The organism is Phenylobacterium sp. (genome assembly GCF_041913825.1).
Lineage (GTDB): Bacteria > Pseudomonadota > Alphaproteobacteria > Caulobacterales > Caulobacteraceae > Phenylobacterium.
This window is the reverse complement of the sequence record NZ_JAYSEO010000017.1, coordinates 1-54361: the sequence shown is the minus strand read 5'-3', so window position 1 is coordinate 54361 and position 54361 is coordinate 1. Positions and strand designations below refer to the sequence as shown.

General features: G+C 71.5%; 56 protein-coding genes and 1 pseudogene (1 of these 57 cut by a window edge). 27 read left to right on the top strand and 30 right to left on the bottom strand.

The annotated features are described in order from the left end of the window. The 3 genes in view from ACE3Q8_RS15190 to crtY are tightly spaced (each overlapping or abutting the next) and all read right to left on the bottom strand, a layout consistent with a single transcriptional unit that may run on beyond the window. Window positions 1-413: the beginning of a phytoene/squalene synthase family protein gene (locus tag ACE3Q8_RS15190; RefSeq protein ID WP_374471129.1), read on the bottom strand. The gene continues 520 nt to the left of window position 1, outside the view; the window shows 413 of its 933 coding nt (coding positions 1-413); it begins with the start codon at window positions 411-413; the stop codon falls past the left edge of the window. Then, complete coding sequence (locus ACE3Q8_RS15185) at window positions 413-1903, bottom strand: phytoene desaturase (protein ID WP_374471128.1); 1491 nt, start codon at window positions 1901-1903, stop codon at window positions 413-415. Before ACE3Q8_RS15185 ends, ACE3Q8_RS15190 begins: the two co-directional genes overlap by 1 nt. Beyond that, a complete protein-coding gene (gene crtY, locus ACE3Q8_RS15180) occupies window positions 1893-3077 on the bottom strand; it encodes a lycopene beta-cyclase CrtY (RefSeq protein WP_374471127.1) in 1185 nt (394 codons plus the stop codon). Before crtY ends, ACE3Q8_RS15185 begins: the two co-directional genes overlap by 11 nt. A 93-nt stretch (window positions 3078-3170) precedes the next feature. On the opposite strand from crtY, the gene ACE3Q8_RS15175 reads away from it, so the two are divergent. Then, entirely contained in the window at window positions 3171-3809 is a 639-nt protein-coding gene (locus ACE3Q8_RS15175) for a TetR/AcrR family transcriptional regulator (RefSeq protein ID WP_374471126.1), read from the top strand. Here ACE3Q8_RS15175 and ACE3Q8_RS15170 read toward each other — a convergent pair. Next, window positions 3806-5149, bottom strand: coding sequence for a dicarboxylate/amino acid:cation symporter (locus ACE3Q8_RS15170; protein WP_374471125.1), 1344 nt, complete (start codon window positions 5147-5149; stop codon window positions 3806-3808). The genes ACE3Q8_RS15175 and ACE3Q8_RS15170 overlap by 4 nt on opposite strands. Before the next feature lie 162 nt (window positions 5150-5311). Between ACE3Q8_RS15170 and ACE3Q8_RS15165 the strand changes: the two genes are divergently transcribed. Then, window positions 5312-6064 carry a sulfite exporter TauE/SafE family protein gene (locus ACE3Q8_RS15165; protein WP_374471124.1) on the top strand — a complete coding sequence of 251 codons (753 nt, stop codon included), beginning with the start codon at window positions 5312-5314 and terminating at the stop codon, window positions 6062-6064. 3 nt (window positions 6065-6067) lie between these two features. Here the strand turns inward: ACE3Q8_RS15165 and ACE3Q8_RS15160 are convergent, their stop codons facing one another. The 4 genes from ACE3Q8_RS15160 to ACE3Q8_RS15145 all read right to left on the bottom strand — a co-directional run bounded on the left by ACE3Q8_RS15160 (window position 6068) and on the right by ACE3Q8_RS15145 (window position 10673). After that, window positions 6068-7591 carry a flavin-containing monooxygenase gene (locus ACE3Q8_RS15160; protein ID WP_374471123.1) on the bottom strand — a complete coding sequence of 508 codons (1524 nt, stop codon included), beginning with the start codon at window positions 7589-7591 and terminating at the stop codon, window positions 6068-6070. A gap of 115 nt (window positions 7592-7706) precedes the next feature. After that, window positions 7707-8849: an N-acetylglucosamine-6-phosphate deacetylase gene (gene nagA, locus ACE3Q8_RS15155; RefSeq protein WP_374471122.1), complete on the bottom strand. Its 1143-nt coding sequence runs from the start codon at window positions 8847-8849 to the stop codon at window positions 7707-7709. Further along, complete coding sequence (locus ACE3Q8_RS15150) at window positions 8849-9910, bottom strand: SIS domain-containing protein (protein ID WP_374471121.1); 1062 nt, start codon at window positions 9908-9910, stop codon at window positions 8849-8851. Before ACE3Q8_RS15150 ends, nagA begins: the two co-directional genes overlap by 1 nt. A gap of 16 nt (window positions 9911-9926) precedes the next feature. Further along, window positions 9927-10673, bottom strand: coding sequence for a GntR family transcriptional regulator (locus tag ACE3Q8_RS15145; RefSeq protein ID WP_374471120.1), 747 nt, complete (start codon window positions 10671-10673; stop codon window positions 9927-9929). A gap of 262 nt (window positions 10674-10935) precedes the next feature. Between ACE3Q8_RS15145 and ACE3Q8_RS15140 the strand changes: the two genes are divergently transcribed. The 4 genes from ACE3Q8_RS15140 to nagE all read left to right on the top strand — a co-directional run bounded on the left by ACE3Q8_RS15140 (window position 10936) and on the right by nagE (window position 20019). Next, the gene (locus ACE3Q8_RS15140) at window positions 10936-13602 is read left to right on the top strand and encodes a TonB-dependent receptor (RefSeq protein WP_374471119.1); all 2667 of its coding nucleotides are present in this window, start codon (window positions 10936-10938) and stop codon (window positions 13600-13602) included. 92 nt (window positions 13603-13694) lie between these two features. Next, on the top strand, window positions 13695-15779 hold the full coding sequence (locus tag ACE3Q8_RS15135) for a beta-N-acetylhexosaminidase (protein ID WP_374471118.1): 2085 nt from the start codon (window positions 13695-13697) through the stop codon (window positions 15777-15779). After that, window positions 15776-18295, top strand: coding sequence for a phosphoenolpyruvate--protein phosphotransferase (gene ptsP, locus ACE3Q8_RS15130; protein WP_374471117.1), 2520 nt, complete (start codon window positions 15776-15778; stop codon window positions 18293-18295). The genes ACE3Q8_RS15135 and ptsP overlap by 4 nt, the downstream gene beginning before the upstream one ends. Next, a complete protein-coding gene (gene nagE / locus ACE3Q8_RS15125; RefSeq protein ID WP_374471116.1) occupies window positions 18292-20019 on the top strand; it encodes an N-acetylglucosamine-specific PTS transporter subunit IIBC in 1728 nt (575 codons plus the stop codon). Before ptsP ends, nagE begins: the two co-directional genes overlap by 4 nt. Here nagE and ACE3Q8_RS15120 read toward each other — a convergent pair. The 5 genes from ACE3Q8_RS15120 to ACE3Q8_RS15100 form a co-directional block, all read right to left on the bottom strand. Further along, window positions 20016-20231 (bottom strand): hypothetical protein, encoded by a 216-nt coding sequence (locus ACE3Q8_RS15120; RefSeq protein ID WP_374471115.1) that lies wholly within the window; start codon window positions 20229-20231, stop codon window positions 20016-20018. The genes nagE and ACE3Q8_RS15120 overlap by 4 nt on opposite strands. A 125-nt stretch (window positions 20232-20356) precedes the next feature. Then, a complete protein-coding gene (locus ACE3Q8_RS15115) occupies window positions 20357-21169 on the bottom strand; it encodes a glycosyltransferase family 2 protein (protein ID WP_374471114.1) in 813 nt (270 codons plus the stop codon). A 94-nt stretch (window positions 21170-21263) separates the two neighbouring features. Beyond that, complete coding sequence (locus ACE3Q8_RS15110; RefSeq protein ID WP_374471113.1) at window positions 21264-23630, bottom strand: TonB-dependent receptor; 2367 nt, start codon at window positions 23628-23630, stop codon at window positions 21264-21266. Window positions 23631-23687: 57 nt separating this feature from the next. Then, a complete protein-coding gene (locus ACE3Q8_RS15105) occupies window positions 23688-24668 on the bottom strand; it encodes a FecR family protein (RefSeq protein WP_374471112.1) in 981 nt (326 codons plus the stop codon). Window positions 24669-24764: 96 nt separating this feature from the next. After that, window positions 24765-25310 (bottom strand): RNA polymerase sigma factor, encoded by a 546-nt coding sequence (locus ACE3Q8_RS15100; protein WP_374471111.1) that lies wholly within the window; start codon window positions 25308-25310, stop codon window positions 24765-24767. A gap of 338 nt (window positions 25311-25648) precedes the next feature. Here ACE3Q8_RS15100 and ACE3Q8_RS15095 point away from each other — a divergent pair, with 338 nt between their 5' ends. Then, the gene (locus ACE3Q8_RS15095) at window positions 25649-27505 is read left to right on the top strand and encodes a phosphoenolpyruvate carboxykinase (GTP) (RefSeq protein ID WP_374471110.1); all 1857 of its coding nucleotides are present in this window, start codon (window positions 25649-25651) and stop codon (window positions 27503-27505) included. Window positions 27506-27550: 45 nt separating this feature from the next. Here ACE3Q8_RS15095 and ACE3Q8_RS15090 read toward each other — a convergent pair whose 3' ends face one another. From ACE3Q8_RS15090 to ACE3Q8_RS15075, 4 genes are all read right to left on the bottom strand, one after another. Continuing rightward, entirely contained in the window at window positions 27551-28648 is a 1098-nt protein-coding gene (locus tag ACE3Q8_RS15090; protein ID WP_374471109.1) for a hypothetical protein, read from the bottom strand. Window positions 28649-28676: 28 nt separating this feature from the next. Then, the gene (locus tag ACE3Q8_RS15085; protein ID WP_374471108.1) at window positions 28677-30620 is read right to left on the bottom strand and encodes a polysaccharide biosynthesis protein; all 1944 of its coding nucleotides are present in this window, start codon (window positions 30618-30620) and stop codon (window positions 28677-28679) included. 175 nt (window positions 30621-30795) lie between these two features. Continuing rightward, a complete protein-coding gene (locus ACE3Q8_RS15080; protein ID WP_374471107.1) occupies window positions 30796-31500 on the bottom strand; it encodes a TorF family putative porin in 705 nt (234 codons plus the stop codon). A 167-nt stretch (window positions 31501-31667) separates the two neighbouring features. Beyond that, on the bottom strand, window positions 31668-32468 hold the full coding sequence (locus tag ACE3Q8_RS15075) for an SDR family NAD(P)-dependent oxidoreductase (protein WP_374471106.1): 801 nt from the start codon (window positions 32466-32468) through the stop codon (window positions 31668-31670). Between the two features lie 239 nt (window positions 32469-32707). Here ACE3Q8_RS15075 and ACE3Q8_RS15070 point away from each other — a divergent pair, with 239 nt between their 5' ends. Then, entirely contained in the window at window positions 32708-33691 is a 984-nt protein-coding gene (locus tag ACE3Q8_RS15070; protein ID WP_374471105.1) for a hypothetical protein, read from the top strand. A 125-nt stretch (window positions 33692-33816) separates the two neighbouring features. After that, the gene (gene queF, locus ACE3Q8_RS15065) at window positions 33817-34272 is read left to right on the top strand and encodes a preQ(1) synthase (protein WP_374471104.1); all 456 of its coding nucleotides are present in this window, start codon (window positions 33817-33819) and stop codon (window positions 34270-34272) included. A gap of 147 nt (window positions 34273-34419) precedes the next feature. Here queF and ACE3Q8_RS15060 read toward each other — a convergent pair whose 3' ends face one another. Beyond that, on the bottom strand, window positions 34420-35031 hold the full coding sequence (locus ACE3Q8_RS15060) for a nitroreductase (RefSeq protein WP_374471103.1): 612 nt from the start codon (window positions 35029-35031) through the stop codon (window positions 34420-34422). Window positions 35032-35108: 77 nt separating this feature from the next. On the opposite strand from ACE3Q8_RS15060, the gene ACE3Q8_RS15055 reads away from it, so the two are divergent. From ACE3Q8_RS15055 to ACE3Q8_RS15045, 3 genes are all read left to right on the top strand, one after another. Next, window positions 35109-35723, top strand: coding sequence for an NUDIX domain-containing protein (locus ACE3Q8_RS15055; RefSeq protein WP_374471102.1), 615 nt, complete (start codon window positions 35109-35111; stop codon window positions 35721-35723). Window positions 35724-35753: 30 nt separating this feature from the next. After that, a complete protein-coding gene (gene cysE / locus ACE3Q8_RS15050; protein WP_374471101.1) occupies window positions 35754-36584 on the top strand; it encodes a serine O-acetyltransferase in 831 nt (276 codons plus the stop codon). Between the two features lie 72 nt (window positions 36585-36656). Beyond that, a complete protein-coding gene (locus ACE3Q8_RS15045; RefSeq protein ID WP_374471100.1) occupies window positions 36657-36863 on the top strand; it encodes a DUF3126 family protein in 207 nt (68 codons plus the stop codon). Here ACE3Q8_RS15045 and ACE3Q8_RS15040 read toward each other — a convergent pair. After that, window positions 36860-38035, bottom strand: coding sequence for an acyltransferase family protein (locus tag ACE3Q8_RS15040; RefSeq protein ID WP_374471099.1), 1176 nt, complete (start codon window positions 38033-38035; stop codon window positions 36860-36862). The two genes, ACE3Q8_RS15045 and ACE3Q8_RS15040, sit on opposite strands and share 4 nt — an antisense overlap. 107 nt (window positions 38036-38142) lie before the next feature. Between ACE3Q8_RS15040 and ACE3Q8_RS15035 the strand changes: the two genes are divergently transcribed. From ACE3Q8_RS15035 to ACE3Q8_RS15025, 3 genes are read left to right on the top strand one after another with little or no spacing between them, the layout of a single operon-like run. Then, window positions 38143-38967 carry a LytTR family DNA-binding domain-containing protein gene (locus tag ACE3Q8_RS15035; protein WP_374471098.1) on the top strand — a complete coding sequence of 275 codons (825 nt, stop codon included), beginning with the start codon at window positions 38143-38145 and terminating at the stop codon, window positions 38965-38967. 49 nt (window positions 38968-39016) lie between these two features. Then, window positions 39017-39382 (top strand): hypothetical protein, encoded by a 366-nt coding sequence (locus tag ACE3Q8_RS15030; RefSeq protein WP_374471097.1) that lies wholly within the window; start codon window positions 39017-39019, stop codon window positions 39380-39382. Between the two features lie 3 nt (window positions 39383-39385). After that, complete coding sequence (locus ACE3Q8_RS15025; RefSeq protein WP_374471096.1) at window positions 39386-39997, top strand: AAA family ATPase; 612 nt, start codon at window positions 39386-39388, stop codon at window positions 39995-39997. 16 nt (window positions 39998-40013) lie between these two features. Here the strand turns inward: ACE3Q8_RS15025 and ACE3Q8_RS15020 are convergent, their stop codons facing one another. Then, window positions 40014-40238, bottom strand: a complete 225-nt coding sequence (locus tag ACE3Q8_RS15020) for a hypothetical protein (protein ID WP_374471095.1) — start codon at window positions 40236-40238, stop codon at window positions 40014-40016. Between the two features lie 129 nt (window positions 40239-40367). On the opposite strand from ACE3Q8_RS15020, the gene ACE3Q8_RS15015 reads away from it, so the two are divergent. Next, the gene (locus tag ACE3Q8_RS15015; protein WP_374471094.1) at window positions 40368-40775 is read left to right on the top strand and encodes a hypothetical protein; all 408 of its coding nucleotides are present in this window, start codon (window positions 40368-40370) and stop codon (window positions 40773-40775) included. Here ACE3Q8_RS15015 and ACE3Q8_RS15010 read toward each other — a convergent pair. Both ACE3Q8_RS15010 and ACE3Q8_RS15005 read right to left on the bottom strand, forming a co-directional pair. Then, the gene (locus ACE3Q8_RS15010; RefSeq protein ID WP_374471093.1) at window positions 40753-41307 is read right to left on the bottom strand and encodes an SOS response-associated peptidase; all 555 of its coding nucleotides are present in this window, start codon (window positions 41305-41307) and stop codon (window positions 40753-40755) included. The genes ACE3Q8_RS15015 and ACE3Q8_RS15010 overlap by 23 nt on opposite strands. A gap of 78 nt (window positions 41308-41385) precedes the next feature. Beyond that, window positions 41386-42030, bottom strand: coding sequence for a S24 family peptidase (locus tag ACE3Q8_RS15005; protein ID WP_374471092.1), 645 nt, complete (start codon window positions 42028-42030; stop codon window positions 41386-41388). Between the two features lie 83 nt (window positions 42031-42113). On the opposite strand from ACE3Q8_RS15005, the gene ACE3Q8_RS15000 reads away from it, so the two are divergent. From ACE3Q8_RS15000 to ACE3Q8_RS14990, 3 genes are read left to right on the top strand one after another with little or no spacing between them, the layout of a single operon-like run. After that, the gene (locus tag ACE3Q8_RS15000) at window positions 42114-42374 is read left to right on the top strand and encodes a hypothetical protein (RefSeq protein WP_374471091.1); all 261 of its coding nucleotides are present in this window, start codon (window positions 42114-42116) and stop codon (window positions 42372-42374) included. Continuing rightward, window positions 42371-42565, top strand: coding sequence for a hypothetical protein (locus ACE3Q8_RS14995; protein ID WP_374471090.1), 195 nt, complete (start codon window positions 42371-42373; stop codon window positions 42563-42565). The genes ACE3Q8_RS15000 and ACE3Q8_RS14995 overlap by 4 nt, the downstream gene beginning before the upstream one ends. 30 nt (window positions 42566-42595) lie before the next feature. Continuing rightward, window positions 42596-43168 (top strand): hypothetical protein, encoded by a 573-nt coding sequence (locus ACE3Q8_RS14990; protein WP_374471089.1) that lies wholly within the window; start codon window positions 42596-42598, stop codon window positions 43166-43168. On the opposite strand, the gene ACE3Q8_RS14985 is transcribed toward ACE3Q8_RS14990, so the two are convergent. Then, window positions 43169-44149 (bottom strand): aldo/keto reductase, encoded by a 981-nt coding sequence (locus ACE3Q8_RS14985; protein ID WP_374471088.1) that lies wholly within the window; start codon window positions 44147-44149, stop codon window positions 43169-43171. It abuts the gene before it with no gap. 212 nt (window positions 44150-44361) lie between these two features. On the opposite strand from ACE3Q8_RS14985, the gene ACE3Q8_RS14980 reads away from it, so the two are divergent. Together ACE3Q8_RS14980 and ACE3Q8_RS14975 are read left to right on the top strand one after the other, a co-directional pair. Beyond that, window positions 44362-45336, top strand: a complete 975-nt coding sequence (locus ACE3Q8_RS14980; protein WP_374471087.1) for a zinc-binding dehydrogenase — start codon at window positions 44362-44364, stop codon at window positions 45334-45336. Next, a complete protein-coding gene (locus ACE3Q8_RS14975; RefSeq protein WP_374471086.1) occupies window positions 45333-46361 on the top strand; it encodes a Gfo/Idh/MocA family protein in 1029 nt (342 codons plus the stop codon). Before ACE3Q8_RS14980 ends, ACE3Q8_RS14975 begins: the two co-directional genes overlap by 4 nt. 87 nt (window positions 46362-46448) lie before the next feature. Here the strand turns inward: ACE3Q8_RS14975 and ACE3Q8_RS14970 are convergent, their stop codons facing one another. Together ACE3Q8_RS14970 and ACE3Q8_RS14965 are read right to left on the bottom strand one after the other, a co-directional pair. Then, window positions 46449-47039, bottom strand: a complete 591-nt coding sequence (locus tag ACE3Q8_RS14970) for a sigma-70 family RNA polymerase sigma factor (protein WP_374471085.1) — start codon at window positions 47037-47039, stop codon at window positions 46449-46451. Between the two features lie 146 nt (window positions 47040-47185). Then, window positions 47186-47386, bottom strand: a complete 201-nt coding sequence (locus tag ACE3Q8_RS14965) for a hypothetical protein (RefSeq protein ID WP_374471084.1) — start codon at window positions 47384-47386, stop codon at window positions 47186-47188. A gap of 143 nt (window positions 47387-47529) precedes the next feature. Here ACE3Q8_RS14965 and ACE3Q8_RS14960 point away from each other — a divergent pair, with 143 nt between their 5' ends. Continuing rightward, window positions 47530-47946 (top strand): response regulator, encoded by a 417-nt coding sequence (locus ACE3Q8_RS14960; protein WP_374471083.1) that lies wholly within the window; start codon window positions 47530-47532, stop codon window positions 47944-47946. 333 nt (window positions 47947-48279) lie between these two features. Here the strand turns inward: ACE3Q8_RS14960 and ACE3Q8_RS14955 are convergent, their stop codons facing one another. The 4 genes from ACE3Q8_RS14955 to ACE3Q8_RS14940 form a co-directional block, all read right to left on the bottom strand. Continuing rightward, window positions 48280-48447 carry a hypothetical protein gene (locus ACE3Q8_RS14955; RefSeq protein ID WP_374471082.1) on the bottom strand — a complete coding sequence of 56 codons (168 nt, stop codon included), beginning with the start codon at window positions 48445-48447 and terminating at the stop codon, window positions 48280-48282. Window positions 48448-48511: 64 nt separating this feature from the next. Continuing rightward, window positions 48512-48658, bottom strand: a complete 147-nt coding sequence (locus ACE3Q8_RS14950; RefSeq protein WP_374471081.1) for a hypothetical protein — start codon at window positions 48656-48658, stop codon at window positions 48512-48514. Window positions 48659-48794: 136 nt separating this feature from the next. Beyond that, window positions 48795-48926, bottom strand: coding sequence for a hypothetical protein (locus ACE3Q8_RS14945; RefSeq protein WP_374471080.1), 132 nt, complete (start codon window positions 48924-48926; stop codon window positions 48795-48797). Between the two features lie 68 nt (window positions 48927-48994). Beyond that, window positions 48995-49228 (bottom strand): hypothetical protein, encoded by a 234-nt coding sequence (locus ACE3Q8_RS14940; protein WP_374471079.1) that lies wholly within the window; start codon window positions 49226-49228, stop codon window positions 48995-48997. Window positions 49229-49301: 73 nt separating this feature from the next. On the opposite strand from ACE3Q8_RS14940, the gene ACE3Q8_RS14935 reads away from it, so the two are divergent. The 3 genes from ACE3Q8_RS14935 to ACE3Q8_RS14925 all read left to right on the top strand — a co-directional run bounded on the left by ACE3Q8_RS14935 (window position 49302) and on the right by ACE3Q8_RS14925 (window position 52912). Continuing rightward, window positions 49302-50099, top strand: a complete 798-nt coding sequence (locus ACE3Q8_RS14935) for a hypothetical protein (RefSeq protein ID WP_374471078.1) — start codon at window positions 49302-49304, stop codon at window positions 50097-50099. Window positions 50100-50252: 153 nt separating this feature from the next. Continuing rightward, on the top strand, window positions 50253-51464 hold the full coding sequence (locus tag ACE3Q8_RS14930; protein ID WP_374471077.1) for a hypothetical protein: 1212 nt from the start codon (window positions 50253-50255) through the stop codon (window positions 51462-51464). Between the two features lie 83 nt (window positions 51465-51547). Beyond that, window positions 51548-52912, top strand: coding sequence for a sensor histidine kinase (locus ACE3Q8_RS14925; RefSeq protein ID WP_374471076.1), 1365 nt, complete (start codon window positions 51548-51550; stop codon window positions 52910-52912). Window positions 52913-52918: 6 nt separating this feature from the next. Here ACE3Q8_RS14925 and ACE3Q8_RS14920 read toward each other — a convergent pair whose 3' ends face one another. Continuing rightward, complete coding sequence (locus ACE3Q8_RS14920; RefSeq protein ID WP_374471075.1) at window positions 52919-53092, bottom strand: hypothetical protein; 174 nt, start codon at window positions 53090-53092, stop codon at window positions 52919-52921. Window positions 53093-53192: 100 nt separating this feature from the next. On the opposite strand from ACE3Q8_RS14920, the gene ACE3Q8_RS14915 reads away from it, so the two are divergent. Continuing rightward, window positions 53193-53456, top strand: coding sequence for a GlsB/YeaQ/YmgE family stress response membrane protein (locus ACE3Q8_RS14915; protein WP_374471074.1), 264 nt, complete (start codon window positions 53193-53195; stop codon window positions 53454-53456). A gap of 178 nt (window positions 53457-53634) precedes the next feature. Further along, window positions 53635-54361: pseudogene (locus tag ACE3Q8_RS14910) on the top strand (hypothetical protein); the annotation flags it as partial.

Below are 54361 nucleotides of genomic sequence, written 5' to 3'. Positions count from 1 at the left end.
CCTGCCACGCCCCAGCAGTAGCGCAGCGTCTCCTCGGTGGTCTCGTAGGTCGCCCCGTCCACGTCCATGGCGAAGCCGTCCAGCAACTCGAGCGGCCACTGCTCGGGCATCCGGTGCTTCAGCGCTACGCGCTGGAAGGCGACGAACGCCGGATCCGTCACGGGCTCGCCGGCGAGCGCGGCCCGGGTTTCCCGGCGCAGCATTTCCAGCCGCTCGCGGCGCGCGGCGTCGGTGAGCGGGATCGAGGCGCCGCCGTGGTCCTGGCCGTCGATCTCGTCGTCGCAGCGGCGGCACCAGGCGTAGAGCTGCCAGACGTCCTCGCGCAGCTCGTGTCCGAAGAGCCGGGCGGCCGCGCGGAAGCTCGTGGAGCCCTTCTCCATGGCGGCTTCGGAGTGGGCGACGACGGCGTCCATCAGGCCGGCTCGCGGGCCAGGTCCTCGGCGATCACCCGCGCCGTCGCCTTGGCCGAGCCCACCACGCCCGGCACGCCCGCGCCGGGATGGGTGCCGGCCCCCACGAAGTAGAGGTTGCGCACCTCGGCGTCGCGGTTGTGCACCCGGAACCAGGCGCTCTGGGTCAGGATCGGCTCGAGTGAGAAGGCGCTGCCCAGGTGGGCGTTCAGCTCGCTCTGGAAGTCCTCCGGCGTGAAGATCCGCATGGTCACGAGGTCCTCGCGCAGCCCTGGGATGGCCCGGCGCTCGATGGCTTCCAACAGCCGCTCGGCGTACTTCGGCCCCTCCGTCTGCCAGTCGATGGGCTGGGTCAGGTTGGGCACCGGCGACAGCGCATAGTAGGCGCTGCACCCGTGCGGCGCGAGGCTGTCGTCCGTGACGCTCGGCGCGTGCAGGTAGATCGAGAAGTCCTCGCGGAGGGGCTTGGCCCCGCAGATCGAGTCCACCAGCCCCTTGTACTCAGGGCCGAACAGGATCGTGTGGTGGCGCAGGTCGTCATGCCGGCGCTTCAGCCCGAAATAGACCACGAACAGCGACATGCTGAACCGCCGCCGCCCCAGGCCCTTCTCCATCCGCCGTCCGCGCGGGTGACGCTTCAGGAGCTTGCCGTAGGTGTGCATGACGTCGGCGTTGCTGACCACCAGGTCGGCCATCAGCACCTCGCCGTCCTCGGTCCGGACGCCCACCGCCCGGTCGCCCTGGGTCAGGATCTCGGCCGCGGGGGTGGCGAGGCGGAGCGTGCCGCCGAGGTCCTGGAACAGGCGGGCGAGACCGGCCACCAGCGCCCCCGTGCCGCCCCGCGGAAACCAGACCCCCCATTTGCGCTCCAGGGCGTGGATCAGGGCGTAGATCGACGAGCTCTGGAACGGATTGCCGCCCACCAGCAGGGTGTGGAACGAGAGCGCCTGCCGAAGGTGCTCCTCCTGCACGAAGCTCGAGACCATGGAGTAGACGCTGCGCCAGGCCTGCAGCCGCGCGAGCTGCGGCGCCGCCTTGACCATGCTCCAGGGGTCGAGGAAGGCCACGTGGCCGAGTTTCAGGTAGCCCTCCTCGAAGACCTGGGTCGAATAGTCGAGAAAGCGGCGGTAGCCCGCCACGTCCGGCGGCGAGAGGGCGGCGATCTGCCGGTCCAGCTCGGCCTGGTCGTTGACGTAGTCGAACGCCGTGCCGTCCTCCCACAGCAGCCGATAGAAGGGTGTGATCGGCAGCAGCTCCACATAGTCGGACAGCCGGCGGCCCGAGAGTTCGAAGAGCTCCTCCAGGCTCGACGGGTCGGTGATGACCGTCGGGCCCGCGTCGAAGGTGAAGCCGTCCTGCTCGTAGACGTAGGCTCGGCCGCCCGGCCGCGCCCGGCCCTCCAGCAGGGTGACCGAGAGCCCCATGGACTGCAGCCGGATCGCGGCCGCGAGTCCGCCGAAGCCCGCGCCGATGACGATGGCCTTACGCGACAACTGGAGTCCTCCTCGGCGGCGCGACCGCCTTTAACGCCCGCAGGACCGGCACCGGCGGCTTGCCCGCGAGCACGCGGGCCTTGTCGGCGACGGTGCTTCGGCCGGCGTAGAAGCGTTCGATCAGCGGCTGCGGCAGCCGGTAGAAGCGCTCGAGCACGCGGTAGCGCTGGTCGGGCTCGGCGGCGGTGAACAGCATGCGGTTGAGCAGCCGGTGGAAACCACGCTGGCGCCAGAGCGCAATCGAGCGGTCGCGGAGCACCCGCGCCAGCGGCCGGCTGCCCAGATGCGCGTTGCGGGCCACGAGCTCGGCCACCTGCAGCGCGTCGGGGAAGGAGTAGCCGGTCACCGGATGGAAGAAGAGGCCGCGCATGCCCACCTGCGGCACGTGCCGGCCGGGTTCGTCCCAGTAGGCCTCGACGTCGCCGGCCAGCACCACCGGCAGGGCGCCGCGCTCGCGGCCGACCACGTCGGCGATCGCCCACCCCGCCCCGCGCGCGTAGCGGAGCAGCTCCGACTCGAGCTGCAGCCGGTCGATCTCGCCCCCGTCGCTGTAGCGGGTGTCCTCCACCAGCACGCGGTCCGGCCCAAGCGGCAGGACGTAGATGAACCGGAAGCCGTCGGCCTGGCGCACGGTCGCGTCCATCACCGTCGGCCGCGTGAGGCCGTGGATCCGCTTGAGCTGCAGCTCCAGACCCAAGAACTTCTGGTAGGCGATGTCCACGTGCGGGGAGGGGGTGGCTCCGCGGCCGTCGATGATCAGCGGGGCGGCGAAGGTGTCGCCCTCCTCGCAGACGACCCCCTCCGGCGAGACGAGCCGCGCGCGCCGGCGCAGCAGGTCGGGGCCGAGCGCATCACGCACTGCGGCGCGCAGGGTCCGGCTGGTCAGGCAGCCATAGGGGGTGGTGAGCGCCCGCGCATGGCCGGGGAAGGCGACGTCGTAGCCGGCCCACACGTGGTCCAGCATCGGCCTGAGCGTTTCCCAGACAGGCGGCGCCGCGTCGGTGGCGAACAGGCACCAGGTGTGCGGCTCGGGCTCCGCGTCGGGATCCAGCAGGCCTATCCGGAGTTCCGGACGGCGTCGCCGCAGTTCGAGCGCGATCAGTCCGTTGGCCAGCCCGCCGCCCACCAGCAGGACGTCATGTTTCGATGGGCTTTGGACGGGACGCTCAGACATTCTTTGTTATAGTAGACATAAAGAATGGGCGGTCCAGCCGGGTTTGGCGTCCGGTGGACTCCGAGGTACTAGCATCACCGAAAGGGGGTAGGAGTGCCGAGGCCCAAGGGCGCGCGTGATTCCGACTACGACCAGAAGAGGGCGGCTCTTCTCGAGCGCATGACCCGGCGGATCATGCGGCGCGAGGTTGCGCGCCCGAGCCTGAGGCAGCTTGCCGAGGCGGCTGGCGTCACCGTTCCGACCCTGCGGCACTACTTCGGCGGCCGCGCCGAGGTGATGACGGCTATCCTCGAAGCCTATCGCCAGGCCGGCGGCCGGCGCCTCGAGATGCTCGCCACGCCAGAGGTCCCGTTCGAGGAGTCCATCCGGCAGTTCGCCTTCTCCCTGCTGATGGCCGTGCAGATGCCGCGCGAGGTGAAGCTGGGCGATGTCTTCGCGGTCAGCATCGCCGAGGGCCTGCTCGACGAGAAGATCGGCCCAGCGGCCCTGGAGCACATCGTCGATCCCTCGGTCGACGTTCTGCAGGCCAGGCTGCGGCATCACATCGCCCGCGGCGAGATGATCGAGGCGGACACCCGCGCGGCGGCGCTCATGCTGCTCTCGCCCCTGCTGCTCGCGATCCTCCATCAGCAGCACATGGGCGGGGCCACCTGCAACCCCGCCGACCTGCCGAAGATGACCGAGGAGCTCTGCGCGGCCTTCATCCGCGCCTACAAGGCGCCGGCGCCCTAGGCGAGCGCCGGCTCAGGCTCGGCGATGTCGCCCGGCGTGCGGCCGGCGTCGTAGACGCCCTGGTCGAGCAGGCCTTGGCGCTTGGCGACGATGGTCGGGACCAGCGCCTGGCCGGCGACGTTGACCGCCGTGCGGCCCATGTCGAGGATCGGGTCGATCGCCAGCAGCAGGCCGACGCCTTCCAGCGGCAGGCCGAGCGTCGAGAGGGTCAACGTCAGCATCACCGTCGCCCCCGTCAGCCCGGCGGTGGCCGCCGAGCCCAGCACCGAGACGAAGACGATCAGCAGGTAGTCGGTCACACCGAGCGGCACGCCGAAGAACTGTGCCACGAAGATCGCCGAGATCGCCGGGTAGATGGCCGCGCAGCCGTCCATCTTGGTGGTCGCGCCCAGGGGCACGGCGAAGGCGGCGTAGGCGCGGGGCACGCCGAGGCCGGTCTCGGTGACCGCCTCGGTCACGGGCAGGGTGCCGATCGAGGAGCGGGAGACGAAGCCCAACTGGATGGCCGGCCAGGCGGCCCGGAAGAACCGCAGCGGGTTCAGCCCGTGCGCGCCGAGCAGCGTCGGGTAGACGACGAACAGCACCAGGGCGAGGCCTGCGTAGATGGCGATGGCGAACTGGCCGAGCTGGCCCAGCGCGTCCCAGCCGTACTTGGCCACGGCGTTGCCGAGCAGGCCGACGGTGCCGATCGGCGTCAGGCGGATCACCCACCAGAGCACCTTGCGCACCACCGCCAGCGCCGACGCGTTGAACGCCAGGAAAGTGCGGCCCGCCTCGCCGGCCTTCAGGGCCGCCGCGCCGATCACCAGCGAGATCACCAGGATCTGCAGCACGTTGAACGAGACGCTGGTGGTGGCGGAGCCGTCCGCCAGCTTGGTCGAGGCGGTGAGGCCCAGGAAGTTCGCGGGCACGAGGCCGGTGAGGAAGTCGAGCCAGCTTCCGGTGGTGGAGGGCGCCTTGGCCGCCTCGGCGGCGACGCCTGCGTGCAGCCCCGGCTGCAGGGCGAGGCCGAGCGCGATGCCGATCGCCACGGCGATCAGCGCGGTGATCGCGAACCACAGCAGGGTGCGCCAGACGAGGCCGGCGGCGTTCTGCAGCTCGCGCAGGTTGGCGATACTGGCGACGATCGCCGTGAAGACCAGCGGCGGCACCAGGGCCCGCAGCAACTGGACGAAGCTCGAGCCGACGATCCGCAGGGTCTCGGCCAAGGCGAAGCCCGGCTGGCCTGACTCGGCGCCGAGGCTGCGGGCGAGCAGGCCGAGGGCCAGGCCGACGACCATCCCGGCCAGGACCTGCCAGCCGAAGCTGCTGATGAAGCGGGAGGGGCGGGCGGTGGCCATGGACCTTCCTTGCGGCCGCAGGAGGCATGATCTCTACCGTGACGATAGGATTTCAGCCGTAGCCGAAATTCTGCGGCCCCCCCCAGAACGTCTAAGGGCCTGAGAAGGACGCATTTCGCGCGCCCATTGCCCACGCCGCCAGCGGCGGCTAGGCCGCTGCGGATGCTCACGGATCCGCTCTTCTACGCCCTGGCCATCCCCGCGGTGGTGCTGATGGGTCTCGCGAAGGGCGGCTTCGCCGGCGTGGGCGCGATCTCCATGCCGCTGCTGGCGCTGGCCATCTCTCCGGTGCAGGCCGCCGCCATCCTGCTGCCGATCCTGATCGTGCAGGACATGGTCAGCGTGTGGGCGTTTCGGCGAGACTGGGACAGAGGGGTGCTGGCGGTGATGCTGCCTGGCGCCGCCGTGGGGATCCTCGCCGGCTACCTGCTGGCGGCGAAGGTGTCGGCCACCGCGATCCTGGCGGTGCTGGGCGCGATCTCGATCCTGTTCGCCGTCCATCGCCTCTGGCTGTCGCGCGGCGGGCGGATCGCGGCCCCCAGCGACTCGCCCGGCTGGGTGGGCGGCCTGTTCGGCGTCGCCGCCGGTTTCACCAGCCAGATCGCCCACGCGGGCGGTCCGCCGTTCCAGATGTGGGTTCTGCCGCGGGGGCTCGCCCCGGCCAGCCTGATCGGCACCACCGCCATCTTCTTCGCCGCGGTGAACTGGATAAAGGTCCCCGCCTATGCGGCGCTGGGTCAGTTCACGGCGCAGAACCTGCTGACCGCCGCCGTGCTGATGCCGGTGGCGATCGGCTCCACCTTCGCCGGCGTCTGGCTCGTGAAGCGCGTGCAGGCGGAGCGGTTCTACACCCTGATTTACATCCTGATGGCGGCGGTGGGCGTCCAGCTCCTGTGGGAGGCGTGGCGCGCCTGAAGCCTACTCGGCCGCCACCGCCGGGACCCGCGCGCCCTCGTAGACGAAGGCGGCATCGTCCAGGTCGATCTGCGGGAAGACGTCCTTCTCCGACCAGTAGTCCTGGGTGTGCTGCCAGTCCGGCTTGTCGCCGCGCTTGGGCAGCAGGTGCAGGCCGCGCATCAGATAGCCGGGGTTGAAGTTCTCCGGGTCGATCCAGGGCAGGATCGGCATGTCCCTGTCCTCGGGACGGAGCGCCAACGAGACCTTCTTCGCGCCCTTCTCGTCCATGTGGGCGAGGAGGCGGCAGACGAAGTCGCCGATAAGGTCGGCGCGGAGCGTCCAGCTCGCCCTGAAGTAGCCGAACACCCAAACGAGGTTGGGCACGCCGGTGAACATCATGCCGCGGTAGGTGACGGTCTGGCCCCATTCCACCGGCTCGCCGTCCACCTGGAAGGGGATCCCGCCCATGACGCTGAGCTCGAAGCCGGTGGCGGTGATGACGACGTCCGCCTCCAGCACCTGGCCGGACTTCAGCAGGATGCCGTTCTCGACGAACCGGTCGATCTCGTCGGTGACCACCGAGGCCTTGCCGCCCGCCACGGCGCGGAAGATGTCGCCGTCGGGCACGAAGGCGATCCGCTGGCGCCAGGGCCGGTAGCGCGGGGTGAAGTGCTGTGCGGTCACCTCCGGGCCGACGAAGGCCGAGACGCCGGCCAGCAGCTCCTGCTTGACCGCCTCGGGCTCCTCGAAGCTGCGCTGGGTGAACAGCGCGCCGTCGTGCAGGCGCTTGCGGCGGACGATTTCGTGGATCCACGACTCGTCGATCTGCAGGGCGCGGAGCTGGTCGGCGAGATCGTCGACGTTGCGGCCCGGCACGAAGTAGGTGGGCGAGCGCTGCAGCATGGTTACGTGCGCGCATTCGCCCGCGATGTTCGGGATCAGGGTCGCGGCCGTCGCGCCCGAGCCGATCACGACGACCTTCTTGCCGGCGATCTGCGGGTCGTCGGGCCAGGTCTGCGGGTGGATGATGCGGCCCTTGAAGTCGGCCATGCCCGGCCACTCCGGCGTGTAGCCGGCGCCGTGGTTGTAGTAGCCCTGGCACATCCACAGGAAGCCGGTGGTGAAGCGCACCGCCTCGCCGGTGTCTTCCCGTACGGCGTCGACGGTCCAGACCGCCGCCTCGCTCGACCAGGCCGCGTTGGTGATCCGGTGGCGGTAGCGGATGTGGCGCGCGAGGTCGTTCTCCTCGATCACCTCGCCCATGTAGCTGAGGATCTCCTCGGCGGTGGCGATGGGCGGGCCGACCCACGGCTTGAACCGGTAGCCGAAGGTGTAGAGGTCGCTGTCCGAGCGGATGCCCGGGTACTTGTGGGTGAGCCAGGTGCCGCCGAAGCTGTCCATCGCCTCGAGCACCACGAAGCTCTTGCCCGGCTGCTGCTGGGCGAGGTGGTAGGCGGACCCGATGCCGGAGATGCCGGCCCCGACGATCAGCACGTCGAAGTGCTCGCCGCCCTTGGGCGTGGAAATGTTTGCGCTCGCGTTCATGCCTGCCTCCCTGGCCGTCCCTTTTCCGCTCACTCTGGGCGAACGGCCGGCGGCCTCTTTGATCGGGGTCAAGCCAAACTGAACGGCGATAAGGAATCAAGCCGAAAGGCGCGGCTCAGTCGGGAAGTTGACCGCCGATCCAGGTGGTGACGACGCGGCCCTGGTCGTCCAACAGGGCGAGGTCGGCCCGCAGCCCCGGCGCGATGCGCCCGAGCTCGTGGTCCAGGCCGAGGAACTGGGCCGGCGCGAGGCTGGCCATCCGCAGCGCGTCGGCGAGGTCCACGCCCAGCATCTCCACCGTGTTGCGGACCGCCGAGGCCATGTCGAGGTCCGAGCCGGCCAGGGTGCCGTCCGGACCGACGCAGACGCCGTCCTGCACCGTGATCATGCGGCCCTGCAGGCTGAAGGTCTTCTCGGTCAGGCCGACGCTCGGCATCGCGTCGGTGACCAGCATGAACCGGTCCAGCGGCCGGCAGCGCAGCGCCAGGCGCAGGACCGCGGGGTGGATATGGCGCCCGTCGACGATGATCCCGCAGAACGCCGTCTGGTCCTCGAGCGCCGCGCCGACAGCTCCTGGCGCACGGCTGGCCAGGGGCGACATGGCGTTGAAGAGGTGGGTGAAGCCCGTCACGCCGGCCGTCAAGGCCTCGCCGATCTGCTCGTAGGTGGCGTCGGTGTGGCCGGCGGCGACCACTACGCGGTCCTGCGCGAGCTTGCGGATGCAGCCGGGATCGGTGCGCTCCGGGGCCAGGGTCACGAGGGTGCGGCCGGCCTTAAGCGAGCCGAGGAGGGCGCTGGCCCGGGCGTCGAGCACGCGGAACTTCGCCTTGTCGTGGATGCCGGCGCGGGCGGCGTTGAGGAACGGGCCTTCCACGTGCACGCCGAGCACGCCGGGCACGCCGGCCTGTATGGCCTGCTCCACGGCGCGCATGGCCCGGTCGATGGCGTCGAGGTCCTCGCTGATCAGGGTCGGCAGGAAGCCGGTGGTGCCGAACCGGCGGTGCGCCGCGCCGATGGCGGCGATGGCCTCCACGCTCAAGTCGTCATTGAACAGTACGCCGCCGCCGCCGTTCACCTGGGTGTCGACGAAGCCCGGCACGAGAGCGCCGCCGGCGAGGTCGTAGCGCTGGTCCGCGCGGGCCAGCGCCTCGGCCTCGGGCCCGACGGCGACGATCCGGCCGCCATCGATCACCACGCCCAGGCCTTCGACCAGGCCGCGGCCGTTCAGAACCCGGCCGCCTGTCAGGGCGAGCGCCATCAGACGGTCCTCGTGACCTTGGCGAGACCCGGAGGACGGTCCGGATCGAAACCGCGGGCGCGGGCCAGTTGCTCGACCATCCCGTAGAAGCTCTGGGCCAGCAGGATCGGCTCCAGCAGCGGATCGGCCGCCACCGCCGGCAGGACCGTCGCGCCCGGGGCCTGGCCGCCGGCCAGCAGCACCGCCGCGCCGGCCGCCGCCAGCTCCTCCGCGAGGGCCTCGACGCCTTCACGGCTCGGGTCGTCCTGGGCGAAGGCCAGGACCGGGAAGCCGTCGCGGGCCAGCGCCATCGGACCGTGGCGCACTTCCGCGGCGCTGAACGCCTCGGCGTGCAGGCCGCAGGTCTCCTTAAATTTCAGCGCCGCCTCCTGGGCCGCCGCGAAGCCGGGCCCGCGGCCCACCACGTAGAGGCTCTGGGCGTCCTGGAAGGCGTCGAGGGCCGCCGACCAGTCGAGCCGGCGGGCGGCCTCCATCTGGTCGGGCAGGTCGGTGAGCGCCGCCTCCAGCGCGGCGTCCTCGGTCCAGGCGGCCACGAGCTGGGCCACGGCGGCCAGGGCGGCGAGATAGGACTTGGTGGCGGCGACGCTCACCTCCGGCCCCGCCCACAGCGGCAGCTCCGCGTCGGCGATGGCGGCGAGCGGCGAGTCCGGGGCGTTCACGAGCGCCACCAGGCGCGCGCCGCCGGCCTTGGCGGCCTCGGCCGTGGCGATGAGGTCGGGGCTCGCTCCCGACTGGCTGATCGCCAGGCAGAGGACGTCGCCGGCGTCGGGCGAGGAGCCGTAGACGGAGCTGACCGAGGGCGCCGCCGAGGCGGTGATCAGGCCCAGGCGGGTCTCGATCAGGTACTTTGCGAAGGTGGCCGCATGGTCGGAGGAGCCGCGGGCGCAGGTGAGCACCGCGCGCGGCGGCCGCTCCCGGAGCTCGGCGGCGAGCTCGCGCACGGCTTCGGCGTTGCGGGCCAGCAGGTCGGCGACGACGCGCGGCGCCTCGGCGGCCTCCTGGGCCATCAGGCTGGCGGCGCGGGCGTCGTTGCGGGGCGCCTCGGGGCTCACGTGGGGCAACTCGGCTCCTTCCGGCTCACGAGGTGAGCGCGTTCAGCTCGGCCACGAAGTCGTAGGCGTCGCCGCGGTAATAGGACTGGGTGAACTCCACCGGGCGGCCGTCCCTGAGGAAGCCGCGACGCTCGATCAGCAGGCCTGCATCACCCGGCTGAACGCGCAGCAGGCCCGCCTGTTCGGGCGTGAAGAGCACGGCGCGCAGGCGCTGCAGCGCGCGGGTCGGCCGGTGGCCGGCCGTCTCCAGCGCCTCGTAGAGAGAGGAGCCCACAGCCTGGGCGGAGGGCAGGGAGAAGCCGGGGACGGTGGTGAACTCCAGCGCCATCGGCAGGTCGTCGGCGAAGCGGATGCGGTTGAAACGGTAGACCGGCGAGCCCGGGCTGAGGCCCAGCACCATCGACTCCTCCGGCGTGACCGCGCCCTCGGCCCGCTTCAGCCACTCCGAGCGGGGCGTCCGGCCGCGGGAGATCATGTCCTCGCTGAACGACGACAGCTTGGAGAAGCTCTTCTCCACGCGGCTGGCGACGAAGGTGCCGGCGCCCTGCCGGCGCAGCAGCAGGCCCTCGGCGACGAGGCCGTCCAGCGCCTTGCGCACGGTGATGCGGGAGACCGAGAATTCCTCGGCGAGGTCCCGCTCCGGCGGCAGCGCCTCGTCCGGCGCCAGCACCCGGTTCTGGATCGCCTCGCGGATCTGCTGCTGGAGCTGCTGGTACAGCGGCCCCCGCGCACGCGGATCCAGGGTCCCGATCAGTTCTGCAAAGGCTGGCACGTCGTCCCCGACCTAATGGAGGGCCGCAGCATGGCGGCCCAAAAGCTATAGGTCACGCTTCTGACCAATTCCATACCAATTTTGGAATGATCCACAATTGGTCTTCTTTTTCGCTTGCGCTGCTTCATTTTTTCGTCACAGCTAAGGCTCGATCCCGAGTGCGTTGGGGGGAGTTTGCCCGAGTCGTGCCTCGGATTGGCACGGGATTGGTCACATGGGAGGCGGGCCACAGCGGCCGCCGTAGGGGAGAAGAACCATGGGCATGAAGCGTCAGCTTCTGGTGGCGTCCGCCAGCTTGGCCGCGATGATGGCTGCGAGCGGCGCGGCGCAGGCGCAAGAGGTGGAGGAGCTGGTCGTCACCGGCATCCGCGCCTCCCTGCAGCAGTCGATCACCGCCAAGCGGGAAGCGCAGAGCGTCGTCGAGGTGATCTCGGCCGAGGACGTGGGCAAGTTCCCCGACAAGAACGTCGCCGAGAGCCTGCAGCGCGTCACCGGCGTGACCATCACCCGCGACTTCGGCGAGGGCGAGCGCGTGGCGATCCGCGGCACCGCTCCGAACCTCAACCTCACCCTGCTGAACGGCCACTCGGTGGCCACCGCCGACTGGTTCATCCTCGACCAGCTCAACGCCAGCCGCAGCTTCAACTTCCTGATGCTGCCGTCCGAGGTCGTCGGTCAGGTCCAGGTCTTCAAGAGCCCGCAGGCCGACCTGGAGGAGGGCGGCATCGGCGGCACCGTGAACGTCGTCACCCGTCGCCCGCTGCAGCTCGACCCGTTCACCGTCCAGGCGTCGGCCCAGATGGCCTACACCGAGCTCGCCGACAAATGGGACCCGCAGCTCTCCGGAATGCTGAGCTGGTCCAACGCCGACGACACCTTCGGCGTGATGGTCGGGCTGGTGAAGCAGAAGCGCCACCTGCGCCGCGACGGCGTCGAGGTGCTGGGTTACGGCTCGAACAACTTCGGCGGCAGCGTTGGGACGGTCGATTATCCGTCCCTGATCGGCTCGTCCTTCTTCCAGCAGACGCGTGACCGCGAGGGCGTGAACTTCGGTGTGCAGTACGCCCCGAACGACCGGCTGGAGGTCAACCTGACCGGCCTCTACAGCCAGATGGACGCCGACAACTTCAACCAAAACTACATGGCCTGGGTGTCCAACAAGGTCGGCGCGCTCGGCGCCGGCGGCGGGACGCTCACCAACACCGAGGTGCGCGACGGCACCCTGGTGCGCGGGACCTTCGGGACGGCCGGCGGCTTCGGCGCGGTGTTCGACGCCATCGACCGGGTGGCCTCGACCGAGACCCGCTCCATCGATCTCGACGTCACCTACGCCCTGAACGACGAATGGAACGTCCACGGCCAGATCGGCTACACCGACGCCGAGGGCGAGACGGAGGCCCAGCCGTTCTGGGAGACCATCGGCGTCACCGGCCTGACCTTCGACCTCACCCAGGGCGTGCCGCGGGTCAACTTCACCAACATCGATCCGACCAACGCCGCGGCGCTGAACGAGCTGGGCTGGGCCTCGCTCGACAGCATCGGCAACACCGACGAGGAGTTCTACGTCCGCGGCGACGTGGAGCGGACCGCCAGCGTGGGGCCGTTCACGAGCTTCAAGGCCGGGGTGAAGTTCTCCGACCACGAGCGGGAGACCCTCCACATCGCCGGCCGCCTGGGCTCGCTCTATCCGTGGACCGGCGGCCTCTGCAGCGGCCACGTCTGCGGCCTGGCCGACGTGGCCGGCGAGGTCACGCCGTCGGACTACCTGAAGGGCATCCGCGAGGCCGGCGTGCTCTCAGCCTACCGCCAGGTGGACCGCAAGGCGCTGGAGCAGCTCCTGCTGTCCAAGACCCTGGTCGACTGGACGCCGTCCACGCCCGGCAGCGCCGACTACCGGTTCCTGTCGCCCTCCGACAGCTACAGCATCGAGGAGAAGGCCTTCGGCGGCTACGTCATGGGCCTGTTCGAAGGCGACGGTTTCCGCGGCAACGTCGGCGTGCGCGTGGTCCAGACCAAGCAGACGGCGGAAGGCTGGGTGGTCGGCGCGGGCGGCGGCACGCCCAACCCGTTCGGCGACATCACGCCGGTGACCTACAAGAACAACTACACGGACATCCTGCCGAGCTTCAACATCGCCTTCGACCTGGCGGACGACCTCGTGGTCCGCTTCGCCGCGGCGCGGGTGATGGCGCGGCCGGACTACGCGAAGATCGCCCCGCAGATCTCGCTGACGCCCTCGATCTTCACCGGCACGGGCGGCAATCCGCAGCTCGACCCCTACCGCGCGAACCAGTTCGACATTTCGGCCGAGTGGTACTACGCGCCGCAATCGCTGCTGTCGGTGGCGGTCTTCTACAAGGACATCCAGTCCTACCTGGTGAACGCCACGGAAGAAGAGATCCAGCGCGTGGAGACCAACACGCCCGATCTCAGCCGGTGCAATCCCGTGGGCGGGGCGCTCTACGACTGCCGCTTCGACGTCACCCGGCCGACCAACGGCCCGGGCGGGCGGAACCAGGGCGTCGAGGTCTCCTGGCTGCAGCCGATCTGGAACGGCTTCGGCGCGCAGGTGAACTACACCTACTCCGACGCCAAGGCGAACAACGGGGACCCGATCCCGGGCAACTCGAAGCACAGCTACAACCTGACCGGCTGGTACGAGAACGACCGGATCAGCGCCCGGCTGTCCTACAACTACCGGTCCAAGTACTTCATCGACATCGACCGGGCCGCCCAGCTCAACAGCGCCGCGGTCAAGTCGCTGGACGCCTCAGTCAGCGTCAACGTCACGGAGAACGTCGCGCTCACCGCCGACGCCGTGAACCTGACCGACGAGACGCTGAAGCAGTACTCTGGGACCACCTCGCGGCCGCGGGCCTACTACAAGAACGGCCGGATCTTCTACGTGGGCGCCCGGCTGCGCTTCTGACGACTGTCCCCCCAACTTAGGGCGCGGCTCGCTCTTTCCCGCGCCCCTTTCTCTTTCCATTGTAGCGGTTGGGCCGGGGGCCGGAGGGAAGCATGCGGGCGAGTGCGTGTCCGTGGATTGCGGCGGCTGCGGCCTTGCTGCTGGCGGCCTGCGCCACAGCGCCGGCGCCTGCGCCGATGATCACCCCTGCGCCCGTCCGGGCCGAGGTCTCCGCCGGCGTGCTGCGCGTCGCAGATGGGGCGTCGATCGTCGCCGCCGACCCGGCCGGCCGCCGGACCGCCGAGATCCTGGCGGAGCTGACGGCCCGGGCCGGCGGTCCGCGCCTGAGGGTGACGACGCCCGGCGCGCCGGGCCTGATCACCCTCCGCAAAGGCGAGGTGAAGCATCCGGAGGGCTATGAGCTCGAGGTGACGCCAGCCGGCGCCGTCGTCACCGCCTCCACCGACGCGGGCCAGTTCTACGGGGCCATGAGTCTCTGGCAGATGCTGACCGCCACGCCGGGCGAGGCGCGCCTGCCGGCGGTGCGGATCGCGGATGCGCCGCGGTTCGGCTGGCGCGGCCTAATGCTGGACTCGGCGCGCCACTATCAGTCGCCGGCCTTCATCCGCACGCTCATCGACGCCATGGCGGCGCACAAGCTGAACGTCCTGCACTGGCACCTGACTGACGACCAGGCGTGGCGGCTGGAGATCAAGAAGTATCCGAAGCTGACGCAGGTCGGCGCCTGGCGCGTGCCGGCCGGGCAGGGGCCTGCCGCCGACATCGACCCCGCAACCGGCAAGCCGCGGCTCTACGGCGGCTTCTACAGCCAGGACGAGGTGCGGGCGCTGGTCGCCTACGCCGCCGAGCGGCACATCACCATTGTCCCCGAGATTGAGATGCCGGGTCACGCCTCGGCCGCGGTGGCGGCCTACCCGGAGCTCGCCGCCAATCCGAACCCGTCGCGCGCCGTGCCCGCCGACTGGGGCGTCTATCCGGCCCTCTTCAACACCGAGGACGCCACCTTCGGCTTCCTTGAGAACGTGCTGGACGAGGTGATCGCGCTCTTCCCCTCCACCTACATCCACGTGGGCGGCGACGAGGCCGTGAAGGACGAGTGGAAGGCCTCGCCGCGCATCCAGGCCCAGATGAAGGCGCTGGGGGTCAAGGACGAGCACGGCCTGCAAAGCTGGTTCATCCAGCGGATGGAACGGCATCTCGCCAGCCGCGGCCGCCGGTTGATTGGCTGGGACGAGATCCTTGAGGGCGGTCTCGCGCCCAACGCCACCGTCATGTCGTGGCGAGGGATCGACGGCGCCGTGGCCGCCGCGCGCTCCGGCCACGACGCGGTGCTGTCGCCGGCGCCGGTGCTCTATTTCGACCATCGGCAGACCGGCCGCGCGGACGAACCGCCGGGCCGTGGGCGGGTCGTGGGGCTGGAAGAGGTGTACGCCTTCGATCCGGCGCCGGCGCAACTCACCCCCGCCGAGCGAAGCCATATCCTGGGTCTGCAGGCCAACCTATGGACCGAACACGTGCGCACCGAGGGACGCGCCGCCCACATGCTGTTCCCGCGCGGCCTGGCGATCGCCGAGATCGGCTGGTCGCCGGAAGGCCGGCGCGACTTCGCCGACTTCTCGCGTCGCGCCGCGCAGGGCTCTGCGCGCCTGCGCCGGATGGGCCTCCCGGCCGCCGAGACGCCGTTCCGGGGGCCGGATGTCCCGGCCGATCCGCGCTACCGCGACAGCCGACAGCTCAAGCTCTGCTCCGAGAACATCGCCCTCGCGCTCGAGGACGACGCGCCGGTCCGCGGCGAGCGGGCCGTCTTCCTCACCGACATCATGAACCCGTGCTGGATTTGGCCGCAGGCGGACCTCGCCGGCGTCGCCGCCGTGCGGGTGGACGTCGGCCAACTCCCGTTCAACTTCCAGATCGGCGCGGACATCAAGAAGGTGGTGGCCGGCAACAACCGCACGCCGGCCGGCGAGCTGGAGGTTCGGGTCGGCGGCTGCGCTGCGCCTCCGGCCGTGATCGTCCCGCTGGCCCAGGCCGCGAGCAATCCCGCCGTCACGGCCGTCGAGGCGAAGCTGCCGCCCGGGCTGGGTCGCCAGGACCTCTGCTTCACCTTCACCCGGCCCGCCGTCGAGCCGATGTGGGCGCTGAGCGGCGTCCGTCTGCTTCCGGAGGCCGGCCGATGAAGCTCGTGCGGGCCGAGGTTGCGACGTTCACGCTGGAGGCCCCGCTCGCGGGTTGGGCGGCTCCGCTCGACGAGGCGCCGGATCCGGTGTTCGCCGGCCGGATGCTCGGCGACGGCGTCGCCATCGACCCGATCGGCCAGACGCTGCACGCGCCGTGCGACGGGACGGTCTTCGGACTGCCGGCCAGCCGGCACGCCGTGACGCTCCGCGCGGACAACGGCGCGGAGATCCTCATGCACGTGGGCCTGGAGACGGTGGCTCTTGGCGGCGAGGGGTTCGAGGCGCACGTGGCGGAAGGCGCGCGCGTCCGGCGCGGCCAGCCGCTGCTGAGCTTCGACCTCGACCTCCTCGCGACCCGCGCCCGCAGCCTGCTGACGCCCATCGTGGTGACCAACGGCGACGCCTTCGAGATCGTCGAGCGCACTACGGGCCGGGAGGTGCGGCCCGGCGATCCGCTCATCACCCTGCGGCCCCTGGCGGGCACAGCGGCTCGCGCGGAGCTCTCCGAAGCGGCAATGGTCGTGGAGGAGCTGGTGATGCCGCTGCCGCATGGGCTGCACGCCCGCCCGGCCGCGCGGCTCGCCGCCCGGGCCCAGGCGTTCCGCGCCGAGATCGAGGTCGCCGCCGGCCCGCGACGGGCGGACGTCCGCAGCGCCGTGGCGCTGATGACCCTCGGCGCCGGCCACGGCCAGGCGGTGCGCCTCAGCGCCCGGGGGGCCGACGGAGCCGAGGCCATCGCCGCTTTGCGCGCGCTGCTCGAGGAGATCGCCGCCGAGGAGCGCGCCGCCGTCCCGCCGCGCGCCGCCGCGCCCGCGCCGGCCGCGGAGCAATCGTCGGAGCCCGGCGTGCTGCGGGGCGTCACCGCCGCGCCCGGCCTGGCCATCGGGGTGGCTGTGCGCCTCGCAGAGGCCGAGCCGCTGGTGGCCGAGACGAGCCGCGGCGCGGAGGCCGAGATCGCCGCGCTTCGGGAGGCCCTGGCGAAGGTCGCGGCCGGACTCGCCGCGGGCGCCGGCTCCGGCCACCAGAGCCGACAGGATATCCTCGCCGCACACCAGGCCTTCCTCGCCGATCCCGACCTGCGCGCCCGGGCCGATGCGGCCATCGCCGCTGGCGCTAGCGCGGGTATCGCCTGGCGCGAGGCGGTGCGCGCCACGGTCGCCGCACTGCGCGGACTGGGCGACGCCCGCTTCGCCGAGCGGGCCGACGACCTGCTAGACCTGGAGCGCCAGGTGCTCTTCGCGCTGTCCGGCGAGGAGGCGCCCCGGCCGCAGCTCCCCAGCGGCGCGGTCGTCGTCGCAGACGAACTCCTGCCGTCGCAGCTCCTCGGGCTGGAGGGGGCGCAGGTGGCCGGCTTCTGCACCGCCCGTGGCGGGGCCACCTCGCACGTGGCCATCCTGGCCCAGGCCATGGGCGTGCCCGCCCTCGCCGCCATGGGGGAGGGCCTGCTGAAGACACCGGACGGCGCGGCGGTGATCCTCGATGCCGACGCCGGGCTCCTGCGGGTCGGGCCGGATCGCGCGGCTCTCGAAGCGGCCCAGAGCGCGCTCGCGGCCCGCGCCGGGCGGCGCGAGGCCGACCGCGCTGCGGCCGCGGCGCCGGGCGGCCTCGCCGACGGAACACGCATCGAAGTCCTCGCCAACCTGGGCGCCGTGGCCGAGGCCGCGCCCGCGGTGGGCCAGGGCGCCGAGGGCTGCGGCCTGTTCCGCACCGAGTTCCTCTACCTCGACCGCCAGGCGCCGCCCTCCGAGGACGAGCAGGCCGTCGCCTACCAGGCGGTGGCCGACGCCCTGGCGGGGCGCCCGCTGACCGTCCGCACCCTGGACGCCGGCGGCGACAAGCCGCTCGCCTTCGCGCCCACGCCGCACGAGGCGAACCCGGCGCTCGGCCTCCGCGGTCTGCGGGCCGGCCTGCGCGCCCCGGCCCTGCTGCGCGCCCAGCTCGCCGCCGTCCTGCGGGTCGACGGGCCCGTGCGGATACTGCTGCCGATGGTCAACGACCTGACCGACCTGCGCGCCGCCCGCCGCGTGGTGGCCGAGCTCGCGCCCGGCCGCGCCGTGCCCGTAGGCGTGATGGTGGAGACGCCCGCCGCGGCCCTGCTGGCCGACCAGCTCGCCCGCGAGGCCGACTTCCTCTCGCTCGGCACCAACGACCTCACCCAGTACGTGCTGGCCATGGACCGCGAGCATCCCGAGCTCGCCCCCAGGCTCGATGGCCTGCATCCGGCGGTGCTGCGGCTGATCGGCCGGGTGGGGGAGGCCTGCGCGGCCGCGGGCAAGCCCGCCTCGGTCTGTGGGGGCCTGGCCGCCGATCCCTTGGCGGCGCCCCTGCTCGTGGGCCTTGGCGTCCGTAGCCTGTCGGTGGCGCCGGCCGCAGTCCCGGGCCTGAAGGCCAGGCTCCGCGCCCTCGATCTCGCGGCCTGCGAGGCCGTGGCCCGCGCCGCCGTCGACCTGACTTCGGCGGAGGACGTCCGCGCGATGGTGCGCGAACGGCTTCCCGCCTCCGGAGCCCCCGCATGACGTTCCGCCTGAGTGGGCTGCAGCAGCTCGGCCGCGCGCTGATGCTGCCCATCGCCGTCCTGCCGGTGGCGGCGCTGATGCTGCGGCTGGGCCAGCCCGACCTTCTGGGCGCTCCTGCGCTGGCCGTCCTGGGCGGCGGCGCCTTCGGTGTCCTGGCGCAGGCCTTCGCCGCGGCTGGCGGCGCGGTGTTCGGCAACCTCGGCCTGATCTTCGCCGTCGGCGTGGCGGTCGGCCTGGCGCGGGAAAACCACGGCGCAGCGGGGCTGGCCGGCGTGGTCTGCTTCCTTGTGGCGACGGAAGGCGCCAAGGCCATCCTGCACGTGCCAGCGGCAGCGCTGGTCGGCGTCGCCGCGGGCGCGCAGGACCTTGCCGCCGCGGCCTGGAAGGCCAAGGAGATCGGCAAGCTGTCGATCCCCGCCGGCATCTTATCCGGACTGATCGCAGGCGCGCTCTACAACCGGTACGCCGACATTCGGCTGCCCGAGTACCTGGCCTTCTTCGGCGGCCGGCGCTTCGTGCCGATCGTCTGCGGCCTGGCCGGCGTCGGCCTGGCGCTGGCCTTCGGCCTCGCCTGGCCGGTCCTGGAGCGGGGGATGGACGCGCTGAGCGCCGGCGTGCTGGGCCTTGGACCTGTCGGCCTGTTCCTCTACGGCGCCCTCAACCGGCTGCTGATCGTCACCGGCCTGCACCACATCCTCAACAACCTCGCCTGGTTCCTGATCGGCGAATACGGCGGCGTCACCGGCGACCTAAACCGCTTCGCCGCCGGCGACCCGAGCGCCGGCGCCTTCATGGCCGGCTTCTTCCCGGTGATGATGTTCGGCCTGCCGGCGGCGTGCCTGGCCATGTACCACACGGCGCGTCCCGACCGCCGGAAGGCCGTGGGCGGCATGCTGCTCTCGGTCGGCCTGACCTCGTTCCTGACCGGCGTCACCGAGCCGATCGAGTTCAGCTTCATGTTCCTCGCACCGGCGCTCTACGCGGTGCACGCAGTGCTGACCGGCATCTCGATGGCGCTGATGGATGCGCTGGGCGTGAAGCTCGGCTTCGGCTTCTCGGCCGGCCTGTTCGACTACGTCCTCAACTTCAACAAGGCGACGAAGCCCTGGCTGCTGCTGCCCGTGGGACTGGCCTACTTCGGGATCTACTATGGCCTGTTCCGGCTGGTGATCCGGGCTTTCAACCTGAAGACCCCAGGCCGGGAAGACACACCGGCGGCGACGGAGGCGGCCGCCGCGCTGCCGGGCGGAAGCCGGGGCGAGGCGTTCGCAAGGGCTTTGGGCGGAGCGGCCAACCTCGCCAGCGTGGACGCCTGCACGACGCGGCTGCGCCTGACCGTGCGGGACCAGGGCGCGGTGGACGAGGCGCAGCTTCGGGCGCTCGGCGCCAAGGGCGTGGTGCGGCCCGCCGCCGACGCGCTGCAGGTCGTGCTCGGACCCCAGGCGGACCAGGTGGCTGGCGAGATCCGGGCGAGCCTTCTGGCCGGCCCGGCGACCTCCGCGCGCTCAGGCAGCGGCCTCGCCGCGGCGGTCGCGGCGCTCGCGCCGACGGAGGTGGAGGTTTGCGACAGCCGGTTGCGGCTGGCGCTGCCGCCGGGGGCGGTGCTGGACGAGGCGGCGCTGCGGGCCGCGGGCGCACGCGGTGTCGTGCGGGCCGGGGCGCGGCTGCACGTGCTGGTCGGGCCCGATGCGGCGGCGGTGGCCGCGGCCCTGCGCAGCGTTTAGCGGTTCAGCAGGTACCAGGCGACGGCGCCCACGCCGCCCCAGAAGGCGGCGCCCGCTCCCATGATGATCGCCATGCCCTTCTGCCGGCCAGCGCGGTCGGGCTCGTCGGGGGATTCGGGGCCGGGCGCCTGCTGGACGAGCCGCCATGCGCCCGAACGGGCCTGCGCCTGTGGCGGCAGATCGGTGGTGGTGAGGTCCGGTTGCTGGCTCATGCGACGCCTCCCTCGGCCTCCAAGCCTATGGCCTACCTAACCCGTCGGATCAATTGGGTGTTTCCAGGCGAAGCGTCGCGCCGCGCAGGCGCCGCCGCAAGGCCATTCTGGTGGATTGGCGAGACTCAGCCGGCGCCGAGCTTGAGCACCGGCGGCAGGGGCTGCGGCGCATGGCTCGGACGGCCGTCCTCCACCGCGTCACGGGCCCGCGAGGCGGCGAGCACCGGATGCAGGCCGTTCAGCAGAGCGAGCAGGAGGCCTGTGCGGCCCTCACGCCAGCCGCGGGCCAGCAGGTAGCTGCGGGCGAACTCGCCCAGGCCCGTCGCCAGACCAGAGCCGACGCCCAGCGTGCGGCCGGCCTCCACCTGGTCCTCGGCGGCCAGCGCAGCCAGCCGGTTCAGGCGGTCAACGAGGCCGCCGGTGTCGGCGGCGACATCGCGGCGCAGGGCGCCCTTGAGCGCGCCCGCCGGCGCGCCGGACAGCACGCCGCTGTCCAGCCGCCGGGGGCTCCAGCGCTTCGCGCCGCGGCGGTAGAGCCGCGCGGACCGCGCCGGACCCAGCGGGCCCCCCCAGCCCCGCTGGACGAACCTGCCGCCCACGTGGTTGGCGACCGGCACATCGAACCAGTCGCCCCGCGGGCGCATCTGAAGGCTGGCGCGGATCTCCCAGGCCAGGGCCGAGTCGACCGTCTCGTCGGCTTCCACCTCGAGGATCCAGTCGCCGGCGCAGGCCTCGGCCCCCGCCGCGCGGCGCTGGCCATCCAGCGGGAAGATGCCGGCCACGAGGCGCGCGCCGTAGCGCCGCGCGATCTCCTGCACCCGCGGCGTGGCGCGGTCGGCCACCAGCACCACCTCGTCGCAGAAGCCGAGGCCCTTGAGGCACCCGGGCAGCGACGGCGCATCGTTCTCCACGCAGACCAGCGCAGACAGTTTGACCACGGCGACTCCCCAGCCTCCCGCGCGGACCTTGACGGCCCGTTCACTTTTGAAGACGCCGCCGGGGGCGAGCGCCCCCCAGTCCCCGTTGGAAGATTCAGAATGCGGCTGCGAGCCGGACCCCGATGGTGCGCGGACGTTGCGGCGTCACGAGCTGTTGGGCCGTGGGCGCGTTGGCGCTGGAGCCGACGATGAACGGGTTGCCGTAGGCGTAGGTGTCGCCCGCCTCGTTGGTGGGATTGCTGACGAACACGCCGGCCGACCAGCGGTCGCTGGCCACCTCGGCCGCGAGGCGCGCCTGCAGGTAGTCGCCCATACGGAACGCCTGGGCGGCGTCGAAGCTGACCCGCGAATGACCGACGTAGCTGGCCTCGCCGGTCAGCCGCAGGGTGAGGTTGCCGGCCATCGGCCGCTCGTAGATCGCCAGCACCCCGCCGGAGAAGCTCGGCGCGCCGGGCAACTCGTCGATGATCGCCGGCCGGAAGCTGGTGTTCTTCCAGGTCAGGTCCGAGGAGGCGAACAGGCCGTTGCCCTGCAGCGACAGGCCGAAGTCGAAATCGTAGGCGAGCTCCAGCTCGAGCCCCACCACCCGGGCGTCGCCGACGTTGCCGGTCAGGGCCGTGCCGGAGGGCCGGTACTGGTCGCTCTGGATGTCGGACCAGTCGTTCACATAAAGCGCGCCGCGCGCGGCCAGGCGGCGGTCCAGCAGGCGCAGCTTGGCGCCGAGCTCGTAGTTCTTCAGCCGGTCGGGCCGGAAGACCAGCCGCTGGGGCTGGATCGGCCACAGGAAGCCGCTCGTGTTGTAGCCCCCGGGGCGATAGCCCTCCGAGTAGAGCAGGTAGACGAGGTCGCCGCTGTCGAACTCCCGCTGCAGCGACAGCATCGGCGAGAGCTCCTGATAGGTGCGCTCGCCCTCGAAGGTGCGCGACCGGCCCGGCCACTGCACCGATACGTCGGCCTGGGTCCGCACGCGGGTCTCCGACATCCGCCCGCCGGCCACCGCCGTCCAGCGGTCGCCGAGGCTGTAGGACGCCTCGCCATAAAGCGCGTACTCCCGCAGGCGGTCGCGGCGGTTCTCGCGATAGACCGTCGTCAGGCCCGTCGGCGTGCGGATCCCGAGCAGGGAGGGCGTCTTCTCCAGGGTATCGGCGGCGTAGGCGCCGACGAGCCAGGCGAACGGGCCGGGGCGGGCGGAGCGGAGCACCACGTCCTGCACCAGCATCCCCACGCGCGCGGTCTCGTGAAACACGCCGAGATCGCCCTCGACGGTGTTGAAGGTCTCGAGCGCCCGACTCGCGTCGTAGAGGCTGGAGTAGATGTGCTGCACATAGGCCGCCGAGGCGCTGACGCTCGCCCAGCCCAGCTCGCCGCGCAGGGTCACGGCGCCGAGTCCGAAGTCGTTCTTGTGGGCCTCACGGACGCGGTTCGTGCGCTGCTGGCCGGCCCCGGGCAGAATGTACTGGGTGTCGTTCGAGCGCAGGCGCTGGCCGACGCCGGAGACGTCCACCTGCCAGGCCTCGGAGATCTGGACCCGCGCCGCCAGCCGACCGCCCTCCCGCACGGTCCGGTCGACGTTGTTCTCCCGCCGCTCGGTGTTGTCGAGATAGCCGCCCTGCACGTCGTGGTACGCCACCGCGCGCACCGCGGCGCGGTCGACAACCAGCGGCAGGTTCAGGTGGCCCTCCACGGCCCGGCTGAGGGAGCCACCCTCGGTCCAGGCGGCTGTGGCGCTGGCGCCCGCGCCGGCCTCGGCCAGGTCGGGCTTGTTGGCGACGATCCGGTAGATGCCGGTGAGCGCACCCGAGCCGTAGAGCGCGCCCTGGGGGCCGCGGATCACCTCGATCCGGGCGACGTCGGCGAGCCGCAGGTCGGGGTCGGGGGCGTTGTAGTTGATCGGCGCGTCGTCGAGGTAGGTGCTGACAGTCGAGCGCGCGCGGCCGGTGAACGCGCCGTCCGCGAGCCCGCGGATCAGCAGCTTGTCGCGGCCCGGTCCCATGTTGGTGGTCAGCACGCCTGCGAGCTGGCCGGTGGTGCGGCTGATGTCGGTGGCGTTGGTCAGCTCGAGCTGGTCCTGGCCGATGGCGCTGACCCCGGCGGCGATCCGGCCGACGCTGGCCGGGCGCTTGGTGGCGGTGACCATCAGCTCGGCGACCAGGGTGGCGGGCGGTCGGGCAGGCTCTCCCGCGGGCGGCGGCGGCGCCGGAGCGATGCGGACCGTCCGGGGATCGACGATCCGGTAGGTGCAAGGCGCGTCCGCCAGAAGCCTGCGGAGCGCGTCGTCCAAGCGATAGGTCCCGGAGAGCGAGGCAGGCCCTCCGCCGCCGCAGGCCGACGTTCCCACCACGGAGACATTCGCCTGGATCCCGAGGTCGATCAGCGCGTCGGCGTAGGACTTCGGCTCGATGCGGAAGGTGTGCCGGGCTTCAGACGCGTCGGCGCGGCCGGCCAGCAGGCATGCGCCCACGGCCGCCGCCGTCCATGCGAGGTGCGCGCCCGTTCGGGTGATCGCCCCAGGTCCCCATCAGCGTCTCGCGTCCTTGTAACGCAAGATGACGGCGCTGTCGGAACGTTCTGCGGCGATCGGGGCCAGGAGCGCCAGGCGGCGAATGACCGCGTCCTGATCGTCGAGCACCAGCACCCCGGAGAACGGCTGGGCGGCGAGCTGCGGATCGGCGATCCGGATCGGGGCCTCGAACTGGTCGTTCAGGTCGGCCACCACCTCTGAGAGTGGCCGGTCGCGGTAGACCAGCCGGCCCGAGCGCCAGCCCAGCACCTCCTCGGGGGAAGCGGCGCTCACCTGCGTCTGCGGCGCGCCCTCGACATGGTCGAGCCTCTGGCCCGCTCGCAGACGATAGGCGCGCCCTGCGCCCTTGCCGGTGGGATGCACCTCGACCACGCCCCGCGCCACGGTCACCGACAGGCGGCCCTCGCGGCGGCGGACGTCGAACTGGGTGCCGACCACGCGCACGGTCCGGTCACCCGCGGCGATCAGGAAGGGACGGCGCGCATCGTGCGCCACGTCGAAGACGGCCTGGCCCTCCTCAAGCACCACCCGGCGCGCATCCCGGTCCAGGGTGACGCTGAGGCGGGTGCCGGCGTTGAGTTCGATGCGCGATCCGTCGGTCAGGGCCACGGTCTCGCGTTCGCCACGCCCGGCGCTGTAGAGCTCGGCCTTCGGCGCCGGGGCGAAGGTGGGCGCGAGCACCACCGCCACGGCCGCGGCGGCGGCGATGGAGCCTGCGGCCAGATAGACCCGGCGGGTGAGGGCGGGGCGCTGGCGCCGGCTCTTCAGCGCCTGCTCGACCTCGGCCGCGGCCGCCTCGTACTCGGACCAGACCGCAAGGGCGGCGTCGTAGGCCCGCGGATGCGCCGGCGAGGCGGCCAGCCAGGCGTCGAACGCTGCGGCGTCCTCGGGCCCGAGATCGTCGGCCTGCAGGCGCACGATCCAGTCGGCCGCTGCGGAGCGGACCGCTTCGTCGCGGAATGTCCTAGCCTCGTCCATGGTCCGTCTCGCCCGCGCGCTCACGCGGTCCGTCAAGCAAGATGACGGCGCCGAACGGCTGCGCCCCCCGGTCCCGCGATGCAATTTCCGGTGGTTTCATCGCGCCACTCGCGCGGTGAGCGCCTTGAGGGCGGCGCTGACGTGCTTCTCCACGGACTTCACGGACAGCCCCATCACGCGGGCCGTCTCGGCGTGGCTGAGCCCCTCCAGCTTGTGCAGGCGGAAGGCCCGCTGCATCTGCGGCGGCAGCTCGGCCACCGCATCGACGAGCTGGCGCAGCCGCTGGCGGGAGGCGACCGCCTCATCGGCCGGCGGCTCGTCGGCGAGCTGCTCGGCGCCAAGATCCACGTGGGCGGTCGTGCGCCAGGCGGCGTCTCGGGCGGCCGCCCGCCGCTCGCCGCGGGTGCGGTCCAGCATCAGGTTGGTGGCCGTGCGGAAGAGGAAGGCGGCGACGTTGTCCGCCTCCGCGCCGGCCGGCCGCCCGGCCAGCTTCAGATAGAGCTCCTGGGCAAGATCCTCCGCCGCGGCGGCGCCCACGCGGGCGGCGAAGAAGCGTACGAGGTGCGCGCGACGGACCAGATAGGCCTGGAGAAGGGGGTCCTCCGGGCCGCCGGGATTCGCGTCTGGTCGTCGGTCCGACACGGAATTCGGTGTGCCCGAAAGCCGGCGCGAGGCCAAGTCGGAGCCCCGCCGATGAGAAGTTTGCCCTCATGATAGGTTTGCCACCGGTGTCATTTGGTGTTGCTCGGCCAGGGTGCTGGCGGAACGCTACGTCAGGGGGTTATGCAACGCGCATGCGCAGCGCCGCCGTGATCGCAAGCGACTGATCCAAAGGCGGTTTCGCGCGTTGTGGGGCGACCCGGCGAGTGGAGCCGGGCCGCGCCGGTGCAGGCCGAACGACCTGCAGCGCGTTGTGGAATTGTGATCGCGCGGGGGACCTGATCGGTTCCGGCAGATCAGGGGCCAGGGAGTTTTAGTGAATGAGCCAAAGCACCGTCCCGGGACTTGAGCCCGCGCCGACGAACCACGCGAAGCTGGTAAGCTGGGTTCGCGAGATCGCCGCGATGACGGAGCCGGACCGGGTCGTCTGGTGTGACGGATCCGAGGAGGAGTGGACCCGGCTCACCGACGAACTGGTCGCCGCCGGCACCCTGCAGCGGCTCAATCCGGCGAAGCGCCCGAACTCATTCTATGCGGTCTCCGATCCGCGCGACGTGGCTCGGGTGGAGAGCCGCACCTTCATCTGCTCGGAGAAGCCGGAGGACGCCGGCCCCACCAACAACTGGCTCGACCCGACCGAGATGCGGGCCGACCTGAAGGACCTGTTCAAGGGCTGCATGAAGGGCCGCACCATGTACGTGGTGCCGTTCTGCATGGGTCCCCTGGGCTCGAAGATCTCCGCGATCGGCGTCGAGATCACCGACAGCGCCTATGTGGCCGTGTCGATGCGGATCATGACCCGGATGGGCAGGGCCGCGCTCGACCAACTGGGCGACGACGGCTTCTTCGTCCCGGCCGTCCACTCCGTGGGCAAGCCCCTGGCCGAGGGCGAGGCGGACGTCGCCTGGCCCTGCAACGAAATCAAGTACATCGTCCATTTCCCCGAGACCCGGGAGATCTGGTCCTACGGCTCGGGCTACGGCGGGAACGCCCTGCTCGGGAAGAAATGCTTCGCGCTGCGGATCGCCTCGGTGATGGCCCGTGACGAGGGCTGGTTCGCCGAGCACATGCTGATCCTCAAGCTGACCTCGCCGCAGAACGAGGTCCGCTATGTGGCCGCCGCCTTCCCGAGCGCCTGCGGCAAGACCAACATGGCGATGCTGCAGCCGACGCTCGACGGTTGGAAGGCCGAGACGATCGGCGACGACATCTGCTGGATGCGGTTCGGCGAGGACGGCCGGCTCTATGCCGTGAACCCGGAGGCCGGCTTCTTCGGCGTCGCCCCGGGCACCGGCGTGGAAACCAACGGCAACGCCATCGACGCGCTGCATTCCAACTGCATCTTCACCAACGTGGCGCTCACCGACGACGGCGACGTCTGGTGGGAGGGCCTGACGCCCGAGCCGCCGGCGCACCTGACCGACTGGCGCGGCCGCGACTGGACCCCGGACAGCGCCGAGCCCGCCGCCCACCCGAACGCTCGCTTCACCGTCCCGGCCGCCCAGTGCCCGGTGATCGCAGGGGAGTGGGAAGACCCGGCCGGCGTGCCGATCTCCGCCATCCTGTTCGGCGGCCGTCGCGCCTCGGCGGTGCCGCTGGTCAACGAGGCGCGCGACTGGCGCCACGGCGTGTTCATGGCTTCGAACGTCGCCTCGGAAGGCACCGCCGCGGCCGAGAACGCCATCGGCGAGCTGCGCCGCGATCCCTTCGCCATGCTGCCGTTCTGCGGCTACAACATGGGCGACTACTTCGGCCACTGGCTGGAGATGGGGGAGAAGGGCGACCCGGCGAAGCTGCCCCGCATCTACTTCGTCAACTGGTTCCGCAAGGACGAGCGCGGCAAGTTCGTCTGGCCGGGCTACGGCGAGAACAGCCGCGTGCTCAAGTGGATCTTCGACCGGCTTGAAGGCCGGGCGGAGGCCGTGGAGACCCCGATCGGCCGCCTGCCGGCGCCCGGCAGCCTGGACGTCGACGGCCTCGGCCTGACGCAGGCGCAGCTCGACCTGCTGCTCACCGTCGATGCTGACATCTGGCGCCAGGAAGCCGCGCTCATCCCGCCGTTCTACGAGAAGTTCGGCGACCACACGCCAAAGGCGCTGTGGGAGGAGTACGAGGCCCTGGTGAGCCGCCTGGGGGAGCCCGCCCGGGCGCCGACGGCCATGGAGCCCGCCGAGTAGGCGAGAGCTGAGGGAGGAGGCCCGCCTCCTCCCGCCACCTCGGCGTCAGCGGCCCGCAAAGAAGGCGGGGATGTCCTGGGCGATCTGCCGCAGCGGGGTCGCCCAGTCGCCGCGGGCCGGCTGACGGTAGAGCCGCAGCGAGGGGTACCAGGGGCTGTCCGTCCGGCCGTCGTGCAGCCAGCGCCAGTCCTCGCCCTCCCAAGGCAACAGCACCCAGCACGGCTTGCCGAGGGCGCCGGCGAGGTGCGCTACGGCGGTGTCCACCGAGATGACGAGGTCCAGGTTCTGGATCGCCGCTGCGGTGTCAGCGAAGTCCGAGAGGGCGACCGTGCTCTCCTCCGGCAGCAGGCTCTCCGCACCCGGCAGTGAGAGCAGGAAGCCTGCCGCCGCATAGGGCAGGGAGCGGTTGCGGTCGTTGGCGTGCCGGGGATTGCCGCGGGCGACGACGCCGATCCTCGCGGTCGGCCGCAGCGCGCGGGCAATGCGATTCACGCGCTCGGGCGAGGGGCGGAGGTAGGCCGTTCGGCCCGGCAGGTTCTCCAGGCGCACGCCCAGGCGGAGCGGCAGGGATCCCAGCATGGCCCAGGCGTCGGCCTGCGGCGTCCGCAGCTTGCCCTCGGCCGCCACGACTTCGGCGCCCAATCCCACGAAAAGCGGTGCGAGCGGCGGCCGCACGACCAGCGTCACCGCGATGCCGCGGGCCACCAGGTCCGGCACGTAGCGCACGAACTGGATGGCGTCGCCGACGCCGAGTTCGTCCCAGACGGTGAGCGAGCGCACCGGGCGGCCGTCCCATTCGGGATAGGGCAGGTCAGGCCGCACCTGGCCGGCGGGCATCTCCGCCCGGGCCTCCAGCAGGGGCCAGGCCTCGGCGTAGCGTCCGAGCCCGAGCAGCAGGTTCCCGAGGTGAACCTTCAGTTCCGGGGCGTCCGGCCGGCGCGCCAGCGCCGTGCGCGCCTCCTCGGCGGCCTCGGCCCAGCGGTGCTGGGTCTCCAGCAGGTGCATGAGGTGGCGCCGTGCCGCGTCCTCCACGGCCGGCAGGGCGCAGGCGCGGCGGTAGCTCGCCTCGGCCTGGGTCTCCTCGCCGGCCAATTGGGCGAGGAAGCCGCGCCGCAACTCGGCGGGCGTCACGGTATCGGTCACGTCGGTCATGTCCAGGAAAGCGGCCGGCTCAGCGGCCGGCGATCACACGCAGGTTGGGGGCTGAGCCCGGGCGTTCGCCGCGGATCTGGGCCACGAGGTCGAAGACCAGCCGGCGAACGTCGTCGTCACGGCCAGCCGCGGCGAGCAACTCGATTTGCGACACGTGCTCGGACGTGGGCCGGAGCGCCGGGCTCGAGACCACCTCCATGACGTTGGGCGCGCAGGCGACGGCGCGCTCGTTGTCGTCGACCAGGGCCTCGGTGAGCTTCTCGCCGGGGCGCAGGCCGGTGATCTTGATCTCGATGTCCGAGCGGCCGGAGAGCGCGATCATCTGCCGGGCGAGGTCCATGATCCGCACCGGCTCGCCCATTTCCAGCACGAACAGCCGGGCGTCGCGGCCATCCTCGCGCGAGCGGCTGGCGGTGGCGTGCAGGACGAGCTGCGCCGCCTCCGGGATGGTCATGAAGAACCGCTCCATGTCCGGGTCGGTGACCGTGACGGGTCCGCCGCGCTCGATCTGCGAGGCGAAGATCGGCACCACCGAGCCCGCCGAGCCCAGCACGTTGCCGAATCGCACCACCGAGAAGCGCGTTCCGTCGCCGGTGGACTGCTGGGCCTGGATGAGCGCCTCGGCGAGCCGCTTGGTGGCGCCCATCACGTTGGTCGGGTCCACGGCCTTGTCGGTGGAGATCAGCACCATCTGGCCGGCGCCGCTGGCACGGGCCGCCTGGGCGACGTTCCAGGTGCCGAGGACGTTGGTCATCGCCCCTTCCGCCGGGTGGCTCTCCACGAGGGGCACGTGCTTCAGCGCCGCGGCGTGGAAGACGAGGTCCGGCTTCTCGGCGAGGAACAGCTCGGTGAGCCGCCGGCCGTTGCGCACGTCGCACAGGACCGGATGGCGGGCGACGTGCGGGTAGGCTTCGCCGATCTCCCGGTCGATCGAGAACAGCGAAGGTTCGGAATAGTCCACGAGCGTCAGGCGCGCGCACTGGAAGGCCGCCACCTGGCGGCAGAGCTCCGAGCCAATGGAGCCGCCGGCGCCCGTGACAAGCACGCGCCGGCCGCGGATCAGCTCGCCGATCGCGTAGCGGTCGAGCTCGATCGGATCGCGGGCCAGCAGTTCCTCGATGTTGATCTCGCGCATCGGCAGGAGCTTCAGCGACTCGTGCTGGGCGAGCTCGACGATGGAGGGCAGGCGCAGCAGACGGATGCCGTCGCTCACCAGCCGCCCGAGCTGGGCCGCTGTGAGGCCCTTCAGCCGGCCCGGCTCCTCCAGGAACAGGATGGCCCGCGGATAGCGGTTCCAGCGGCGCAGGTCGGCCAGCGCCGCGTCGAGGTTCTCCAGGTGGTCGATGATGCAGACGCCGCGCACCTGCTGACCCACGTCGCGGGCCTCGACCCCGACGATCCCCACGGGCGTGTAGCTGCGGTCATGGCTGCGGGCGGCGTCGCGCAGATAGGTGTCGGCCAGGGAGGTGGGGCCGATCAGCAGCAGGGAGGGGCCCTGGGCGATGCGGTCGCTCACCGCCTTCAGCGGCGAGAGGCTCTCCAACACCCGCTCATGCAGGGCGCGGCGGACGACGCGCACGCCCATGGAGCCGGCCATCTGGAACAGTGGGGCCATGAACAGGGTCGAGCGCGGCAGGCCCTGGGCGCGGCTGGTCAGGAACACCACCAGCAGGAACACACCCACCGTCAGCAGGGCGATGCGGGCGAGCACCAGGGCGTCGGGGATCGAGGTGTAGCGCCACGGCGACAGCTCGCGCCGGAAGAGCAGCCCGAGCAGGCCGGCCACGCCGGCGTAGACGGTTCCGAGTTGCAGAAGTTCGCCACGCGGCAGCTCGGCCCAGGCGAGGCCCGGGGTCATCGGGATCACCCAGGCGAGTGCGAAGGCGAAGGCGGCGATGAGCACGTCGACGACGATGGTCTGAGCCCGGAAGGCCATCCGCTCCATGGGTCGCGCTCCGCTCATCTCTCCATGTTCACCATAGGCCGAGCCGGGCCGTGCGCCAAATCGCGCGGGCCGCGTCCGGCGGCCTTCGGGTCCTCGCGCGCGGCGCGGACCTTAGGAACGGGGCGCCTGAGGGGCAAACGAAAAGCCGCCGCAGTCGCCTGCGGCGGCCTCGCCATCCCGGCGGCTCGCCGGATCAGAAGGTCGCCTTCACGCCCACCACGACCCGGTCGTCGGCCAGGTAGCCCAGCGAAGAGCCCTCGGTGGTGCCCCAGTAGCGCACGTCGAAGCCCACGTGGTCGGTCAAGGCGAAGCCCAGGCCGGCGTTCCAGGTGGTGTAGTCGACGCCGGTGTCGACCCACTGCTTGCCGAGCGCGCCGGACACCGAGAACTTGCTCTCGCCGAGCGGCATGGAGCCGTTCACCTCGACATAGGTGGCGTCGCCGGTCTCGCCGAAAAACTCGGGCGAGTAGAACACGGCCGCGCCGATCGTGCCCGGGCCGGCGGCGGTGGAGGCGGCGAGCTTGCCTTCCCAGTAGTCCTGGTCGGGACCGGAGGGGGCGTCCGTGTAGCCGTAGTAGATCACGCCCAGGTCGAAGGTGACCGGGCCCATGACCGGCTTGATCCCGGCGTAGATGTCGTACTCGAGGTCGGTGCCGTTGTTGAAGTCGACGTTCGAGACCCAGACGCCGGCATAGCCGATGGAGCCAAGGGTGGCGTCGACGCCGCCGAAGATCTGCACGTCCTCGTCGGTCTGGCTGATGCCGCGGAACACGTAGTCGGACGCGGCGCCCACGTTGAAGCTGAGCGAAACCGGGCCGGCGTCTTCCTGGGCCTGGGCCGCGCCGCCCAGCGCCAGCGCGCCGACCGCGCCCAGCAGCGCGAGTTTGAGAGCTTTCATCATCTATCCCCTTGGTCTCCGGCTTGCCTTCGTGGGCTGCCGTGCGAATCCATGGTCGCGGCCCCGGCGAACGGAGTTCAACGCAGAGGCTGCGGCGCCGCCTGCTTAGGCGGACCCTGACCGTGGATTGAGCTTAGCCATGGGGAATTGCTCAGTTCTTAAGCAGCTTAGCGGGCCATCCGCGCGGCATAGCCCAGGTGGGTTCCCGCGTCGGCCAGGAGAGTCTCGCCGGTCACGTGCCGCGACGCCCGTCCGCCCAGGAACACCGTCGCCTCAGCGATGTCCTCGGGCGTCGAGGCGGCCTTCAGCGGAGTGGACGCCGCTGCATTGGCCCGGACCTTCTCGGCGCCTTCCTCGCCCAATCCCTTGCCGAACCAGGGGGTGTCGATGAACCCGGGGCAGATGGCGTTGACCCGGATCTTCGGCGCAAGCGCCCGGGCGAGCGACTGGGTCATGGTGATCATAGCGCCCTTGGATGCGGCGTAGGGGATCGAGGAGCCGATGCCGGTGACGCCGGCGATCGACGCCGTGTTGACCACGGCGCCGGGCTGCGGCGCAGCCTCCAGGAGCGCACGGCAGGCGCGGACCATCTGGAAGGCGCCGATCACGTTCACCGCATAGAGCCGCTGGAAGTCGTCGGCGGACACCGCATCGAGGTCGCCGTGGGCGGCGAAGGTGGTCGTGCCGGCGTTGTTGAAGAGCGCGTCGATGCGCCCGAACGGCTCGGCCGCCGCGGCGATCCGACGGCAATCCTCGTCCGAGGCCACATCGCCCTGGACCAGCACGGCCCTGGCGCCAGCCGCCTCGACCAGCCTGGCGGTCTCCTCGGCTTCGGAAGCGCTACGGGCGTAATTGATCACTACCGACGCGGCCCCGCGCTCGGCGACCTCCACCGCGATCGCCCGGCCGAGCCCCGTGGAGGCGCCCGTCACCAGCACCACGAAATCCTCGAAGTCTTTCACCGCCATGGCCGGCCTCCCGTCTTTTCAGGTGCTGTAGCGCGCCCGGCCCGGCGGCGGAAGCGAGGCGCGCCCGTGCACTTTGGCGGAACGTCGCCGGCGCTGGTCTTCAACGGCCGGCAAGCTGGTCGTCAGTGTGCGGAATCTCACCTCCGGTGGGTGTCGCAGCTAACCGCGCCGGGCCGCCCGTCTCGCCAGCATGGCCGCGCAACACAGGGGGCCATGAGCCCAGGGAAGGGGAATTCTTCATGCGTAGTTTGCTGCTGATCGGGGCGTGCGTGCTGGCGATGCCTGTCCAGGCCATGGCGCAGGACAACCAGTGCAAGGCCCGGCAGGACGAGATCGGGGCCGTCGCCGCCAAGTACAAGGCCGCCTACGAGGGTTACGCCAAGGAGGGCGAAGAGATCAAAGCCGATGCGGCGACGTTCAACTTCGACGTCGATTGGGCGGATACCGAGATCATCTTCGACCTGCCGACCACGACCGTGAAGGACCAGCGGATGGTGTTCGGCGTGCCGCAGACCACGGTGCGACAGCAGGACATCATCTTCGACACGCCGAGCGTCCGGATGAAGCGCGTCGTTGTTGGCCAGCATCCGGAGGTGACCTGCAAGGACACGTGGATCAAGGTCGGCTGGGTGAAGACCAAGGGCCCGCCCTCCTGCACCGTGACATGGCACAACAACTACATGGACGTGCCTGAGCCGTTCATGCAGCGGCAGCGGATCGTGATGGGGGTGCCGGAGTTCACCTGGGCCAACACTGAGGTCATCATGGGGGTCCCCGAGTTCCGCATGGATCGTCAGCGCTGGGTGGTCGGCCTGCCGCAGTTCAAGCTCACGTCCGTCGCGCTGAACAAGGACAAGATCGAAGACCGTTCGACCGAGCTGCAGAACGACGTCGCCGAGACCCGCGAGCACCAGCGCGCCGAGCTCGTCGAGGCCACCCACGCGCTGTTCGCCTGCAACCGCGACGTGGTGGTCGCCAACCGCAAATCCGTCGAGAACCAGTTCGGCCTGGGCCTGAGCCAGTTGGACGGCGCCATCTCCACCCTGCGCTCGCAGGGGGCGGATCCGTCGAACGTCGTCGGTGCTGACGGCAAGGCCGCGGATCTGCTGGCGAAGCGTTCGGAGCTACACGGCGCCATGCAGAAGGCTCTGGCGGACTTCGACAAGGCTCTGGCCGACCTGGGCGGCAGCGAGCGCGAGGCGGTGGACAAAATGAAGGCCTAGACGCGCCGGCGGGCGGCTTCGCGCCCTCTGGGCCGAGCCGTCCGCTAGCTTCGCCAGCCCGGACTGAGCCCCTGGGGCGCAACCGCCCTTTGCCGCGAGCCGCGGGAGGGATTAGGACGGCCCTCATGGAAGAGACCCACCTGAGCCAGCTCGGGCGCGACGTGCGGGGCTTCGAGAGCCCCGAGGCCGCCGTCCTGGAGCGCGTGCCGAACCCGCATCCCGACACGGCCTACCTCGTGCGCTTCACCGCGCCGGAGTTCACCTCGCTCTGCCCGGTCACCGGCCAGCCCGACTTCGCGCACCTGGTGATCGACTACGTCCCGAAGGACTGGCTGGTGGAGTCCAAGTCCCTGAAGCTCTACCTCGGATCGTTCCGCAATCACGGGGCCTTCCACGAGGACTGCACCGTGGCGATCGGCCGGCGGCTGGTGGCGGAGCTTGCGCCGCAGTGGCTGCGCATCGGCGGCTACTGGTATCCGCGCGGCGGCATCCCGATCGACGTCTTCTGGCAGAGCGGTCCAGTCCCCGAGGGGCTGTGGCTCCCTGACCAGGGGGTGCAGCCGTACCGCGGTCGGGGCTGAGGCCGCGACGGTCTGCAGGGTTTCCAAACAGTTTAAGCCCGCCTATACTCGTCGACGCCCAACTCTCCTCGGGCGTGTCACCTCAGGCCGGATGGCGCGTGCGCCGTCCGGCCGTCGTGTTTCTGGCGTTTCGGCTTTGGGCCGGGTTCAGCCCGCCCAGCGGGAGGTGAGGGCGCCGACGTCCGGCCGCTCCCGCTCGAGCGGCGGCTCCTTGGCGGTCCCCATCAGCATGAAGCCCGCCACCCGCTCGCCGCCGGCAAGGCCGAGGATGGCCGTGGCCTCGGTGTCGTAGGCGTACCAGTCGGTGATCCAGTTGCAGCCGTAGCCCATGGCGAGGGCGGCGTTCAGGAGGTTGGTGCACACCGCCCCGGCCGACAGCAGTTGTTCCCACTCGGGGATGGCCGAAGCCCGGATCGACGAGACCACCGCCACCGCCATGGGCGGGGCCTTCAGCTTGCCCAGCTTGGCGGCCGCAGGGGCGTCGCCCCGCGCTTCGGCCAAGGCCTCCAACCGGCGCGCGAACTCCGCCTTGGCCGCGGTGTCGAGGATCACGAACCGCCAGGGCGCGAGCTTGCCGTGGTCAGGCGCCCGCGCCGCGACGCGCAGCATGGCGTTGAGGTCCTCCGCGGAGGGGGCGGGCTCCATCAGGGTCACCGCGGGCGTCGAGCGCCGCAGGGACAGGAACTCCAGCACCTCGGGCGTGCGGCGGAGCGGGATCGGGGCGCCGAACTCGGGCGCGGGCGGCAGTCGGTCGGTCAAGGGCGGTCCTGTCTTGAGCGTGCGGGCGGCCTCTGTTTATGGGTTGGCTCGCGCCAACCGCAAGGCCAGTTGAGAACATGTCGCAAAAACCGGACTGGCTGCGGGCGCATGGAAAGCCGTGGGGCAGGGGCGAGGCCCGGTTGGTCTACGACAACCCCTGGATCCGCGTCACCGAGTACGACGCCGTCGCGCCCACCGGCCGTCCGGCGGTGTATGGCGTCGTCAGCTTCAAGAATCTCGCCATGGCGGTCCTGCCGCTGCACGACGACGGTACGGTGGTGATGGTCGGGCAGAACCGGTTCGCGCTCGCCGACTACAGTTGGGAGATCCCCGAGGGCGGCGGCAAGCTGGACGTCGACCCGCTGGAGAGCGCCAAGCGCGAGCTGGCGGAGGAGACCGGCCTCCAGGCCGCGCACTGGCAGGAGGTGCTGCGTGCCCAGCTCTCCAACTCGATCACGGACGAGCGGGCGGTCGGCTTCGTCGCGTGGGGGCTCTCGGAGAGCACGGACGGGCACGCGGCCGACGACACCGAGGAACTGGTGATGGCCCGCGTTCCTTTCCGGGAGGCGCTGGACGCCGCCCTGGCCGGGCATCTGCAGGACGTGCTTACAGTGGCGATGCTGCTCCGGGCTTACCATATGGCGCGTGAAGGGGCCCTGCCGCGCGATCTGTCGCGCGCCATGCTAGGATAGGGGAGACGGCCAATGGGTCGGGAGGACGCCATGAGCCAACGCTTCGAAGTCATCGACCCGGCTGCGCCGCCGCCGGTCTGGGCCGCCCTCCGCAACGAAGCCTACGCGGCCTCGAAGAGCGAGGCGGCGCTGGCCAGCCTGCTGGCCGCGGTCATCCTCAACCACAAGAACCTCGGCGACGCGCTGTCGTACCAGCTCGCCAGGAAGCTCGGCGACCAGGAGCTGCGCGCCATGAGCATCCGCGACATCGCCGAGGAGGCCTACGCCAGCGAACCGGAGCTGGTGGAGACCGCGGAGGCCGACCTGCGGGCGGTGTTCGAGCGGGACCCGGCGTGCAAGGGCTACGTCCAGCCGTTCCTGTTCTTCAAGGGCTTTCAGGCGCTCCAGACCCAGCGGGTGTCGCACTGGCTGTGGAAGCAGGGCCGCGAGACGCTCGCCTTCTACCTGCAGAGCCGCTCGAGCGAGATCTTCCAGGTGGACATCCATCCGGCCACCGTCATCGGCAAGGGCGTGTTCATCGACCACGGCACCGGGATCGTCATCGGCGAGACGGCGGTGATCGGCGACGACGTCTCCATGCTGCAGGGCGTGACCCTGGGCGGCACGGGCGCCGAGCGCGGCGACCGCCATCCGAAGATCGGCAAGGGCGTGCTGCTGGGCGCCGGCGCCAAGGTGCTCGGCAACATCAAGGTCGGCGACTACGCCAAGGTGGCCTCCGGGTCGGTGGTGCTGAAGCCGGTGCCGGCCCACTGCACCGCCGCCGGCGTGCCGGCCCGCCTGGTCAACTGCCCGACCTGCGACGAGCCGGCGCGGAGCATGGACCACACGCTCGCCGAGGCTGTGTACGACTACGTGATCTGAGGTTTCCGTTCCGCGCCCGACCGGCTAGGTTCGCGCCGAACCGATTTACCCCGAGATCCTGGAGCGTTGGGCGTGGACGAGAAGGCTATCCGCAAGATCGAAGGCCACCTGCGCGGGACCTTCGCCAATGCGCGCATCAAGCTCGTGCCGCGGCCCAAGCAGAAGGACTCCTGCGAGGTCTACGTCGGCGAGGAGTTCGTGGGTGTCGTGTTCCAGGACGAGGACGAGGACGGCTCCTACATGTTCGAGATGGCCATCCTCGCCGAGGATCTGCCCTAAGCGGCGGCGGGCGCGAGCCGGGGCCCGCGCTCCGGCTTGAGCCCGAACCAGACCGACAGCGGCCCGCTGCGGCGCGCGACCTCGTAGGTGGCCCAGCAGCCGGCGGCGGTGATCCCCACCAGCAGCGCCCCCTCAAGCCCGATCGGCAGGCTAAGCTTCGCCAGATGGTGTCCGGCCAGGACGATGATCGTCTGGTGGACCAGGTAGAACGGGAAGACGCCCAGCGTCAGGTAGCGAAGCGCCGGTCCGCCGCGGGTCAGGTGCCTGGCGCCGAAGCCCAGCACCGCCACGATCGCCGACCACTGCTGGAGCGCGAACACCAAGGGAATGAGCGGCCTGACCTGCGGCGTCGGCTGAGCCAGCCCGGCGACGTAGCTGGCGTAGACCGCCCAGCCGATCAGCCACAGGCCGAGCGCCGGCCAGCGCAAGGAGATCGCGCTCGCCCGGGCGCGGTCGGATTTCGCGTAGCCGTAGCCGAGCAGCAGGGCGAAGAGGTTCATCGGGTGCTCGTACCAGTCGTCCACCAAGGCATGGGTTGAGCCGAACACCGGCTGCAAAGTCAGTCGCAGCAGGGCGAAGACCGCCATGGGGGCGAGCAGGAAGGCCCACGGGGGCGTGCGGTCCAGCAGGCGAGTGATCCGCTCGCCGAGCCGGGGCCAGGCCGCGAGGGCGGCGCTCAGCAGCAGGCTGTAGACCAGCAGGTAGGCCACGAACCACATGTGGTTCCAGGTGGGCGTGATCAGGCAGCCACCGGCGTCGCACCAGTTCCCGGACGCGGTGACGTAGCGCGCGTAGAAGGCGGGCCCGGGGAGGGCGAACTGCGGCGCCTGCTCGAGGATCTCATAGTAGGACTGCGGCGGCACGACCACGAACACGGCCAGCAACAGCGGCGGCAGCAGCCGCGCGGTACGCGTCCCCGCCAGGCCGCTGGCCCTGGGCTGCTTGTCGAAGATGAAGCGGGTGGCCGCGCCCGAGACCAAGAACAGCAGGGTGAGCCGCCAAGGATTGGTGAGCACCATCAGCGGCTCGAGGGCGTGACTGGCGCGGGGGCTTTTCACGTGCCAGTCCCAGGTCACGTAGAACATGCCGACGTGGTAGAGGATCAGGAGGGCGAAGGCGCCGACGCGGATCCAGTCCAGATCGGCGCGGCGGTCGGAGGGAGCGGTGGACATCGGTGGCCTTGGGCGTGGACGACAGCGCGTCATCCCCTGACCCCGCCGCGGGCGGGAAGCCATTTCGGGACGTCCGGAGGGCCGCCCGGGACGAACGGCTGTCGGCCATGACGAACGGCTGGCGGCGTGGGACGAGCGGCCGGGCCGTGGCGCTCGCCGCCGGGGCCATTGCGGCGGTGAACACCGTCAACGTGCTGAGCCAGCTCCACGACGCCGAGCGTGCCGGCAAGGCCATCTCGGCCCTGGACGCGTCAGCCTACGAGTACAGCAGCGGGCTGGCCATCCTGCTGGCCTTCCTGATCTTCGCGCCGCTTGCCCGGCTGCGGCCGGCGCGGCTGGGCTGGCCGAAGTTTCTCGCCCTTCACGCTGCGGGCACCCTGGTCTGGTCGGCGGCGCACGTGCTGCTGATGGTGGGCGTCCGGCATCTGCTCTGGAGCCTGGCCGGCGAGCGCTACGACTTCGACTTCGCCCGCGACTGGATCTACGAGTACCGCAAGGACGTGATCAGCTACGTGCTGCTGGGCGCCATCGCCTGGCTGGCGCCGCCGCGCGGGAGGACGCCCGCCGACCTGCCCCCGGCCGAGATCCGGCTTCGCGACGGCAGCCGCTGGACGCGCTTCCCCGCCGAGGCGGTGGAAGCCGCCGAGGCGTGCGGCAACTACGTCGAGCTGAAGCTGGCAGACGGTCGGAGGCCGCTGGTGAGGACGACGCTGTCGGCCGCCGAGGCCGAGCTTCGCCCGCATGGCTTCCTGCGCACCCACCGCTCGTGGCTGGTGCGGGGCGAATGCGTCACAGGGCTCGCGCCGACCGGCTCGGGCGACCACGCCGTGACGCTCGCGAGCGGGCTCTCCGCGCCGCTCTCCCGTCGCTTCCCCGAGGCGCTGCACGCGCTGCGGGAGGCGCTAGGCGAGACCTCGCCCCGGAGTCCTTGAAACCGCGCCAAACTGGTGGCATTTTGACACCAGCTAAGGAGTCCGCGTCATGGCCCCGCGCCACGCATCGGTCAAACTCTCCGCCGACTTCCTCGACGAGGCCCGTCGGGAAGCCGAGGTGTTCAATCGCTCCCTTGGCGCGCAGGTGGAGCACTGGGCGCGGCTCGGTCGGATGTTCGAGGCCGCGCCGGGCGTCGGCGTCGACCGCGTGCGCGAGGCGCTGCAGGGCCGGCTGAGCTTCGACGCCATGAACGCCGCCGAACGGGACGCCTTCTTCGTCCAGTTCGGGGATCCCTGGGACGCCGAAACCGAGGCCCACTACGCCGAGCTCGGCGGCCGCGAGGGCGCCGTCGGCCTTGACGACAAGGGGCGGAGCGTTCGGCGCGAGGGTGGCCGCCTGCGGAAGATCGGCTAATCGGTGACGGACGCCCGGCCGGCGTTCCACCTGCTGGCGGGACCGAATGGGGCGGGCAAGACCACGCTGTACGAGGCGCGCATCCACCGGATGACCGACGCCGAGTTCGTCAATCCCGACCGCCTGGTCCTCGCCGAGCTCGGCCGTCACGCCGAGAGCCGCGAGGACGCCACGCTGGGCCAGCGGCTGGCAGAGGCGCGGCGCGACGCGTTGATGCGGGCCGGCCGGAGCCTCGTCGTGGAGACGACCTTTTCGCACCCCTCCAAGCTGGACCTGCTCGGCCGCGCCCGGGAGTTCGGCTATGAGATCATCGTCTACCACCTCGGCCTGCAGTCCGCAGACCAGGCCGTGGCGCGGGTGGCGGAGCGCGAGGCCCGCGGCGGCCATCCTGTGCCGGAAGCCAACATCCGCGGTCGCTATGCCCGCAATCCGGCGTTGATCCGGCAGGCCGCGCTGATGGCCGATGTGGGGATGGTGTTCGACAACAGCGTGCTCGGCCGCCCGCCCAGGCGCCTGATCCAGTTCCGCGCCGGCCGGCCCCTGGCCGTGGCGCCGGACCTCCCCGCCTGGGCGCGGGAGCTCTATGGCCCCGACCTGGGACCACGGGCGGTGTAGCGGGCGGGCCCAGCCGCTAGGGCGCCCGCGGGTCTCCCAGGTCGCCGCTCTCGGGTGGCGGTCCGTCGAACTCGCCGGGCTCGGCGACGCGCGCGCCGGCGCGGACATAGCCGTTGTCCTGGCAGTCCGGCGTGGGCTTGCGGGCGCAGAGGTCATGGTTGAGCCGTTCGAGCGCGTCGTAGCTCTGGGCGCAGCCGGCGAGGGGTAGGGCGGCCGCCAGGACGATCAGGGCCGTGCGCATAGGGGTCTCTCCGCCGCCGGTCGAGACAGGCTAAGGGCGTTCGGGGCGGTCGGACACCCCTCCTGCTTGCGGCAGATCAAGGCGCCGCCGGGGCCCCACGGTGAAGCTTGCCCAAGCCTGGAGGTCCCGATGCGCATCGCCACCGCCCTTCTCGCCGCCTGGCTGGCGGCGGGATCCGCCGCCGCCCAGCCGTCGCAGCCGTCGGCGGCCCCTCTCGACGAGATCGCGGCAAAGCTCGCGCGCGATGCCGAGATCGCGGAGCAGGACCGTCGCAGCGAAGCCCTGAACGTCGAGCTGAACCGGCGCAATGCGGAGATCGCCGCCCGGAACGACGCGGCGCAGAAGGCCTACGACGCCGCGCTCGCGGACTATGCTCGAGCGAAAGCCGCCTACGAGGCGGGGCTCGCGCAGCACGAGGCGCAGGCGGCCGAGTACCGGAGGGCGTACGGCCACTGGCAGGCGCAGGTGGCGGCCTGCAAGGCAGGCGACTTCCGCCGCTGCGCACCCAAGGCGGTCAGCGGACCTGGGTCACCTTGAGGCTGCCCGCCGGCAGCGGGCCGAGCGAGGGCTGAGCCTCGGCCGGACCCAGCCAGTCGGCCCAGTGGCGGCGGTGCAGGATCACGATCTGCCGGTCGTGGTAGGGCGCGATGTCCGGCCCAGGCTCGCAGGTCAGCATGGTGAAGCGGTCCTCGCGCACGAGGCCAGCGATGCAGAACAGCTCGAGGTCGTCGGCGCGCTCGAACAGCCACTTGGACTTCGGCCGGGTGTTCCCCGTGAACTCGTAGAAGCCGTCGGCGGGGATCAGGCAGCGGCCGTTGGGAAAGCGGCGGCCTTCCGAGCGGAAGTTGATCACCGGCGGCCGGTTCGGCTGGACGAAGCCCCAGCGGAGCTGCTTCAGCTCGGCGCCGTCGGGCCCGCCGACGACGATCGGGGCAGGGTCGGTGGGGCGGATGGAGTCCCGGGGCTCGAGGTTGGGGGCGCCGCCGAGCCAGTGCAGCGGCAGCTTCAGCGCGCTGAACTCCTGCGCGATGCGGTCCAGGGACTGCTTGAAGCGGTATTCGTTACACATGGCCGGGCAGATAAGACCCCCGGACAGGCGGCGTCCATGGTGTATATTATCTACATCGCAAGCCGCGATCAGGCTATGTCAGGCGGCGCCGCGGATGATGCGGCGGGCCTGGTAGGGCGGGATGATCGCGGTGATGTGGGCGGCCCAGCGCAGGCGGGCGTCGTGGCGGGTTGGGCCGGCGACGCTCTCCAGGTCGAAGCGGTCGGGACGCGAGCCGCGCAGCAGGCGCTTCACGAGCACCTCGTCGGTGTCGACCTCGACGACCACCACGTGGCCGAGCATGTCCGGCGTCGGCGGGGTGCGCTGGTCCTCGAAATAGATCAGGGCGCCGTCGTCGGCGACGCCGCGCATGGAGTGGCCCACCACCAGCAGGGCGGCGGCCTTCTCGGTGCCGCCAGGCGGGATGGGCGCGAGGTCGGTCGGGTCCTGACCGGTGGCGAAGAGAACCGTTCCGTCCGGATTGGCGCCCACGCGGCCGATGATCGGCACGAAGCCAGGCTCGGCGGTCGGCCGCATGGGGCCGGCGGCGTCGTAGAGCCAGTCGGGCCGGACGCCGAACGCCTGGGCGTACTCCTTGGCCCGCCGATAGGAGAAGGGGGCGTTGCCGTTCTCGTTGGAGGCGTAGGTGTTGCGGTTCCAGCCGAAGGCGTCCGCCGCGGCGGCGGCGGTCTCGAAGCCCTTGGCCAGCCGGGCCTCGCGGAGCCTCTGGGAGCGGTCTTCCATCCAAAATCCTGCGGCCGATTGGCGCTGTAGATAACCTACATTTTTCCTTGGCACAACCGCTGTAGGTAACATACAGTTCGCGTATGACGACATGCAGCCCCAACCCTTCCACTTCCGCGAGCGCCGCCTACGCCGCGCTCCGTCACGGCGGCTCCCCGCCGGGCGTCGCCAGCGTGCAGCTCGGCCTGGACCGTGACGTCGCCCTACGTCTGGAACGGTCGTTCATCCGCCGGGCGGGCGGCGGACACCACGCCATGCGGCCGCGGTTCGCGCACCACGATCTGCACGTGGGCCAGGTTCTGGCCCAGGGCGGTTATCCGGCCATGCCGGACCGGTCCCGATGAGCGAGCGCCAGGACGCCGCCGCCGTGGTGGCCGGCGCATTGGCCAAGCGGCCGCCGGCCGACCGGGCGAAGTTCCTGATGGAGCTCCTGGCCCACACCGCCGCCGGCCTGGTGGTGATCGAGGGCGACCGGGCGGCGGGCGAGGCGGTCTACCGCCTGGCGGACGCCGTCGTCGCCCGCGGCTCCCGCTGACGTCCCCAAACCCCGTCGAGAGTTCAAAGCATGGGAAAACCGTTCGATCCGGCGCGCGAGACCCGCGGCCGGCTGGAGATGCTGGAGCGCCGGGAGAAGGCGCGAGCCGAGGCGCGCGCGGTGGCCGACGGCGTCGCCGAGACCGTGGGGCTGTCCAGGCGCCGCGGCGCGGCGATCGTGAAGGCGCCGGCGGCGCGTGGCGCACGGGAGAAGCCCTACCGCCGCCAGACCGGCCTCGAGTGGCTGGCCCGGAAGGGGCGGCTGACCGAGCGGCAGGTGCAGGCCGGCCTTCGCTACGGCGAAGCCTTCCGGCGGGCCGAGGCCGGGCCCAAGATCGTCTCCACCCTGGAGGTGCAGCCGGGAGGAAGCGCGCAGGGCGGGCCGCCGCTTTCGGTGCTGGTCGCCATGGCGCGAGGGCGCCGCCACGCCGCCGACACCCTTGCGGGCTACCGCCGGCGCCTCATGGACCAGGCCGACCTGGTGGGCGCCTGCGACCTCTGCTGCGGGCAGGAGATGACGCCCCGCGAGGCGGCCGGCGGCGAGCGGGACGGCGCGCGCCTGGAGGCGGTGCTCAAGGTCGCCCTCGACATCCTGGCCGGCTGATCAGCCCTCGGTGTCGATGGAGGCCTGCAGGGCCTCGCTGTAGCGGTGGCCGGCCACCGTGTGGGCGTTCACCACCGCATCCACTCTCTCGACCATGCCTTGCGGCAGGCGAAGGCCGGCGGCGGCGGCGTTCTCGCGCATGTGGGCGGCATTGGCGGTGCCGGGGATCGGCACGACCGTCTCGTCCCGGGCCAGCAGCCAAGCGAGGCAGAGCTGGGCGGGCGTGCAGCCGGCCTCGTCGGCAAGCGCCTCGAACCGGGCGAGGAGGTCCAGGTTCTTCCGGAAGTTCTCGCCCTGGAAGCGCGGCATGCCGAGGCGGATGTCGCCCGGTTCGAGGGCGGCGGGGTCGCGGACGCCGCCGGCCAGGAACCCGCGGCCCACGGGAGAGAAGGGCACGAAGGTGACGCCGAGCTCGCGGCAAGCCTGCAGGACCGCGATCTCGGGGTTGCGGGTCCAGGGCGAGTACTCGGTCTGCAGCGCCGTGATCGGGTGTGTCGCGTGCGCTTTGCGGAGCGTCACGGCGGAGACTTCCGACAGACCGATCGTGCGGATCTTGCCTTCGCGGACCAGGTCGGCCAGCGCCCCGACGCTCTCCTCGATGGGCACGGCCTTGTCCCAGCGATGGAGGTAGTAGAGGTCGATAACGTCGGTCCGCAGGCGCTTCAGGCTCGCCTCGCAGGTGGCCTTCAGGACCTCGGGCCGGCCGTTGATCTCGCGCCGGTCGCCGTTGGTGAGGCCGCACTTGGACGCCAGGACGAACTCGCCGCGCCGGCCGCCCAGGACCTCGCCCACCAGGGTCTCGTTGTGGCCCATGCCGTAGACGGCCGCGGTGTCGAAGAAGGTGTAGCCGGCGTCGAGCGCGCCAAGCAGCACCTGCTCGGCGATCTCGCGGGGCGGCGGCGAGCCGTAGGCGTGAGACAGGCTCATGCAGCCAAGCCCGATGGCGGACACCTCGAACGGGCCCAGGCGACGCTTGTCCATGTGTGTCCTCCGTGACGGGCGAGAAAGCCCGCGCCGGCCACCGGGTCAAGGGCGCGGGGGGGAGGAACCAAGCTCCACCTAAGTAGTTGTTCCCCACGTGGGAGATGCCGTCACCGTCGACGCCTGCACACGCCGCTTGGCGTGGGCGCGCGTTCGCATGCCGCGCCTCCCGATGGTCGATGCAGCGTGAGGGTGGGGCGATGAGCGTGGCCGTGGCCGACAAGCCTGTGATGCGGGCCGCCGTGGTGGCGGGACCGGGCAGGATCGAGCTGGACGAGGTGGCCCTGCCGCAGCCCGGCCCCGGGCAGGTGCGCGTGCGCCTGGAAGGGTGCGGCGTCTGCGCCTCGAACCTGACGCCCTGGGAAGGGCCCGAGTGGATGACCTTCCCCACGGAGCCCGGCGCGCTGGGCCACGAGGGCTGGGGGGTGATCGATGCGGTCGGCGAGGGCGTCGAAGGCTTCGCGGTCGGCGAGCGCGTCGCGGCGCTCAGCCACAAGAGCTACGCCGAGTGGGACATCGCGGACGTGGGCGCGATCGTGAAACTGCCCGCCGAGCTGGACGGCAAGCCGTTCCCGGGCGAGCCGCTGGGCTGCGCCATGAACATCTTCCGGCGCGCGGACATCCAGGCGGGCCAGACGGTGGCGATCGTCGGCATCGGCTTCCTCGGTGCGATTCTGACCCGGCTGGCCACCGACGCCGGTGCGCGCGTGATCGCCATCTCGCGGCGGCCGTTTTCGCTGGACGTGGCGAAGGACTACGGCGCGGCCGAGGTCGTGCCGATGGACGACCACTGGAAGATCATCGAGCGGGTGCGCGAGCTGACCGGCGGCGTGTTCTGCGACAGGGTCATCGAGGCGGTCGGGAAACAGTGGCCGCTGGACCTCGCCGCCGAGCTCACCAAGGAGCGCGGCAAGCTGATCATCGCCGGCTACCATCAGGACGGGCCGCGGCAGGTGAACATGCAGCTCTGGAACTGGCGCGGCCTCGACGTGATCAACGCTCATGAGCGGGATCCCGAGGTCTATGCCCAGGGGATCCGGGACGCGGTGGACGCCGTGGCCTCGGGCCGGCTCGACCCGGGCTCGCTCTACACCCACACCTTCCCGCTGGAGCGGCTGGACGAGGCGCTGAACGCGACCCGCGACCGGCCCGACGGCTTCCTCAAGGCCCTGGTGATCTTCCGATGAGCGAAACCCTGGCTGCGAAGCCGGCGACGACGGCGCAGACGGTGAAGCCGCGCATCGGCTTCCTGGGCGTGGGCTGGATCGGCCGCCACCGGATGGAGGCGATCGCCGCGACCGGCGCCGTGGAAATCGCCGCGGTCGCCGACCCGTCTCCGGAGATGGCGGCGGAGGCCGGCAAGCTCGCGCCGGACGCCAAGCAGTTGACCAATCTCGACCAGATCCTGGCGGCTGGCGTCGATGGGGTGGTGATCGCCACGCCCTCGGCCCTGCACGCCGAACAGTCGATCCGCGCCCTGGCCGCCGGGGCGGCGGTGTTCTGCCAGAAGCCCCTGGGCCGCACCGCCGCGGAAGTGGAGGCCGTGGTGGACGCCGCGCGCGCCGCCGACCGCCTGCTGGCCGTGGACCTCTCCTACCGCTTCACCGAGGGCATGCAGCGGATCCGCGAGGTGCTGCAGTCCGGAGACCTCGGCCGGGTGCACGCGGTCGACCTCGTCTTCCACAACGCCTATGGGCCGGACAAGGCGTGGTTCTACGATCCGCAGTTCTCGGGCGGCGGGTGCGTCATGGACCTGGGCGTCCACCTGGTGGACCTGGCGCTCTGGGCCCTGGACTTCCCGGAGGTGACGGAGGTCTCGAGCAAGCTGTTCACGGGCGGCGAGCCCCTGGCCGGGCGTACCGACCGGGTGGAGGACTACGCCGTGGCGACGCTCGAGCTCGCCAGCGGCGCGGCGGTGCGGCTCGCCTGCTCGTGGCGGCTGCAGGCCGGTTGCGACGCGATCATAGAGGCGTCGTTCTACGGGACCCAGGGTGGCGCGGCGCTGAAGAACGTCGGCGGATCGTTCTACGACTTCACGGCCGAGCGGTACCGCGGCACGTCGCGCGAGACCCTGGCCACCGCGCCCGACGCGTGGGGCGGCCGTGCGGCGGCGGACTGGGCGCAGCGGCTTGCGGCGGGCGCGCGGTTCGATCGGGCGGCCGATCGCCTGGTGGACGCGGCGCGCGTGCTGGACCGCATCTACGGCCGCTGACGCGGCCGCCTGATCTCGGCGGGCAAGAAAACGGCGGCGGAGCCTGGAGCTCCGCCGCCGTTCTTGTTTGGGGCCGTGTCGGGGGCGTCAGGCCGCGTTGCGGCCGCGGCGCAGGCGGTCGAAGTCGTCCACGATGGCCTCGAGCGGGGCGGGGGCGCTGGCCTGCGGGGTGGTGCGGCCCTCGAAGAGGATCGAGGTCAGCTCGTCGCGGGCGCGGCGGACGCGGCTCTTGACGGTGCCCACCGGGCAGCCGGCGATCTGGGCGACCTCGTCGTAGCTCATGCCGCCGGCCCCCACGAGGATCAGGGCCTCGCGCTGGAAGTCCGGGAGCATGGACAGCGCCCGGCGGACGTCCTCGAGCTCGACGGTCACGGAGGGGTCGTCGGGGGCGACAAGGGTGCGTTCCATGGCCTCGGCGTCGTACTCGCCGCGCCAGCGCAGGCGGCGCTGGCCGGAGTAGAAGCGGTTGCGCAGGATGGTGGAGAGCCAGGCGCGCAGGTTGGTGCCCGGCTGGAACTGGTGACGGCAGGACAGCGCCTTGACGAGCGTTTCCTGCGCGAGGTCCTCGGCTTGGTCGGTGTCGTGGCAGAGGGTCCGGGCGAACGCGCGCATGAACGGTACAGAGTCCAGCAGCGCGGCCTCGAAGTCGTCGCGGACGCGGGTCGATCTTTGGCTCATCTGGCCCCCCTTTCGGGCGGCGTAACGCGGCACGGCCGAGCTTGGTTCCCGATCGGGCGGAAGTTCACGTTATGTTCTTGACCTGCGCGCGCGTTTGTGAGAGGATCGGCGCAGGTTGGAAGCCTGCGCCGACGCGCTCGGCGGGCTCAGGTCTGACCCATGCCCTGTCCGGAGGACTGCTGGCTGTCCTGGGCGATCTGGCCGCCGCCCTCGGACGTGCCGTCCTTGACGTCGATCTGGGGAGAGAGGTGGCCGTCCTTGTCCGCGCCGCCCTCGTGGCGGGGCTCGCCGCGGCGGCCGCCTTCCTGGTTCTGAGAGGTATCGTGGGTGTCCGGGCCCTGGCTCATGGCGTGATCTCTCGTTGCAGTGGTCCCCAGGCCAACGGGGGGCGAGCCGCGGCGGTTCCGGTGCTCCGAACGAGATCGGCGCGGAACCTTGACCGGTGACGTGCGTTGGGGCGGTTCGCGCGATCTGCAGTTGGGGTTCCAAGTTGCCGCACATCCTCCTGGTCGAAGACCTGGCGAACGAACGCGAGATGATCGCGGCTGCGCTGGAGCAGCGCGGCGCACGGGTGACGACCGCGAAGAGCGACAAGGAAGCCTATGCGGCGCTGCGCGACGCTTCGGCCCTGCCGTTCGACGCCCTGGTCACCGACATCAACCTTGGGGAAGGAACCACCGGCTTCGACGTCGCCCGCGCCGCGCGCGCCATCCAGCCGAGCCTGGCGGTCATCTACATGACCGCCTACGACATCGAGATGCGCCAGCATGCGGCGCCGCAGAGCCTGACGCTGCGCAAACCGCTGAAGGTCAGCGAACTGGCCGCAGACATCCTCGGGCACCTGTCCAGCCCGGGCGTGCTGTCGCGCGGCTGGGACAAGGGCGAAGCCCAGGCCTCGGCCGGCTGATCGGCCTCAGACGGCCGCGGCGGCCGCAGCCTGGAGGCGCCGCCGGCTTTCCTCGAAGAGGAGCCGAGCCGTCTCGGCGATGTCCGGCGGCAAGACAGCATGACCACCGCAGGCGGCGTGGGGGCAGGGCAGGCTGGCGGCCCCGTCGATCGCCCTCACGGGGGCCGACACCGGCGCGCCGCAGGATCGGCAGCAGACTTCGACGAGCCATTCCGACGCCATCGCGCCCCTCAACCCTGTGGTGTCCACGCGCAACCTGGCCGCGTCGGGGTGAAGATGCCGTGAAAGGCGAGAGTGAACGGAAGGTAGCCGGGCGCGGGCGAGCGCCGCGGATCAGCCGGCGGGCGGCTCCGGCGCCTCGTTGGGAGCGAGGCCCGCGGCGCGCATCTGCAGCCGATGCTCCTCCATGCGACGCTTCACGGCCTCGAGCTGGCGGCGCAGATCGGCCAGGGTGGCGTCCCCGTCGTCCTGGGGCGGCAAGGTATGAGATTCGTCGGACACGCGGGACATCTGCCAGTGAAACACCTGAGCAGGGTGCGAGGTTGCGGCGAACGGTCCTTGGACGTCAGCGCCGCTTGCGCGCGGCCTCCGCGGCGCGGCGCAGTTCCGCAGCGCGCTGAAGCAAGGCTTCCTTGTCCTTCCGGTAGCTCACGACCGCCGCCATGCGTTCGGCTTCCTCAGCTTCGGAGAGCAATTGTTCGGGCGTCTTCATCCGTTGGGTGAGGGACAGGACACGGCTCCTGCGCGTTCGATCCTGCAGCGGAAATGCCGGATTCTCTCGCGCGCTGTCAAAAGAGCAGGCGCGGGGACGAGGTTCCTACGGTGACGTAGGCGGATCGCGCAATGTGCTATCGGTACCACGCCCGACGCGCGCGGCGGCCGTCGATGACGGCGGCCCAGACGCAGCCAGCCAGCAGGACTGCGAAGAGACCCAGGAACAGGAGCCAGGGCAGCAGGATCTGGGGAACCGGTCCGCTCATGGCGGCTGAACCCGCACGCACGCGGCTGGTGCTACTTACCCGGTCGGAAATTGGTCCCTTGATGGGACCTAGGTTCCGTCGCCGGTCTTCGGCCCGCGGTAGACGCAGACGGACTCCTGCCAGACCTCGATGCGTGGGAAGCGGGCCAGGCGGCCGCGGGCAAGGGCGATGGCCTCGGCGACACCCGGCACGACGATATGCTCGGCGGAGACGACCGTCCCCTTCTCGTCGAGGCCGTAGAGCGTGAAGTCCTGCACCCGTGCGTCCGTGCGGTGAGCGAAGGCCGCTAACGGCCGAGACATCGAGATCCAACGACCGACGCGCGGAAATCCATCCGCGACCCGACAGGAGCGCCGCCCCTGGCGGCGGACAGCCATGCCCAAACGCACCCACAAGCCACCGGCGCGCCGCCCCCGCATCGCCGGCCGCGTGATCCGCGCCTGCTACACGCCCGAGCTGGCCACCGAGATCTGCCGGCGCATCGCCGCAGGGGAGGCGTGGCGCCGGATCGCCGGTCGCGGCCGGATGCCGGCCTTCGCGACCCTCTACGCCTGGCGGGACAAGCGTCCGGCCTTCGCCGAGGCCCTGGCCCAGGCCCGCGAGATCGCCGCCGAGGGCGGCGGTGACCTGCCCTGCAACCTGCACCTGATCGAAGGAGACCCCATGAAGGAGCGAGAGGTCGCGCCGAAGACCAAGGATCGCCGCCGGCCCCGCAAGGCGGACGGCAGCATGACCCACGTGTTCTATTCGAAGAAGCTGGCGGAGACGATCTGCGAGCGGCTGGCCTCGGGGGAGTCTTGGGTCAAGGTCTGCCGCGGGGCGGACATGCCCTCCTATCGAAGCTTCTACCGCTGGCGCGAGAAGCACCCGGAGTTCTTCGAGGCCGTCGAGGAGGCCCGCCGGGCGGGCGCGGAGGCGCGGTTCGAGCAGGCGGTGGAGGTGGCGATGGACGCCACCGCCGCCACCGTGCAGGCGGACAAGCTGAAGGTCTCCACCCTCCTGCATTGCGCCGAGCGGATGGACCGCGCCCGCTTCGGTCCGGGCGGCAAGGGCGCCGACGGCGACGGCGGCCAAGTGCAGACCTTCGTGATCCGTCGGTTCGAGCGGATCTACCGCGAGGACGGCAGCAGCTACATGGCCGCCATCGACACCGTCCAGGAAGTCGCCCGATGAGCGCGCCGCGCGGCAGGCGGGCGCCGGCCGGCGAGCGCGTCACCCGGGTGGTCGGCCATTGGGAGCCGCGGCCGCACCAGGAGCGGCTGTGGGAGAGCCTGCAGGGCGGCTGCCTGCGCGCCGACGTGGCCGCCCACCGGGGGCAAGGACGAGGTGGCGCTGAACTGGGCGGCGGCCGCGGCCATGGCCCGGCAGGGCACCTACTGGCACCTGCTGCCGGAGGCTGCGCAGGCGAAGAAGGCGATCTGGGACGCGGTGAACCCGCACACGGGCAAGCGGCGCATCGACGAGGCTTTCCCGCGCGAGGTGCGCCATAAGCGCTGGCATGGGGACATGAAGATCGAGCTGAAGAACGGCTCGATCTGGCAGCTCGCGGGCTCGGACAACTACAACAGCCTTGTGGGCTCGCCGCCGGTGGGCGTGGTGTTCTCGGAGTGGTCGCTGGCGAAGCCGGACGCCTGGGCCTACCTGCGGCCGATCCTGGCCGAGAACGGCGGCTGGGCGCTGTTCCTGTGGACGCCGCGCGGCCTGAACCACGCCACCCGCGCCTTCGAGAGCCGCAAGCTGCGGCCGGACGAGTGGCTGACCATCCAGGCCTCGGCCCGGGAGACCGGGGTCTTCACGCCCGAGCAGCTCGAGCGGGAGCGCACCGAGCTGATCGCCGAACTGGGGTCGGTGGAGGAGGGCGAGGCGCGGTTCGCCTCGGAATACCTGGTGGACTTCAGCGCCGCCGTGCCGGGCAGCTACTTCGGCAGCGCGCTCAGGGAGGCCGACGCCCAGGGACGGATCGGCCGCGTGCCGTTCGACCCGGCGCTGAAGGTCGACACCGCCTGGGACCTGGGGATCGACGACTACACCTGCATCTGGTTCTTCCAGCAGGTGGGGCGCGAGGTGCGGGCCATCGACTATTTCGAGACGGCCGGGGAGGGGCTGGACTCGATCGTGCGCCAGGCCCTGCAGGACAAGCCGTATGTCTATGGCGCGCACCACCTGCCGCACGACGTGATGGTGCGCGAGCTCGGGGCGGCGGGACGCAGCCGGTACGAGACCCTGAGCGGCCTGGGCGTGCGACCGATCTCGGTGGGGGTGGCCATGGACCCGGAGGAGCGGATCAACGCGGCGCGGACGATGATCCCGATGACCTGGTTCGACGCCGAGAAGTGCGCCCAGGGGCTCGACCGGCTGCGGGCTTACCGCAAGCGATGGAACCGGGCGACGCGGGTCTACACCGGGCCGCTGCACGACGACGCCAGCCACGGGGCCGACGCCTTCGGCGAGTTCGCGGCCAACCGCCGCGGCGGCGAGGCGGCGCGCCGGCCGGCGACGCGGCGGCTGGAGCCCGGGCCGCTGAGCTGGATGGCCTGAGCCGGATCGCGAACGGCGTTTCGGCCGCATTGCCAAGCCGGGCGGCTTGGTGTGAGGTCGCCGGCCCGCTCTGGAGCCCGCCCGTGACCGCGCCCGACCAGGCCCTCGACGATCCGTGGACCGACGCCGGCGGCGCGGCGCTGCTGAAGGCGGTGTTCGAGGCCGCCGACGTGATGGCCGGCGTGTTCGAGCTCTTGGACGACGACTACCGCTACGTGATCGCCAACGGCAACACGGCGGCCTTCTACGGCCTGCCGCGCGACGGGCTGACCGGACGGCGCGGCCGCGAGCTGGGGCTGAGCGAGGCGCAGATCCGCGAGCGGCTGCGCACCCTGCGTCACTGCTGGGAGAGCGGGCGGACGGTCACCCGGGAATATGAGTTCGCCTTGCGCGGCGGGCCGAGCGGCTGGTTCCTGGGGACCTTCTCGCCGATCCCGGGGTCCGCGCCGCGGGTTTCCTTCGTGCTGATCGACATCAGCGCCCGCAAGGCGGCGGAGCTCGAGGCCGAGCGGCAGGGCGCGCGGCTGCAGATCGCGCTGAGCGCCGGGGGGCTCGGCCTCTGGGAGTACGACCTGGTGCGCGACGCGGTGACCTGGGACGCCCGGACCCGCGAGCTGTTCGGCGTGGGGCCGGACACGCCCATCGACTACGCCACCTATGTGGCGCGGCTGCGGCCCGACGAGGCGCCGGCGATGCGGGCGGCCTACCAGGCGGCGCTGAAGGGCGAGAACGGCGGCCGCTACGTGACCGAGCACCGGACGACCGCCGGCGACGGCAGCCAGCGCTGGGTGCGCGGCTCGGGCCAGGTGCTGTTCGGGGCCGACGGCCAGCCGACCCACGTGCTGGGCACGGTGCAGGACATCACCGAGGAGGTGGCCGCTCGCGAGCGGCAGGCGCTGATGATGGCCGAACTGAACCATCGGGTGAAGAACAACCTGGCGACCGTGCAGTCGATGGCGGCGCAGACGGCGCGCAGCGCGCGGAACCTGGCGTCGTTCAAGGCCGACTTCGAGGGACGGCTGGTGGCGCTCGCCCGGACGCACGACGTGCTGACGTCGAACGCCTGGACGGGGGCGGAGCTGTCGGTGCTGGCGGCGCGGGAGCTGGACGCCTTCCGCGGACGGGTCAGCATCGAAGGGCCGCGCGCCTGCCTCTCCGCGGCCCAGGCCCAGGCGATCGGGCTGATCCTGCACGAGCTCGCCACCAACGCCGCCAAGTACGGGGCGCTCTCCGCGCCGGAGGGGCGGGTGGCGCTGAGCTGGCGGGCGGAGGCGGGGACCCTGGCGCTGTGCTGGACCGAGGCCGGCGGGCCCCCGGTGCAGGAGCCCGGCCGCCGCGGCTTCGGCTCGCGGCTGATCGCGGCCCTGGCGAAGGGGGACCTGGGCGGCGAGGCGCACACGACCTTCGCGCCGGACGGGGTCCGGTTCGATCTGTCGGCGCGGCTCTAGGTCAGATCAGACGCGGATGTCGACGAGCCGGCCCGTGGCCTGGCCGGTGAGCTGACGCGCGGGCGCCTGGGCCGGAGCCTCGGACCGGGCGCTCTTCTCGGCGAGCTGGTCGCGGTCGAGCATGACCGGCCGGACCGGGGGGACCGGGAAGAAGGTCACGGGCTGGACGTTCAGCGACATGGTCCGGCTTATCCCACGCCGACGCTTAACTCCTCGTTACCAGCGCAACCGCGAACGGCGATCCGCATTGGGAGGTCAACGACACCTGAGGAGAACGCAAATGAGTGGCGTAGGACTGATCATGGCGATCATCATCGGCATCCTGGCCGGGTGGATCGCCGAGAAGGTGATGCGGCGTAACCACGGGATCCTGACGAACCTGGTGGTGGGCGTCGTCGGCGCGTTCCTGGGCGCCTTCATCGCCAACATGCTGGATATCGAGTTCGGCGGCATCATCGGCAGCCTGCTCGTCGCCACCGGCGGCGCCATCCTGCTGCTGTTCCTGCTGGGCCTGTTCACCGGCCGCCGCCGGGCGCTGCACTAGGTCCCGACGGACGATCCCGCGGCCCCCGCGACCCGGCGACGGGCGCGGGGGTTCGCATGTCCGGCCTCGGGCAAGCCGCTGACGCCGCGAAATAAATCGCGCGCTAAGGATATCCCTTCGCGAGTCCGAAAGCATAGCGGCCCTACCTCCCGCCAAAACAGAACAATGGTGGTTGGTGATGGCTGTCGGCTCGGCCCGGGTGGTGAACCCGATGGATGCGGCCCTGTCCGCGATCAAAGAGATCGAGGCCAAGAAGAAGGCGCGGGCGCAGACGCCGCCGACGCCCGCGCCGGCCAGCGCGCCGGCCAAGACCGCGGACACCAAGCCGGCGAGCGTGCCGGCGCCCGCCTCGCCGTCTCTGAGCGCGGCGACGGTGGCCCAGCTCGCCGCCGAGGCCGCCAAGGCCGCCGCCGACATCGTCCAGGAGCTGAAGGAGAAGGCGGAGGCCGCGAAGGCCGCCGCCAACACCCCGCCGCCGGCCAAGCCGGCCACGACGCCGGTTCCAACCCCGCCCGCCATATCCACCCCGCCCGCCGCGACGAAGCCCGCGGATGCTGCGCCGGTCACGCCCGCGCCCACGCCCGCCCCTGCGCCGGAGATCCGGCCCGTCGAGACCAGGGAGCAGGCGCCGAAGCCGGCCGACGCCGACGCGACCCGGCCGGGCCGTAACGAGCGCCTGTCGTCCGCCGTGATGGCCGTCCTCCTGAAGATGCAGGAGGCGGCGCAGGACGCGTCGCGCGACGGGAAGGGCCCGCTCGGCGGCCTGATGCAGGCGCTGCTGAACCTCGTGAAAGGCCAGGGCCAGGGCCACGGCGCTGGCCCCGGCCATGGCAACGGTCACGGGCACAACCCGCCGCCGCCGCCGCCGCCGCCTCCGCCGCCGCCGCCGCCGCCGCCGCCTCCGC

Coding starts and splice junctions, on each gene's coding strand:
- crtY (WP_374471127.1), bottom strand. CDS start 3,077: ATGTCTGAGCGTCCCGTCCAAAGCCCATCGAAACATGACGTCCTGCTG.
- ACE3Q8_RS15170 (WP_374471125.1), bottom strand. CDS start 5,149: ATGGCCACCGCCCGCCCCTCCCGCTTCATCAGCAGCTTCGGCTGGCAG.
- ACE3Q8_RS15165 (WP_374471124.1), top strand. CDS start 5,312: ATGCTCACGGATCCGCTCTTCTACGCCCTGGCCATCCCCGCGGTGGTG.
- ACE3Q8_RS15160 (WP_374471123.1), bottom strand. CDS start 7,591: ATGAACGCGAGCGCAAACATTTCCACGCCCAAGGGCGGCGAGCACTTC.
- nagA (WP_374471122.1), bottom strand. CDS start 8,849: ATGGCGCTCGCCCTGACAGGCGGCCGGGTTCTGAACGGCCGCGGCCTG.
- ACE3Q8_RS15140 (WP_374471119.1), top strand. CDS start 10,936: ATGAAGCGTCAGCTTCTGGTGGCGTCCGCCAGCTTGGCCGCGATGATG.
- ACE3Q8_RS15135 (WP_374471118.1), top strand. CDS start 13,695: ATGCGGGCGAGTGCGTGTCCGTGGATTGCGGCGGCTGCGGCCTTGCTG.
- ptsP (WP_374471117.1), top strand. CDS start 15,776: ATGAAGCTCGTGCGGGCCGAGGTTGCGACGTTCACGCTGGAGGCCCCG.
- nagE (WP_374471116.1), top strand. CDS start 18,292: ATGACGTTCCGCCTGAGTGGGCTGCAGCAGCTCGGCCGCGCGCTGATG.
- ACE3Q8_RS15120 (WP_374471115.1), bottom strand. CDS start 20,231: ATGAGCCAGCAACCGGACCTCACCACCACCGATCTGCCGCCACAGGCG.
- ACE3Q8_RS15105 (WP_374471112.1), bottom strand. CDS start 24,668: ATGGACGAGGCTAGGACATTCCGCGACGAAGCGGTCCGCTCCGCAGCG.
- ACE3Q8_RS15095 (WP_374471110.1), top strand. CDS start 25,649: ATGAGCCAAAGCACCGTCCCGGGACTTGAGCCCGCGCCGACGAACCAC.
- ACE3Q8_RS15085 (WP_374471108.1), bottom strand. CDS start 30,620: ATGAGCGGAGCGCGACCCATGGAGCGGATGGCCTTCCGGGCTCAGACC.
- ACE3Q8_RS15080 (WP_374471107.1), bottom strand. CDS start 31,500: ATGAAAGCTCTCAAACTCGCGCTGCTGGGCGCGGTCGGCGCGCTGGCG.
- ACE3Q8_RS15075 (WP_374471106.1), bottom strand. CDS start 32,468: ATGGCGGTGAAAGACTTCGAGGATTTCGTGGTGCTGGTGACGGGCGCC.
- ACE3Q8_RS15070 (WP_374471105.1), top strand. CDS start 32,708: ATGCGTAGTTTGCTGCTGATCGGGGCGTGCGTGCTGGCGATGCCTGTC.
- queF (WP_374471104.1), top strand. CDS start 33,817: ATGGAAGAGACCCACCTGAGCCAGCTCGGGCGCGACGTGCGGGGCTTC.
- ACE3Q8_RS15055 (WP_374471102.1), top strand. CDS start 35,109: ATGTCGCAAAAACCGGACTGGCTGCGGGCGCATGGAAAGCCGTGGGGC.
- cysE (WP_374471101.1), top strand. CDS start 35,754: ATGAGCCAACGCTTCGAAGTCATCGACCCGGCTGCGCCGCCGCCGGTC.
- ACE3Q8_RS15040 (WP_374471099.1), bottom strand. CDS start 38,035: ATGTCCACCGCTCCCTCCGACCGCCGCGCCGATCTGGACTGGATCCGC.
- ACE3Q8_RS15035 (WP_374471098.1), top strand. CDS start 38,143: ATGACGAACGGCTGGCGGCGTGGGACGAGCGGCCGGGCCGTGGCGCTC.
- ACE3Q8_RS15030 (WP_374471097.1), top strand. CDS start 39,017: ATGGCCCCGCGCCACGCATCGGTCAAACTCTCCGCCGACTTCCTCGAC.
- ACE3Q8_RS15020 (WP_374471095.1), bottom strand. CDS start 40,238: ATGCGCACGGCCCTGATCGTCCTGGCGGCCGCCCTACCCCTCGCCGGC.
- ACE3Q8_RS15015 (WP_374471094.1), top strand. CDS start 40,368: ATGCGCATCGCCACCGCCCTTCTCGCCGCCTGGCTGGCGGCGGGATCC.
- ACE3Q8_RS15010 (WP_374471093.1), bottom strand. CDS start 41,307: ATGTGTAACGAATACCGCTTCAAGCAGTCCCTGGACCGCATCGCGCAG.
- ACE3Q8_RS15005 (WP_374471092.1), bottom strand. CDS start 42,030: ATGGAAGACCGCTCCCAGAGGCTCCGCGAGGCCCGGCTGGCCAAGGGC.
- ACE3Q8_RS15000 (WP_374471091.1), top strand. CDS start 42,114: ATGACGACATGCAGCCCCAACCCTTCCACTTCCGCGAGCGCCGCCTAC.
- ACE3Q8_RS14995 (WP_374471090.1), top strand. CDS start 42,371: ATGAGCGAGCGCCAGGACGCCGCCGCCGTGGTGGCCGGCGCATTGGCC.
- ACE3Q8_RS14990 (WP_374471089.1), top strand. CDS start 42,596: ATGGGAAAACCGTTCGATCCGGCGCGCGAGACCCGCGGCCGGCTGGAG.
- ACE3Q8_RS14985 (WP_374471088.1), bottom strand. CDS start 44,149: ATGGACAAGCGTCGCCTGGGCCCGTTCGAGGTGTCCGCCATCGGGCTT.
- ACE3Q8_RS14975 (WP_374471086.1), top strand. CDS start 45,333: ATGAGCGAAACCCTGGCTGCGAAGCCGGCGACGACGGCGCAGACGGTG.
- ACE3Q8_RS14970 (WP_374471085.1), bottom strand. CDS start 47,039: ATGAGCCAAAGATCGACCCGCGTCCGCGACGACTTCGAGGCCGCGCTG.
- ACE3Q8_RS14965 (WP_374471084.1), bottom strand. CDS start 47,386: ATGAGCCAGGGCCCGGACACCCACGATACCTCTCAGAACCAGGAAGGC.
- ACE3Q8_RS14950 (WP_374471081.1), bottom strand. CDS start 48,658: ATGAAGACGCCCGAACAATTGCTCTCCGAAGCTGAGGAAGCCGAACGC.
- ACE3Q8_RS14945 (WP_374471080.1), bottom strand. CDS start 48,926: ATGAGCGGACCGGTTCCCCAGATCCTGCTGCCCTGGCTCCTGTTCCTG.
- ACE3Q8_RS14940 (WP_374471079.1), bottom strand. CDS start 49,228: ATGTCTCGGCCGTTAGCGGCCTTCGCTCACCGCACGGACGCACGGGTG.
- ACE3Q8_RS14935 (WP_374471078.1), top strand. CDS start 49,302: ATGCCCAAACGCACCCACAAGCCACCGGCGCGCCGCCCCCGCATCGCC.
- ACE3Q8_RS14920 (WP_374471075.1), bottom strand. CDS start 53,092: ATGTCGCTGAACGTCCAGCCCGTGACCTTCTTCCCGGTCCCCCCGGTC.
- ACE3Q8_RS14915 (WP_374471074.1), top strand. CDS start 53,193: ATGAGTGGCGTAGGACTGATCATGGCGATCATCATCGGCATCCTGGCC.